Here is a 55833-nt window from a genome sequence, read left to right as displayed (position 1 = left end):
TGTCCACCCGACCCCGTACCCAGATCTTCATGGCGTCCACGCTCTACGGCGCGGCGACCCTCGCCGCGGCGCTGGACGCCGACTGCTTCGCCCCGGCCGACCGCCGGCTGCTGCTGCTCAGCAACAACGCGACGAACCCGGAGACCGCCGCGTCGCTGGACACCATGCCCGGCTTCGAGCGGCTGCGCGGCCGCTTCGGCCGGGTGCTCTCGTGGAACGAGACGATCAGCCCGTTCCACCCCGGCGGCTGGTCGCCGCGCTCGGACGACGCCCCGCTGTGGGAGCGGCATCTGCGGCTGCTGTGGGGCCTGGGTGACGACCACGTCGAGCTGATCGTGGAGTCCATCCAGGTCAACCCGGCGATGGCGCTCGCCCAGCTGTTCCCCGACGCGCCGATCGACGTCTACGCCGACGGCCTGATGAGCTACGGCCCCACCCGCAACAAGCTCGATCCGCTGATCGGCACCCGGATCAGCCGGCTGCTGCATCTGGACCTGGTGCCGGGCCTGACGCCGCTGCTGCTCACCGAGTTCGAGGTCGCGCCGCAGACCGTGCCGACCGACGCCTTCACCAAGGTGCTGGCCGAACTCTCGGACGCCAGTGGCGAGGTGGCCGTCCCGGAGGGCGGCGCTCTGCTGCTCGGCCAGTACCTCTCCGCGCTGGGCATCCTCACTCCCGAGGAGGAAGAGGAGCTGCATGTGCGGATGGTGCGCGGCGCCGTCGAGCGCGGCCACCGCGAGATCGTCTTCAAGCCGCATCCGTCCGCGCCGGCCCGCTGGTCGCGGCTGCTGGAGCGGGAGGCCGAGGAGCTGGACATCGCGCTGACCGTGCTGGACAGCCCGGTGCTGGCCGAGGTGCTCTACCAGCGGATGCGGCCCGCGCTGGTCGTCGGCTGTTTCTCCACCGCGCTGCTGACGGCCGCCACCTTCTACGGGCTGCCGACGGCGCGGACCGGGACCGGGCTGCTGCTGGAGCGGCTGACGCCGTACCAGAACAGCAACCGGATGCCGGTCACGATCGTGGACGCGCTGGTGCCGGACCTGGGCGACCGCAGCGAGCGCCCGCGGGCGCATGCCACCGCCGAGAGCATCGAGGGCCTGGTCACCGCGGTCGGCTATGCGATGCAGCACCAGATCTATCCGGAGCTGCGGCCGTCCGCCGAGCGCTATCTCGCGGCCCATCTCGATACGTTCACCCGGCGCTACTTCAAGCGCCGCCGGCTGACCGCGCTGGCGCTGCCCGGGGCGATCCCGTCGCAGCTGTCGTTCATTCCGCGCAATGCCACCGTCCGCCGGGTCGCGCGCCGGGCGCGTGCGGTGCAGCGGCGGCTGAAGAAGCGGGCCGCGTTCGGATGACCGCCGCCCCTCAGCTGACGGCCGGTGCGCCGCCCGCCGCGCCGGACCTCGTCACACCCGCACCGCAGCCCGCTATACGGGGGCGCAGCCGCACGGGTCCCTCGCGGCTGCGCGCCCTCGACGGGTTGCGGCTGCTCGCCGCCCTGATGGTCGCCGCGTACCACTACGGGGGGCGCGACGGCGAGATAGCGCAGGCCTGGGGCGGTTCGCCCGCCCATCAATTCCCCACCGCCGCCCCGCTGTTCGCGTATGGCTGTCTGGGCGTCCAGATCTTCTTCGTGATCAGCGGCTTCGTGATCTGCCTCAGCGGCTGGGGGCGGACGCTGCGGGCCTTCATCGCCTCGCGGGTCTCCCGCCTCTATCCGGCGTACTGGGTCGCGATCCTCCTGGTCACCGCGGTCTTCGCGCTCCCCTGGGTCGCCTACGAGGCGCTGTCGCCGAGTGACGTACTGACCAATCTGACGATGCTTCAGCAGCCGTTGGGCGTGGACCGGGTGCTGGGGGTGTGCTGGACGCTCTGGGCGGAGATGCGCTTCTACGCGCTCTTCGCGCTCTGTGTCGTCCTGCCCGGCGCGACCCGCGGCCGGGTGGTGCTCTTCTGCGCGGGCTGGACGCTGGCCGCCGCGCTCGCCCAGGCCGCCCACGAGCCCCTCCTCGACACCCTCCTGATGCCCGAGTACGCCCCGTTCTTCATCGGCGGCATCGGACTGTATCTGCTGCACCGCTATGGTGCCCGCGATCCGATCGCCTGGGCGATAGTGCTGGTCAGCTGGCTGATCGGGCAGCATTACGCGGTCGCCAGGCTGTGGCACTCGGCGTCGGCCGAGGGTTTCTCCTACCGCTCGACGGCGGGCATCGTCGCCGTCGTCACCCTCGGCTTCGCGCTCGTCGCGGCGGTGGCGCTGGGCAAGCTGCGATGGGCGAACTGGCGCTGGCTGACCGTCGCGGGCGCGCTGACCTACCCCTTCTACCTCGTGCACGAACACCTGGGCTGGGTCGTGGTGCGGGCACTGCACCTCGGCGCCGGGCTGCCCTCGTACGCGACGCTGGCGCTGACCGTGGGCCTGATGCTGCTGCTCGCCTGGGTCCTGCACCGCTTCATAGAGCGTCCGCTCACGCCGGTGCTGAAGCGGTCGATCGACCCGCGCCGCTGACCGCCGGCCGGCTCAACTCCGCGGTTCCGGCCGGGCTGTCGCCTCGATCCCGGCGATGACGATGCGCAGCCCGGCCTCGAAGTTCCGCTCGATGTCGCCGAACATCTCCTCACCGGCGGCCGCCGCCAGCGGATAGCCCGTGCCGATCTGCTGCGCGCGCAGTTCCACGTCGTAGGCCGGATCGCGGTGCTGCGGCGCACCGGGGTCCGGGTGGACCGACTGCTCCTCGATCACCAGGCCCATGGTGAAGCCGTAGACCGCCCACCATGCCTGCACCGCCTGTCTCAGCGTGAAGCCCGCGCCGGTGAGCAGGGTGAGGAGATTTTCCAGCGGCCCGGAGTAGCTCGCGTCGGTCATCCGGGTGCCGCTGAAGACCTTGCCGCCGTCGCGGTAGCCGAGGAGTTCGCGGCGCATGCCCCGGCAGGCGTCGCCGAGGGTCTCCTGCCAGGTACGGCCGGCACCGGCCGCCTCGTTCTCCCCGGTCAGCGACTCGGCCATCCGCCGGAACATCTCGGTGGCCATCTCGTCGAGCAGCTCCTGCTTGTTCTTGAAATGCCAGTAGAGCGCGGGCGCCTGGACGTCCAGCTCCTTGGCGATGCGGCGCAGGGTCAGCCCGTCGAGGCCGACCTCGTTCAGCAGCCGCAGGGCGGTGTCGACAACCTGTCGCCGGTCGATGCGCGAAACCATGTTGACAACTTAACACCGTTAAAGCCATCCTCGGAAACATGGAACTTAACAACGTTAAGGAGTCGGTCGGTGTTACGGGCGACCTCCCCACGACCGTCGACGTACTGATCGCCGGGGCCGGCCCGACCGGCCTCGCCCTCGCCGTCGACCTCACCCGGCGCGGCCTGCGCGCCCTGCTCGTCGAGCGGCAGGACCGCCTCTCGCCCGGCGCCCGCGGCACCGGATTGCAGCCGCGCACCCAGGAGGTCTACGACGACCTCGGGGTGCTGGACGCGATCCGCGCGGTCGGCGGGCTCTACCCGGAGCTGGGCTTCTGGGAGAACGGCCGGATCGCCCGGACCGCCGAGATGATCGAGCGGGTCGACCCGACACCCGCCAGGCCGTACTCGAACGCCCTGATGGTGCCGCAGTTCCGCACCCAGGAGGTGCTGCACGCGCGGCTGCGGGAGCTCGGCGGCACGGTGCTCCTCGGCACCGAACTCACCGCATTCGCCCAGGATGCGGACGGGGTGACGGCCACTCTGCGCGGCGCCGACGGGGTGGAACGCGGCGTGCGCGCCGCCTATCTGGTCGCCGCCGACGGCGGGCGCAGCACCGTACGCCGGGCGCTGGGCATCGGGATGAGCGGACCGTCGCTGCCCCCGGGCGCCGCGGTGCTCGCCGATGTCCGGGTGGACGGCCTGGACCGGGACCACTGGCACCGCTGGATCCAGCCGGACCAGCGGTTCGTCTCCCTGCTCCCGCTCGCCGGCACCGACTACTTCCAGACCCTCATGGTGACCAACTCGACCGACACCTCGCCCGAGGCGGTCCGCGCCGGACTCGCGGCCCACACCCACCTCGACGCCGGGCAGATCCGCGAGGTCCTGTGGTCCTCCCTCTACCGCCCCAACGCGGGCCTGGCCGACACCTACCGCGACGGCCGGGTCTTCCTGGCGGGTGATGCCGCGCACATCCACTCCCCGGCGGGCGGCCAGGGCCTCAACACCAGCGTCCAGGACGCCTACAACCTCGGCTGGAAGCTCGGCCAGGTGCTGCGGTACGGCGCCCCCGACACCCTGCTCGACAGCTACGAGGCCGAACGCCGGCCGATCGCCGAGGGCATCCTCGACACCAGCACCCAGTTGCACCGCTCCGGCTCACTGCGCCGCGGCCGCGAGCTGCACCAGCTCGACCTCGGCTACCCCGACAGCCCGCTGACCCGGGAGCTGCGCACGGACGTGCCCGAGGGCGTGCCCCGCGCGGGCGACCGGGCCCCCGACGCCCCGTGCACCACGGCCGACGGCACCCCCACCCGGCTCTTCGACGCCTTCCGGGGCCCGCACTTCACCCTGCTCACCCTCGGTGCGACCGACCTCGACCCCGAGGCGCTGCCGGCCGACCCGGCGCTGCTGCGCCTCGTCCGCGTCGACGGCCCGTCCCCCGACCTGCTCGACACGAACGGCCATATCCGCGACGCCTACGGCAGCACCCCGGCCGTCCTCCTCATCCGCCCCGACGGCTATCTCGCCCTCGCCGCACCGGCGGAGGACGCCACGGCCCCCACGGCCGCCGCCCTCGCGGCCTGCCTCGGCACCGCCGTACCGCAGCCGGCCGGCTGACCGCACGCGCACGAGGCCGTACCAGCGGATCTCCGCTCGTACGGCCTCGTGCCGGGGACAGGCGCCCGAGGGGGGGCGGGGCGCCCGGGGCGGCGATCCGCCCGGAAGGAACAGCGGTCCGACGGACCGGGACCCTGAAGGGTTCCGCCCTACAGGACCAGCGACAGCAGCAGCACGCAGACGATCCCGACCACCGAGATCAGCGTCTCCATCACCGACCAGGTCTTCAGCGTCTGGCCGACGTTCATCCCGAAGTACTCCTTGACCAGCCAGAATCCGGCGTCGTTGACATGGCTGAAGAACAGCGACCCGGAGCCGATGGCCAGCACCAGCAGCGCGGCGTGCGGGCTGCTCATCTCCGCGGCGAGCGGGGCGACCAGCCCTGCGGCGGAGATGGTGGCGACGGTCGCGGAGCCGGTCGCGAGCCGGATGGTGACCGCGATCAGCCAGGCCAGCAGCAGCGTGGAGAGGTGCCAGCCCTTGGAGATGTCCATGATCATCTGGCCGACGCCGGCATCCACCAGCGTCTGCTTGAAGCCGCCGCCCGCGCCGACGATCAGCAGCACCCCGGCGATCGGGGCGAGCGACTTCTCGACGGTGGCGGCGATCCGGCCCCGGGTGAATCCGGCCGCCCGGCCGAGCGTGAACATCGCGACGATGACGGCGGTGAGCAGGGCGATCAGCGGCGAGCCGAGGACGTCGAAGACCTTCTGGACCTGGTGCTCGGGGTTGTCGACGACGATGTCCACGAGCGCCTTGGCGAGCATCATCACCACCGGCAGCAGCACCGTCGCGACGGTGATCCCGAAGCCGGGCCGCTTCTCCAGGTCGTCGGAGGCGCGCTCGGGCACCAGGTTCTCCGGCGGCTGGATGTCGACCCAGCGGGCCGCGTAACGGGAGAAGACCGGTCCGGCGATGATCGCGGTCGGGATGGCGACGACCACGCCGAGCGCGAGCGTCACACCCAGGTTCGCGCCGACCGCGTCGATCGCCACGAGCGGCCCGGGGTGCGGGGGTATCAGCCCGTGCATGACGGACAGTCCGGCCAGCGCCGGGATACCGATCCGCATCAGCGAGAAGTTGCCGCGCTTGGCGACCAGCAGCACCACCGGGATCAGCAGCACGATGCCGACCTCGAAGAAGATCGGCAGTCCGACGATCCCGGCGATCAGCACCATCGCCCAGGGCATCGCCTTCCTGCTCGCCTTCGCCAGGATCGTGTCGACGATCTGGTCCGCACCGCCGGAGTCGGCGAGCAGCCGGCCGAGCACCGCACCGAGCGCGATCAGTACGCCGGTGCCCGCGACCGTCGTGCCCAGGCCCGCCGAGAAGCTGGTGACGGTCTTGTCGAGCGGTGCGCCGGCCACCGCGCCGAGCACCAGCGAGCCGATGATCAGCGACAGAAAGGCATGCAGCTTGAACTTGGTGATGAGCAGAACGATGACGGCGATGCCGGCCAGGACGGCGATGCCCAGCTGCGCGTGACCGGCCGTGGTGATCGGCTCGGCCGCGTCCGCTGCGAGCATCTCGACGCTGAGATGTGTCACGGCGATTCCCTTGGTTCGACGGAGGGGGAAGGGGGTGCTGCGTTACCTGTGGGGGGAGTTGGGGGAGGGCGCGGCCTAGTCGTCCGCCGCGTCCCTCGCGCGCAGTGCGGCCACCGCCCGCCCGGCGATCTCCTCCGGGGAGCCGGACACCTCGACGAGGACGCCGGCCTCGTCGGGCCCGAGCGGTTCGAGGGTGGCGAACTGGGAGTCCAGCAGCGCGGCCGGCATGAAGTGGCCCTTGCGCCCGGCCATCCGCTCCTCGATCAGCGCGCGCTCGCCGGTGAGGTGCAGAAAGACGAGGCCGGGGGCAGCGGCCCGCAGCCGGTCGCGGTAGGCGCGCTTGAGCGCCGAGCTGCTGACGACCCCGCCGCGCCCGGCCCGTTCGCGCGCCCAGGCTCCTATGGCGTCCAGCCAGGGCCCCCGGTCGGCATCGTCCAGCGCGCGGCCGGCCGACATCTTGGCGATGTTGACCGGCGGATGGAAGTCGTCCCCCTCGGCGTACGGGACGCCCAGTGCGTCGGCGACCAGCGGGCCGATCGTGGTCTTGCCGGTGCCGGCCACGCCCATCACGACGATCACGTCGGGGGTGCTCATCCCGTGGTACCTCGCTGTCTTCATCGACCTCGTGCGGCCCCCACTGAAGCCCATTAGGTACGACGTATTCAAGAGCCCGTGATGGAAACGTCATACTTAATTCGCCGAGCCCGGGAACGTAGGCTTGCCCCATGGAAAACGAGGGGAAGGGACTGCACGCCCGCGTGCTGGAGTCCCTCGGTCCCGCGATCACCGCGGGCGACTACCCTCCGGGCACGATCCTGCGCACGGACGAGCTGGAGCAGCGCTTCGACGTCTCACGCACGGTCATCCGCGAGGCGATCCGGGTACTGGAATCCATGCAGCTGGTCGCCTCCCGGCGCCGGGTGGGGGTGACCGTCCGCCCCACCGAGGAGTGGAACGTCTACGACCCGCGGGTGATCGGCTGGCGGCTGGCCGGCCGGGACCGCCCCCGGCAGCTGCGCTCCCTGACCGTGCTGCGCTCGGCGATCGAACCGGTCGCCGCGGGCCTGGCCGCCCAGCACGCCACCCCCGAACAGTGCGCCCGGCTCACCGAAGAGGCGATGGGCATGGTGGCCACCTCACGCGGCCAGCAGCTCGACGCCTATCTCGTCCACGACATGGCGTTTCACCGGGTGGTACTGACCGCCTCCGGCAATGAGATGTTCGCCCGGCTCGGCGATGTGGTCGCCGCCGTCCTGACCGGCCGCACCCAGCACCGGGTGATGTTCACCGACCCCGACCCGGCCGCGGTCACCCTCCATGTACAGGTCGCGGAGGCCGTACGAACCGGCGACGCGGCACGGGCGGAATCACTGACCCGCGAGATCACCGCCGGCGCGATGGCCGAACTGGACGTCCTGGCACCGTAGTTGGCCGCGGGCAGGCGGTGCGGCAGCAGCGCCACCCGCCGCGTACCGGCAGGCCGTCACCGTCCGTCCGCCCGGCACCCCGGCTCAGAACAGCGGCTGCTGCCCCGGGAACGGCGGCTCCTCCGGGTCGAACAGCTTCTCCGCGGGCGCCATCATCGGCGCCATCCTGCGCGACCCCGGGCAGGAGATCAGCTCCAGCACGGTCCGCCGGCCGGGCGGGTCATGACGGGCGAAGCGCCCGCCGACAACGGCGATCTCTCGGGTGCAGATGGGGCACGCGCGGCGGGGTGACGACATGGCACCAGTGTGACGCAGGCGGGCTCGCCGGTCACAAGCTCCTGCCCCGCCCACCGGGCCCGCCCGTCCGCAACGTTCCCCACCCCACTCACCACCGGGCCCCAACTCCCCCTCAGAACGCATCCGTCGGCACATAAGTCCCCCACACCCCCCGCAGCGCCTCGCACACCTCCCCCACCGTCGCTCGGGCGCGCAGTGCCTCGCGCATGGGGTAGAGGACGTTGTCCGGGCCCTCGGCGGCTTTCTGGAGATCTCTGAGGGCCGCGGAGACCGTGCGCTGGTTGCGGCGGGTCCGCAGGGTGGCGAGCCGTTCGACCTGCTGGGCCTCGATCGCGGGGTCGACCCGCAGGGGCTCGTAGGGCTCCTCCTCGTCCAGCTGGAAGCGGTTGACGCCGACCACGACGCGCTCGCCGGCGTCCGTCTCCTGCGCGATGCGGTAGGCGTTGCGCTCGATCTCGTCCTTCTGGAAGCCCCGCTCGATGGCGGCCACCGCGCCGCCCATGTCCTCGACCCGCCGCATCAGCGCCATGGCGGCCTCCTCCACGTCGTCGGTCATGGACTCGACGGCGTAGGACCCGGCGAACGGGTCGACGGTGGCGGTCACATCGGTCTCATACGCGAGCACCTGCTGGGTCCGCAGCGCGAGCCGGGCCGACTTATCCGTGGGCAGCGCGATGGCCTCGTCGAAGGAGTTGGTGTGCAGCGACTGGGTGCCGCCGAGCACGGCGGCGAGCCCCTGGACGGTGACCCGGGCGAGGTTCACCTCCGGCTGCTGGGCGGTGAGCTGCACCCCCGCGGTCTGGGTGTGGAAGCGCAGCATCATCGACTTGGGGTTCGTCGCCCCGAACTCCTCCCGCATCACCCGGGCCCAGATCCGGCGCGCGGCACGGAACTTGGCGACCTCTTCGAGCAGCGTGGTGCGCGAGACGAAGAAGAACGACAGCCGGGGCGCGAAGTCGTCCACGTCCATTCCGGCGGCAACGGCCGTGCGCACATAGGCGATGCCGTTGGCGAGCGTGAAGGCGATCTCCTGGGCGGGCGAGGCGCCCGCCTCGGCCATGTGGTAGCCGGAGATGGAGATGGTGTTCCACCGGGGGATCTCGGCCCGGCAGTACTGGAAGATGTCGGCGGTCAGCCGCAGGGACGGCTGCGGCGGGAAGATATAGGTGCCCCGTGCGATGTACTCCTTGAGCACATCGTTCTGGATGGTCCCGTTCAGCTGACCGGCCGCCACCCCTTCCTCCTCCCCCACGAGTTGGTAGAGGAGCAGCAGCAGCGCCGCGGGGGCGTTGATCGTCATCGATGTCGACACCCTGTCCAGCGGGATACCGCCGAGCAGCACCCGCATGTCCTCGACGGAGTCGATGGCCACCCCGACCTTGCCGACCTCACCGGAGGCGATCGGGGTGTCCGAGTCGTGCCCCATCTGCGTCGGCAGGTCGAAGGCGACCGACAGCCCGGTCGTGCCGTGGGCGATCAGCTGCCGGTAGCGGGCGTTGGATTCGCGCGCGGTGCCGAAGCCGGCGTACTGCCGCATCGTCCAGGGCCGCCCGGTGTACATCGACGGATACACCCCCCGGGTGAAGGGGTAGGCGCCGGGCGCACCGAGCCGGCGCTCCGGGTCCCAGCCGTCCAGCGCCGCCGGCCCGTACACAGGCTCGATGGGCAGACCGCTCTCGTTGTGCCGCACACTGCCCGACTCGTGCGCCATGGGGGTACGCCTCCCAGTGGGTGACCGGTTCGTCCGGGTTTACGCCTTGCTCACAGCATGCCCGCAGGTTCGCCGCCGCGCAGCACTGGGAAGAGTCACCGGTGGCCGGTCGGGCCGCCGAGATCCGGGGGTTGCGCATGCAGCGGAGCAGTGGAAGACGTACGGCGCCGGCGGTGGCCGCGGTGCTGGTGGTGGCGGCGTTCGCGGTGGGATGCCGCCCGGTGACGGTCACCGGGGCCGGTTCGCCGGACAGCAAGGGCGTCCGCTACGCCCCGACCACTCCCGCTCCCCCGCCACTCGGCCGTCACACGCCGCCCGCACGGCACGCGACCAAGCCGCACCCCCGGTCCGCCCACCCCCGGCCGGCGGCTGCCAGACCACTGATGGCGCCGGGCTCCCGCGGTGCGCAGGTCCGTGAACTCCAGGCGCGACTGGCCCAGCTGGGCCTGTTCGGCCGCACCCCGACGGGCTACTACGGCTCCGTCACCGCCACCGCGGTCCGCGCCTTCCAGCGGCGGCAGGGCCTGCCCCGTACGGGCTCCGTGCAGCCCGCGGCCTGGCGCGCCCTGCGCGCACAGACCCACCGCCCGTCGCCGACCCAGCACCGTCCGCCCACCGCCCGGCCGGTCGGCGCCCCCGATCCGCGCTGCATGAGGGGCCGGGTGATCTGCATCAGCAAGCGGAGCAACACCCTCGCCTGGGTGGTCGACGGCCGCATCGTCTCGGCGATGGATGTCCGCTTCGGCTCGCAGTACACCCCCACCCGCGAGGGCACCTTCCGCATCACCTTCAAGAGCCGCCATCACATCTCGACGCTCTACCACACGGCCATGCCCTACGCGATGTTCTTCAGCGGCGGCCAGGCGGTCCACTACTCCGCGGATTTCGCCGCCCACGGCTACCGCGGCGCCTCCCACGGCTGCGTCAACGTCCGCGACAAGAAGAAACTCGCCCCCTTGTTCCACACGGTGAAACCGGGCACCAAGGTGGTCATCTACCACTAGCCAAACCCTGACAAGGGAAGCGGCAGCATTCTTCAACCGAAGCGAAAATTGCGCCACCCCCACCCCGCGCAACCACCTCCGCGAGAGCGGCGCCGGCTTAGGCGCAAAGAGGGGGGACGGCGCGGGCAGGGCCGGGGGAACGTGCCCCGCCCGCGCCAGATGCGCTGAGCCGTGGGTACGGGGGGAACCCCGGCTCTTCGCGCAGCCGATGACCAGTCGGCTCATTCAGTACTGCGTCACCGGCTCGAAAAACGTCACACCTACGGGGTGGCGGTGTCGCTCGGGGTGGCGTTTCCGGGGTCCGTGGTGGTCACCGAGGGCGTCGGGGCCGGGGTGGACGTGCCGGAGCCGGGCGTGGTGCCGGGTGTCTGGGAGGGGTGTTCGTCGTCGTCCTCGTCGCCACCGGAGCCGCCGCCACTCTGGCCGGTGTCACCGGTGCTGCCGCCGAAGCCGTCGTCGCTGCCCGAGCTGCCGCCGTCCTGGTAGCGCGCCAGGTAGGTGCGGCAGAAGAGGTGCACCTTGTCGGGGCCGCCGGCCTTGCGTTCGAGGCGGCGCAGCGTGTCGCGGTCCATGCCGTCCCGTTTGCCGGACTCATAGGCCTGGCAGACGGCGAGCAGCACGTTCTTGCGGTCGCCGGTGCCGGGCTGTGCGGTGCCCTGGTGGCCGGGTCTCTCGTCGCGTCCGGTGCCACCGCCGGGGGTGCCGCGGCCGGGGCGCTTGGTGGCGCCGGAACTGCTGCCGGGGGCGGGGGTGTCGGTGGGTCCGGCGGACTTGCCGCCGGGGGTGGGGTCGGGGGTGTGGCCCGTGGTGCCGTCGGTCTGGGCGCCGGGTTCGCGGGTGTCGAACGGCCCGGGGGTCTCGGCGGCGGAGACGCTGGAGGCGGGGTCGGGTTCGGCGCCGCGGAACGGGCTGGGCAGTACGCCGGTGCCGGCTCCGACGGCGACGCCGCCGATGGCGCAGGCGGCGAGGGCCACGGCGAAGCCGCGCCGGAAGGGGCGGCCGAGGCGGGTGCGTTCGACGGAGGCCGTGGGGCGTGCGGTGCGGCCCTTCGGGGACGGTTCGCCGGCGGCGCGGTGGTGGGCGCCGCGGCGGGCGGCCTGCCGGAACGCGGCGACGGCGGCTTCTTCGCCGGGGAGTTCGGCGGTGCCGGGCGTCTTGGCGCCGACCGCGGCGGCGGCCTTGAGGAGCTGTTCCAGTTCGCCTGCGCCGTCACCGTGCCGGGCACTGACCTGTTCACCGCGCAGCAATCGCTCCGCGGTGTCCTTGTCGAGCCAGTTGTACCGGTCGTCGGCCATCACATGTCCTTCTGCGTTCGTGCGGCCGTTTCCGTCACACCTGGTACGTACGATTCCGCCATGCCGTCGCGGCGTCTTCTGCCCTGTACGGGCACCCCGCTCACCGTTCCACCACCTCGGCGCGAGCCCGCCGCGGGCCGGCCGGTGGGGGTGCCTTCCTGCTGGCCGGCGCCGCCTTCGCCGCCGTCCTGACTGCTGTCCTGCCGGGTGTCCCGGCCGCCGCCCGGTTCCTCGCCGAGGAGTTCGGCGAGCCGTTTCAGTCCGCGGTGTGCGGCGGTGCGCACCGCCCCGGCCCGTTTGCCGAGCACCTCCGCGGCGCTCTTGGCGTCGAGCCCGACCACCACCCGGAGCACCACAGCCTCGGCCTGGTCCTGCGGCAGTCGGGCTATCAGCCGCATGGTGCGGCCGGTGCCCAGGGCTTCGAGCGCCTCGCCCGCGGTGTCGGACGCGCCGGGGGTGTCGGCCAGTTCGGTCTCGTCGCCGCCGATCGCGGGGCGGCGGCCGCGCATCCTGATGTGGTCGAGGGCGCGGTTGCGGGCGATGCGGGCGGCCCAGCCCCGGAAGCGGTCGGCGTCGCCGCTGAAGCGTGCGAGGTCACGGGTGATCTGGAGCCAGGCTTCGGAGGTGACGTCCTCTACGTCCGGTTCGCTCACCAAGGTCCGTACATATCCGAGAAGTCGGGGATGTACGGCGCGGTAGACGGTACGGAACGCCGCCTCGTCGCCGTCCTGCGCCGCCTGCACGGCCACCGTCAGCCGACGGTCGTCCGGCTGAATGTCGTCCCCTCGCACGGGTCCATCCTGTCGCACGCGGAATGTCCGCCGCCCGGTCCTTGCTGCTTTCTCGCTTCACCCGGCCACGTCACCGGCCCGGCTCCGTCCGGGGGCCGGAGCTGTGCCGGCCACCGCCTGCCGTCGGCCACGGTCGGCCGGAAACCCCCGGTAACCCGGGTTGTTCCTGCTGACCGTAACGCGTTTGCCGCCGCGCTCCGTACTCGGGAGGGGCGCACCACCCGCTCCGGCGGGGCCGAAAAGGCGGGTGCGCACGGCAGCTCCGACACCCGGGCGGCGTGCGTGCACGGATCCATCGGGCACTCCTGGGGAGGACGGCTTTCCGGGCCGCGGAAAGCGGCGCGAACAGTGCGCCTACCAGCGCGGATCCGCACGTTACGGGCCTGTCCCGGCCCGCGTCCAGACCACTGGCCGTACCCCTGCCCGTACCCCGTGTGACGCTTTCGCGCCGCCTGGCGCTGTATCGGATAGAGGGCCGTCACCGGCCCTTCGCGAACGACGGCCGGGGCCTCTCCTGTGGGGGGTGGCGGCCCCGGCCGTCCCTTCGCTTCCAGCGCTCTGACCTGGGACGTTGCGCACGAACAGGCAGAGCCGCCTCCCAAAAACGAGAAGACCCGGTCGCGGGACCTCCCATGGATAGGTAGTGCCGCGACCGGGCCGATGGAACTTCGGTGACTCAGGGACGCTGGTGTCCCATCTTCGCCGACTTCCGATTATGCCCCTTGGTGTCCCACCACTCCTCCAGCAATGTACGAACGATGTACACGAGTTGCTGAAGTCGTTCGGGGTCCGGGGAGGGTGAGGTGAGCACATCCAGAAAGGACTTGTCCTCCCAAGGAAGAGTGAATTCCCAATGCTCTTCCTGGAGTCCTTGCCTTTCCACAGTGAGCCAGTACGTCAAGGTCACGCTTCGGTCCGGTCGGTGATCGACCGAGAATTCAGTGACATTGAACCTGACTTTTCCGTCACCGGTGGTGTAAGAACAGGCCAGAGCCTGCTCAGCTGGCGTTTGGCCCGTCATGCGCACCCCCCCCCTTGAATGCAAGCGCTCGATACTTTACCGAGCCGATTCTAGCACTTGGCTGCGGCGAATCGAGTGACCCTGTATGCAGTGAGAAGGTCATTGTTGCCGGCAGGAGTGCCGATGATGGTACGGAATTTCTCGTAACTCGGGCATGACCGGGTGTAGGTGGAGTAGCCGCCTCGCCCGTTTGGAGCTCCGGACCAGATGGCTGCGTTTATGTACTTGTCCATAGTCGCGTTCCAGCCGTGGCCCGCCTTGATGTGCTTCCAGCCCCACGTCTTCGTGCCGCAGCGCAGTGTGTAGCGGGCAGGTCCCCGGTAGTAGTTCCGCACGACGTAATTGCGGCTGTGGTGCTTGCACGTTGCGTCGCGGAATTTGCCGTCGGAATTACGAGCGCTGATGTGGCGACGACGCTTGTCACCGCAGTCTTCACTATGCGGGACGTATTGATCCGCATGAGTTCCCCCTAAATTTTCCCCGTGATCCTCGATGTTGGCTTGGTCGCGCCCACTCCGAGGTTGTGGTTGACACTCCATTACGCGGCTCTGCCCACGTTCAACAGGTTTTTCGGCTTTCGAGCACTGCGGGGCGTAGCCGATGAAGAGTTCGCTGCCGAGAAAACGGAAGGGCATCGCTGGTGGCGGCAGGACATCAGTCACTGCCGCGGTCCGGACCTGTTCTGGCCTCGCGACCTCACTGGGCGTTGGCGGCGCTTATCGCTGCCCCGTCCTGCATGCCGTACTCCGCAGCCTCCATGCGGGCTGTCGCGCCAGAAGTGGATATCTCGCTGGTGCGACAGCCCGCAAATGGCCAACCCGACGGTTGGGACGTGGCCAACGCGTGACCAACAGCGGCCAGAAGCCGTCAGAAACACCTGGATGAAGGCCGATCCAGGCGGAAAGCGAGAACCCGGACCCGGACGATGAAATCCCTGTTCACCAGGCTCTGTATCGCGCAGAAGCGCCGTCCTCGTTCTCTCACCCGTTTCTTACCGGGCCACCGCTCATACGCGGTCGGCCAGCGCCTTGAAGCCCGTCCAGGACAGGGCGGGCGTCCGCGGGTCCCAGGTCTTCTGCGCCAGGGCCGCCAGCGGCAGCCGGATGCCGGCCGCCACCTGCGCGGCGGTCTGTGCCTGCGACCGGTCGCACCAGATCGCGAAGCGCGCCCCGGGAATCCGGTCCGGGCCGGTCAGGTTCGCGGGCACCGCCACCGGCTGGGTCCCGCGGATCACCAGCGGCGTCCAGCTCTCGTAGATCCGCTGACCGGTGGGGTAGACGAACTGGTTGGGCTCGCCGAGGACGTAGTAGAGGTACTCGTCGTTGAAGTTCATGACGTTGCGGCCCTCGCGCAGGAACTGCGCGGGGTCACGGTGCCCGGCCTCCTTGCCGGTCCAGTAGTCGACCATCCGGTTCTTGTCGGGCGACACCCGCGGGCTGGAGAAGAATCCGTCGTTCCAGGCCTCGATACGGTTCTTGCCCTTGGCCTCCACGGTCTTCTGCCGGTCGTTGAGCCAGCCGGTGGTCAGGTCCGCGACGGTGCCGTTGGGTCCGTACTTCTGCCGCGCGGCGCGGGCGAGCTGCGGGTACTTGGCGGCGGGGTCGGAGGACATCAGCGCCTGGTACTCGTCGCCGCCCAGGTGCCAGTAGGCGGGGGCGCCCTCGGGGTTGGTGAACAGCTCGCTCATTTCCTTCAGCAGCGAGTCGATCAGCGGGGCCGCCTTGGGGTTGGAGATATCGATCGCACCGGGGACCACGGTGCCCGACACACGGCGCAGCTGCAGGTCGGGATAGTGCTTGAGCACGGCGCCCAGGTGGCCCGGTGAGTCGAGTTCCGGGACGACGGAGATGTGCAGGCTGCGGGCGAGCGCGACGATCTGGCGGATCTGGGCCTTGGTGAGATGGTCGGCGGAGACGATCTCGGGGTGGGTGTCGCTCTGGATGCGGAAGCCCTGGTCGTCGGAGAAGTGCAGCTGGAACTGGTTGAGCTTGAGGTCGGCGATCTCCCGGATCCGGGCCTCGATCCAGTCCTGGGTGAAGGGCTTGCGGGCGTTGTCCAGTGACATGCCGCGCTGCGGACGGCCCGGCCGGTCCTGGATGGTGCCCTCGGGAAGGCCACCGGCCGCGTGCACGGCCTGTTTGACGGTGCGGGTGCCGTAGAAAATTCCGGCGTCGGTGGGGGCCGTGAGAGTGAGCCGGGTGCCGTCGGCGGTGAGGGTGTAGGCCTCGTCGGCGGCGCTCTGGACGGGCACATTGTTCGCCTGCTGCGCACCGTTCTTGCCGGTGATCTTCACCTCGATGTCGCCCGGCTGGACGGTCTGGTCGCCGTAGACGACGGTCAGTCCGAGGTCCTGGGCCATCCGCTGGGCCTCGTCGGCGACATTGCTCTTCTCTCCGGCCGGGACGACCACCCGGGCCCCCTTGGAGGGCCGCCAGCCCCGGCCGTCGGCCCGGCGGAAGTCCCGGACGGCGGGGATGACCTGCGGCGTCCCAGTCACCGGCGCCCAGGTCGGGGTCGCTGCCGGGGGGTTGACCTTGGCGCTGGTGCTCCCGGGCGGCTCGGTGTCCGCCGTGTTGGAGCAGCCGGCGAGCAGCAGGGCACCGGCGAGTGCCGCGGCCGGCAGTGCGGACCGGGCCGCCGGGCCCGTGCGCCTCGTCGGCGTCGTCGCGGGGCGCAGGGAGGCCGAGGGCCGCGGGGCGCGCGGCGGCCGCATCGGGTTCGACATCGTGCAATCCTCACTTTTCGGGGCGAAGGCATTGCCAGGTGTGCGGAGCGGGCCGTCCATGGAACGCGCGAAAGCTCTCCCATCCGGGTGAAATTCGCGCATCCGTCGGACAGTGGTCGCCAAGCGTCGTTAGCGTGGCGTCTCCGTTCGTCACCCCCTTCACAGGGCTCTCCCGGATCCGCCGGATACCGCCGGGGGGACGTCGCACACGCACCACCGCCCTACCCGCCGCCGCTTGGTACATCCCGGCTTCGGTCCGCTTCTCCCCCAGCTTCCTTCAGTCGCCCGTCCCGCACCTGTCGAACCGACCTATTCGCACCCGTCCGAGGAGGCCCACGCTGTCCGGTGACATCCCGGCCGCCCGGCCGACGACGCTGCGCCCGCCGCAGCCCCCGCGGCGCGGCATATCTTCACGGGTCGGCGGCGCCGCGCTGCCGCACCCCCGCACCGAGGGCATCGGGCTCGTCCGCTTCAACACCCTGCCCCGCGAGGACGCCCTGGCCGCGCTCCTGAGCTGTTGCGGCAGCCGCCGCTGGGCCGAGCGGGTCGCCGCGCACCGCCCGTATCCGGATCCGGAGTCCCTGCTCGCCGCGGCCGACGAGGCCTGTTACGACCTGACGGCGGCCGAGCTGGACGAGGCGCTCGCCGAGGAGTCGCTCTCGCCGCAGCCGCTCGTCGGCGCCCGTGGCCCCGGCACGCTGGCCGCCCACACCGCGCTGCGCGCCGCGCACGCCGAGTACGAGCGGCGCTTCCGCCATGTCTTCGTGATCTGCCTGGACGGCTACCGCGACGAGGAGCTGCTCGACCAGGTGCTGTCCGGGATCCGCACCCGGCTGGGCCATGAGCCGGACGAGGAGCGGGCGGTCGCCGCGGACGAACTGCGCCGGCTGGCCCGCGGACGGCTCGCCCGGCTCACGGCCTCGGGACCGTGACGGATCGCGGCTTGTGACCTGGAACATTCCGGTTCGTGCTTGTGTGATAGCCCGTTGGTGCCTGTTTGATCACACCTAAGGACCCCGGCGCAAGGAACCGACAACACGTCGCTACGATGGCCAGGGCCGGTGGACCGTACCCGGCCGGGCCCGACCGACAGAGAAGCCGGCTGGCCCCAATCCCCGCTCCCGGAGGGTTTTTCCGTGCCGGCTGGAACGCTGTACCGCGGCCGGGAAGGCATGTGGTCCTGGGTGGCTCATCGAGTCACCGGCGTCCTCATCTTCTTCTTCCTGTTCGTTCACGTCCTCGACACCGCACTCGTCCGCGTCTCCCCCGAGGCGTATGACGACGTCGTAGCGACCTACAAGACGCCGATCGTCAACGTGATGGAGTACGGCCTGGTGGCCGCCATCCTCTTCCACGCGCTCAACGGCCTGCGGGTCGTCGCGGTGGACTTCTGGTCCAAGGGCCCGAAGTACCAGAAGCAGCTGCTGTGGACCGTTGTCGGTATCTGGGTCGTCCTGATGGCCGGTGCCTTCTACCCCGTGCTGCAGCACACCCTGCGCACCCTGTTCGGGAGCTGACGCGAGATGTCTGAAACCACCTCCGCAGAGACCACGGCGGCGGGCGGGACGGACGGCGTCTCGCTCTACGACGTGGACCACCCGGCCCCGGTCATCGAGCCGCCGCGCAAGCGCACCAAGAAGACCGGGCGCGCCTCCCGTGGCAACTTCGAGATGCAGGCCTGGCTGTTCATGCGGCTGTCCGGCATCGTGCTGGTCGTCCTGGTCCTGGGCCACCTGCTGATCCAGCTGGTCCTCGACGGCGGCGTCTCCAAGATCGGCTTCGCGTTCGTGGCCGGCCGCTGGGCCTCGCCGTTCTGGCAGGTCTGGGACCTGCTGATGCTGTGGCTGGCCATGCTGCACGGCGCCAACGGCCTGCGTACGGTCATCAACGACTACGCACAGCGGGACAACACCCGCTTCTGGCTGAAGATGCTGCTGTACACCGCGACGGTGTTCACCGTCCTTCTGGGCACGCTGGTGATCTTCACCTTCGACCCGAACATCTCCTGAAGCCGGGGCTGACTGGAACATGAAGATCCACAAGTACGACACCGTCATCGTCGGCGCCGGCGGCGCGGGCATGCGCGCGGCCATCGAGTCGACCAAGCGCAGCCGCACCGCGGTCCTGACGAAGCTCTACCCGACCCGCTCCCACACCGGCGCCGCCCAGGGCGGCATGGCCGCGGCCCTCGCGAACGTCGAGGAAGACAACTGGGAGTGGCACACCTTCGACACGATCAAGGGTGGCGACTACCTGGTCGACCAGGACGCCGCCGAGATCCTCGCGAAGGAGGCCATCGACTCGGTCCTCGACCTGGAGAAGATGGGCCTGCCGTTCAACCGCACGCCGGACGGCACGATCGACCAGCGCCGCTTCGGCGGTCACTCCCGTAACCACGGTGAGGCCCCGGTCCGCCGGTCCTGCTACGCCTCGGACCGCACCGGCCACATGATCCTCCAGACGCTGTACCAGAACTGCGTCAAGGAGGGCGTGGAGTTCTTCAACGAGTTCTACGTGCTCGACCTGCTGCTCCAGGACGTCGACGGCGTCAAGAAGTCCGCGGGCGTCGTCGCGTACGAGCTGGCCACCGGCGAGATCCACGTCTTCCAGGCGAAGGCGATCATCTTCGCGTCCGGCGGCACCGGCAAGTTCTTCAAGGTGACCTCCAACGCGCACACCCTGACCGGTGACGGCCAGGCCGCGGCCTACCGCCGCGGGCTGCCGCTGGAGGACATGGAGTTCTTCCAGTTCCACCCGACGGGCATCTGGCGCATGGGCATCCTCCTGACCGAGGGTGCGCGCGGCGAGGGCGGCATCCTTCGCAACAAGGACGGCGAGCGCTTCATGGAGAAGTACGCGCCCGTCATGAAGGACCTCGCCTCGCGTGACGTCGTCTCGCGCTCCATCTACACGGAGATCCGTGAGGGCCGCGGCTGCGGTCCGGAGGGCGACCACGTCTTCCTGGACCTGACCCACCTGCCGCCGGAGCAGCTGGACGCCAAGCTCCCGGACATCACCGAGTTCGCGCGGACCTACCTCGGTATCGAGCCCTACACGGACCCGATCCCGATCCAGCCGACCGCGCACTACGCCATGGGCGGCATCCCGACGAACGTCGAGGGTGAGGTCCTGGCGGACAACACCACCGTCGTGCCCGGCCTGTACGCGGCCGGCGAGGTCGCCTGCGTCTCGGTCCACGGCGCCAACCGCCTGGGCACCAACTCGCTGCTGGACATCAACGTCTTCGGGCGCCGGGCCGGTATCGCGGCGGCGGAGTACTCGGCCACCGCCGAGTACGTCGAGCTGCCCGAGGACCCGGCGAAGCAGGTCGCCGACCAGGTCGAGCGGCTGCGCAACTCCACGGGCAGCGAGCGGGTCACCGAGATCCGCAAGGAGCTCCAGGAGACCATGGACGCCAATGTGATGGTGTTCCGCACCGAGCAGACGATCAAGACCGCGGTCGAGAAGATCGGCGAGCTGCGCGAGCGCTACCTGAACGTGTCCATCCAGGACAAGGGCAAGCGGTTCAACACCGACCTGCTGGAGGCCATCGAGCTGGGCAACCTCCTCGACCTGGCCGAGGTCATGGCGGTGTCCGCGCTGGCCCGCAAGGAGTCCCGCGGCGGTCACTACCGCGAGGACTACCCCAACCGCGACGACGTCAACTTCATGCGGCACACCATGGCGTACCGCGAGGTGGGCGCAGACGGCGTCGAGTCGATCCGCCTCGACTACAAGCCGGTCGTGCAGACCCGCTACCAGCCGATGGAGCGTAAGTACTGATGAGCACCCCGACTCTCGACAAGGACTCCGCGGCTGCGGACACGGCCGAGGCCGGCGCGTCGCACCTGATCACGGTCACCTTCCGGATCCGCCGGTTCAACCCGGAGATCTCGGAGGACGCCAGCTGGGAGGACTTCCAGCTGCAGATCGACCCCAAGGAGCGCGTCCTGGACGCCCTCCACAAGATCAAGTGGGAGCTGGACGGGTCGCTGACCTTCCGCCGCTCCTGCGCCCACGGCATCTGCGGCTCGGACGCCATGCGCATCAACGGCCGCAACCGTCTCGCCTGCAAGACGCTGATCAAGGACATCAACCCGGAGAAGCCGATCACCGTCGAGGCCATCAAGGGCCTCACGGTGCTGAAGGACCTTGTCGTCGACATGGAGCCCTTCTTCCAGGCGTACCGCGATGTGATGCCGTTCCTGATCACGACCGGCAACGAGCCGACCCGTGAGCGCCGGCAGTCCGCCGAGGACCGCGAGCGCTTCGACGACACGACGAAGTGCATCCTGTGCGCCGCCTGCACCAGCTCCTGCCCGGTGTTCTGGAACGACGGCCAGTACTTCGGCCCGGCGGCGATCGTCAACGCGCACCGCTTCATCTTCGACTCGCGTGACGAGGGCGGCGAGCAGCGGCTCGAAATCCTCAACGACAAGGACGGCGTCTGGCGCTGCCGGACGACCTTCAACTGCACGGACGCCTGCCCGCGCGGTATCGAGGTCACCAAGGCCATCCAGGAAGTCAAGCGGGCGCTGATCACCCGCCGCTTCTGAGCCCTGCGGCGATCCGGGTCCCGACCCGGCCGCCGAGCAGAGCCGGCACCTCGCGAAGGGCCTCGCCTCCGTAGCCCCGGGGGCGGGGCCCTTCGGCATGCGCGCTCTCCCGTTCCTTCGCCGGATACACGAGCACCGGCGGCAGCGCCTCATCCACCAGCGCCACCGGCACGTCACGACAGAAATACGAGGGGACGAAGACCAGCCCCCGCCCCTCCAGGAACAGATCCCGCTCCACCGGGTAGCGGACCTCCAGCACCGGCCGCCGCCAGCGCATCACCGGCCCGAAGGTCCGCAGCATCGCCTCCGCCCCGGCCTGCGCCAGTGCATGCCTGCGCAACGCCCGGTCCGCGCCGACCCGTTCGGCGATCCGCGGCCAGCTCGGCGCCACCGCCCGGTGGTGGTACGTCCGCAGACTGCGCGCGAGATGGCGCAGCGCGGCCGGCTCCCCGTCCGCGATCCCGCGCACCCAGCCCGGCAGCGCCCGGTGCCCGGACAGCAGCACCAGCTCGGACCGCAGCCGCTGCCGCGGGGTGCTCATCACGGCCTCCAGTCCCGGCTCGACCCCGTCCAGGCCCGCGAACGGCGTGAGGAAGTCCGGGAAGTAGCCGTGCCGCGGCACCAGCGGCAGCAAGGTCCGCAGCGGCCCGGGACCGTGCCGCACGGCATGCTGCCGCCAGGCAGCCAGCGCCGGTTCGGTCCGGCTCTCCCGTAGGGCATGCAGGCTCAGCACCGTCTCCCATAACGGGTCGGCCCCTTCGGCCACTCGCGTACGCGCCAGATCCTGCGCGGTGAAGTGCACTCGCAGCACGTTCGTCCCCCTGGTTCCACGCCGCCTCCCCTGCGACGTGCACCGAGGATCTGTCGGCGGCGGGACGGCCGCAACCAGAACTGGTGGGTAGGGTGAGGGATTTGGGGTGCGGGATCTCGGTGAGGCTTCGGGGGTGGGCGCTTCAGGGGGGCTTCATGCAAACAGCACGGCGGCAGAGGACGCGCCGTTCGCGCCGTTCACTCACTCCCCCTCAAGAACCTTGCCCAGGAAGGCATCCAGGTTCCGCACCGTACGGGCGATCCGCTCCTCCAGCGGCAGCGTCTCCTCATGCCGTCCGGCGAGCTGGGACCGCTTGCGTCCCCGGACGTAGAGAGAGCACGCGAGGTCGGCACACAGATACGTCCCGACGGTGTTCCCCTGCCGCCCCAGCGGCCCGGCCCGCCGCGCGGCGAGCAGACTGACCCCGGACCCGGGATGCCCGGTCACACACACCGAACACACCGTCGTCTTGGTGAAACTCCGCCGCACCCCCTGCGGCCGCCGCAGCGTCACCCCGATGATCCCGTCACCCCGCGGCGCGACCAGATAACTCCGGTCCGGCGCCCCAGGATCACGCCACCCCAGGAAATCGAGGTCGTCCCAAGGAAATTCGGCCAGCCCCACGGGGAGATTGATCCGGCTCGCCTCACCCTTCGAGCAATTCACGAAGGAGGCACGTATTGCTTTGTCACTTATGGGGTCCATGAGCGGGAAGGTAACAGCGGGTCCCCTGGCCCGTCGCCTCATTTACGTGCCGCACGAGACGGGCCCCGAACGGCGCCGCCGGGCAGCGACAACAGGAGGACCCGGCGCGCCCGCGGTACTCATGGCACTCATGCGCTCGACCGCATCATCACCGCCCACTGTGTCTTGTTGTTGAGCTTCGCCCGCTCCGCCCTCGCAGTGCGCTCGGCACCGGCTTCTTCCCGTTTCCGTGCGGTCTTTTCCCAGTCCGCCGGCTTCAGGAACAGCATCGCGTTACTCCCCGGAACCACCAGAACACCGCCGAAGGGCAGGTCACCCGCGAGCCACGCGCCTTGTTCAACGCCCTCCGGCCAACGGCGGCGACCGGCCGCATTCACCGCCAGCATCAGCGGCGCCCCGTGCTGCCCGCGCGTCGTCACACGGACCTCGTAGACATTGCCGTACTGAGTCCACCGCTCACGCTTCTTGATCACCCGAGGGTGGAACTCCATCGGATAGTCACGGAGCACTCTGGCGCACTGGATGACACGGATTCCGCAAGTGGCGCGGTACACCGTGAGAATGAAGGTGCCCACACCGAAAGGAATGGGCAGCACCAGGAAGAACGAGTTCGTCCCGGTGAGACGGCCTATCACCACCGGAACTGCCACAAGAAGGCCGGCGACCAGCAGACGCACCGCCATGAGCCGGGCCAGGGCAAGCCGATTGGCCCGCAGTATCTGCGCCACGTCGGGAGCCTCGGGTGGCGCCGAAACCTGCGAGCCGTAGACCACGGCCTTCTCCTTCTGAGTCGGCCACGGCTGGCCGGGTGGGGGCTTTGGGGGGTGGGGTGGGGGGGTCAGCTCCAGGTCTGACCGCCGGCGCTCTTGCGACGGCGGGACACCCGGACGATGGCGATGACGGCCCCGATGACCACCAGAGCGCCGACGCCGATGCCGCCGTAGAGCAGGGCCTTGTTCATCATCTCCTTGCCGCCCATGGGCGGGTCGGCGTCCTGCGCGCCGGCGTCCAGTTGCGAGGACGCCTTGCCCTTCGGCATCGGCAGGGGGCCCTCCTTGGGGCCGGCGGGGATGTTCTTCCGCAGGGCGGCACCGGGCTGAATGAAGCCGTAGCCGTAGTGGGCGTCCGGGAGCTTGAGGTCCTTCTGGTCCTGGGGCAGACCGGCCGTCTTCACCAGACGGTTGGCGATCTGACCGGGAGTGAGGGAGGGGTACTTCTCCTTGAGGAGGGCGGCTGCGGCGGAGACGTAGGCGGTGGAGCCCGAATTGCCGTTCTCGGTGTGGTAGCTCGAGTCGCTCTTGCCCGTCGCGGCCGGGATCTTCACCCCGGGCGCGAGCAAGTCCATGTCGGAGTTGTAATTGTTGAACTCGGCCGATTTCCCGTACGCATCGACCGCACCGACACCGATCACCCCTGGGCAGCCCACCGGATAGTTCTTGTCGGTCAGAGCCTCATTGCCCATACCGGCCACCACCACGGCGCCCTTTGAAATGGCGTAATGAATGGCTTCGCACGTATCAGCCGAACGGCCCTCGGTGTAAGACATGTTGATGACGTCAGCACCGTGGTCCGCCGCCCAGCGCGTGGCCAGCCCGGAGTTCTTGTACTCCGGAACGGGAAGGATCTTGGCGTCGGGTGCCAGCCCCTTGACGCCCTCGGAGCCCCCCGGACCGTGGCCGTGGCCCGCGATGATCGCCGCCATGCCGGTGCCGTGGTCAAGGGCGCTCTCGCCCGGCTTGAGGGCTTTGGCCCCTTCCTCCTGGGTCGCCTTCCCGAAGTCCGGCCCGGGAAGGAACTGTCCCTTCAGATCTTGATGGGTCTGCCGAAATCCGGTGTCGAGCACGGCCACTGTCACACCCTTACCAGTGGCCTCCTTCCACAGCTGCTCGGCCCCGAACGCCTCCAACGGCCACAGATCCTTGCGTGTCTGATCTGCGGAGGCGGTACCGCTCGCGGTGATGAGCAGCGCGCCGGTCAGCGCGGCACCCACCGTCGCACGCAGTGTTCGGGTGACCCTCATGCTTGGCTCCTTCTCGCTGTGCTGTCCGGCGGCAGTGTTCCATCAGAAGAGAAGGCCCCGCACCCTCGGGCGCGGGGCCACTCCTTACCAGCCGCCGTATGACGGCACCGGCGTCCTACTCGATCACGCGGGGCGCCACATTACGTTCCGGCGTCCATGTCTCTTCGTCCTCGACAAGGTAGTCGGGGCGCTGACCAGTGGTGCGCTCCTTCTCCTTCTTGTCCTTGCCCTTGGCTCCGGCAGCACCCATACCTGCCTGGTTGCCACCACGGCTGCGATGCAGACCCGCACCGCCCTGCTTGGCGCCGCCGGCCGGGCCACCCGGCTTGCCGACCAAGCCGCCACGGGTACGCGCCTGCGCACCGCCACGTCCGGCTGCGGCCGCCTTGCCGCCCTTGGCTCCGCCTGCGCCGTTCGCACCCGGCATGCCTCCGCGCATACCGCCGGCACCCGGCGCACCACGGCCACCACCGGACCGCATACCCCCGGGCACGCCGAAGGGGCCAGGAGGCATCCCGCCGCCCGGGCCACCGCCCGGACCGCCGACCACGCCATGTCCGCCGCCGGACGGTATCCCGCTGTGTCCGCCGGAGGCCGAGGGCGGGGTCATGGTGCTGCCCTGCAAGCTGTCGAGTCCGGTCTGGACCGGGAGTTCCGGACGGCTGACCTTGGGCCCGTCGAAACCGGGGGGAACCGCTCCGCCGCCCGCGCCATTGGGCTGGTGCGGTGTGACCGACGACGGATCCGGGTGGAACCTGTCAGCCGTGTCAGGCATCCGTACCGCAGGCGGGTGCGGGGTGTTCGAGGGCTCCTTCGGCCAGTCGCCGTGGAGGCCGTCGTCGCCGTCATCACCCCAGATCTCCGCGCGCCCCGAGTAGTGAGACGCCAGCTCATCCATCACGATGACCGCCTCGACCTGGCGCTCCTTGGTCAAGGACAGCTTGTCCCGGTTGAGCTCCAGCGCCTGGCGGGCGTCCATCTTCGGGTTCGCCATGTCCCGGTGGAACTGGGAGTCGTCGCCGCTGTCGTCCTTGAAGCGATCCCACTTGCCCGGGTCGTGGATCTTCGACATGGCGGTCATGGCTTCGCGCAGGTTGTGAGCGAGACCGACCTCCGGGCCCGACTCACGCGAGCCGATCAGCGATGCCTCGGCCTTCCGGGCATGCCGGTACGTTCTGTCGATCTTGCCGAGCACCTTGACGGCTTCCTTGCGGAACGCCTCGGCGGCCGAGCCCTCCCAGTGCGCCGTCGCGTGATCGACGGCATCCATGAACTTCTTGCGGATGCCGCCGTGTCCGTCATGTCCCCCGAGCAGATCGGCGGACTTGCGCCAGTGGTCACCGGCGGTCTCGAGCGTCGCCGGCTTGGCGTTCTCGATCATCTGCCGGAGCTCGTTGATTCCGTGGTGGTGGAAGTCGGAAGGAGAGTGCGGGGTCAAGCGCTCGCCCTTGAAGGACTTCAGCTTGTTCGCCCGATCTTCCTCGTCCCGCTGCTTCTCCACCGCCTTGGCGCTCTCGCGCTCCTCCATGGCGCTAACCACAGCGACCCCCGTTCATCGTCATCCCTCTCGTCCTCATCCCTGCGTCGCCGTGGAAGGTCAGCCGTTCATCGAGACCTTGGTCTCGTGATCCTGGTCCTCATAGGCACCGCGGCTCGCCTCTGTTTTCTCGCCGAACTTGTGGGTGAGGTCCTGGAGTGCCTTGACGACGTCCTTCAGATACGTCTGCATGCGGTCATGGGCCTTGGAGACTTCCTCCGCCTCACCGAAGTTGATCCCGAACGCCGACTTCGGAACGTTCGTGCCGTACTCGACGTTCTGGCCGGTTTCATTCATGTCGTGCTGAAGGTGCCGAAGCTGACGTACGACGCCGTCCAGCTCGTCCAGATCAACCTTGAAGTGCTTGCCCATGACCCTCTCCCCGTTCCCCGCTCGTCCCCCTCGCGCGCCCGCACAGCCGTCACGGTAAGGACAACGTAAAGTCAATAAATTCTAGGGAGTTGCGCCCCTGTGTTGCAAGATCGAAAGTCGGGATCTGTCCGATTTAGCGCAGGATTGTGCCGCACTTTGTAGAGGGGTTGTTACCTTCGCGGCGCAACCCCTCCGCGTGGTGATCAGCGTAGCGATCTAGGCGCGCAGGGAGGCGAGTTCGACCACCGTCACGTCGGGCGGTGCGCCGAGGCGTACCGGTGGGCCCCAGGTGCCTGCGCCGCGGGAGACGTAGAGCTGGGTGTCGCCGTAGCGTTCCAGGCCGGCGATGGTGGGGTTGGTGGCGTCGGCGATGTAGGTGAACGGCCACATCTGGCCGCCGTGGGTGTGGCCGGAGAGCTGGAGGTCCACGCCGTATCGGACGGTGTCGTGGATGGTGACCGGCTGGTGCGCCATCAGGACCACGGCGCGGGCGGGGTCCCGGTCGCCGAGGGCCTGGTCGTAGTCGGGGCCGGCGTGTTCGGTCTGGCCCGCTACGTCGTTGATGCCGGCGAGGTCGAAGCCGGGGAGTTCGGTGCGCGCGTTCTCCAGCGGGTGGATGCCCAACTCCCGTACGTGGTCGACCCATTGGTCGGCGCCGGAGTAGTACTCGTGGTTTCCCGTGACGAAGAACGCGCCGTGCCGGGACCGCAGTTCACGCAGTGGCTCGGCGGCCGGGGCGAGGTCGGCGACGTTGCCGTCGACCAGGTCACCGACGATGGCGACCAGGTCGGGGTGGGTGCGGTTGATGGTCTCGACGACGCGCCGGGTGTGGGCGCGGCCGAGGACCGGGCCGAGATGGATATCGCTGACCACGGCGATCCGGAAGCCGTGGGCGGTGCGCGGCAGTTTGGCCAGTGGGATCGTGACGCGCTTGACCACCGGGCCGCGGAGGGTGGTGGCGGTGCCGTAGCCGACGGCGGCCGTGGCGGCGAGGGAGGCACCGGCGGCGACCGCCCGCGCGAGGAAGAGGCGGCGGGGCGGGGTGGCCACCGGCGGCAGCGCGGGAGTGCGGGGCGGGAGGAGCGTGGGGGACGAGGAAGGGGAGGGAGTCGGGGATGGAGTGAGGGCCGGCGTGGGGGGCAGTTCCGGGGAAGAGCCAGGGGGCGGATCCGGGGCCGGGTCGGGGGACGGGTCAGGGGGCGGCGGCGGGGGCTTGGGGCCGGGGCCGTGAGGGGGGCCGGGGGGTGGTGGGGTGCGTTGTGTGGGTTCGTGGTCGGGCAGGGCCCGTAGCGCGAGCGCGCGGATCACTTCCCCTACCAGCAGCGCGAGTGTGAGATAGAGCACCAGGGCCAGCCAGAGGTAGCCGGGCCAGGCCAGTGCCTGCTGGAGGGGGAAGGGGGCGCCGCCGCGGCCGGCCAGCAGGGCGGCGAGGGTGGTCAGGGGGAGGACGAAGGCGGCAGCGGTGCCCGTACGGCGGGGCCGGCTGCCGGGGGTGGTGGTGTCGCGGACGAGTCGGCACCACAGGTAGCGGTGCACGCCGAAGAACAGTCCGAGGACCGGGACCACGATCAGCGCGAAGATCACGGCGTCTCCCCGTGCCCGTGATTCAGGAGGCGGACGAGGAGGAGGAAGGCGGCTCGGGCGTGCGGTTCGCGGCCTCGCGGCGCAAGGCCCGTACACCACGGAACCCGATCACCCCGATCGCCGTCCCCAAGAGAAAGGAAGCCACCGCGAGCAGCAGATGGACCCAGAAGTAGGCGGTCGGGTCACCCGCGTCGTCGAAGGCGAGACCGCTCCCGTCCTTCCAGAGGTTTTTGACGAAAGTGATCCAGATGAACCAGCTCCACACCCCGAAGGCGAGCAGGAACCAGGACACGGGGCGCGAGAGCTTCATACGTCCCAGTATGGGCAGCGGCTCCATCCGGCGGTCGGCAGGGGCACTCTTCCGTGGGGTGCTGTCGGCGTCCCGGGCAAAGGCGGGTACGTTCACCGACGTGCCGACGACCTTCTGTGCTTCCACGGCTCCCACGGCTCCCACCGACCCGACCGCCCCGAACGCCTCGGCCACGACCGGCAACGCCGGACGTGCGGCGCGACACGGCTTCCCCCTGCGCACCGTCGCCGCACTGGCCTCCTCCGGGCTGCTGGCCACCCCGCTCCTGGCCGGCACCGCGCACGCCGACCCCAAGGCGCCCAAGCCGCCGGCGAAGATGTCGCAGATCGGCGGGGACCGGCTGGGTACGCCCGGCGTCCAGGTGGCCCTGAGGCCCGGCGCGCCGAAGCTCCCGGGCCCGGACACCCTCACCGCCCGTTCGTGGATCGTGTCGGACGCCGAGTCCGGCAAGGTGCTGGCCGCCAAGAACGCCCACTGGCAGCTGGCGCCGGCCAGCACGCTGAAGATGCTGTTCGCCGACACGGTCCTGCCGAAGTTCCCCAAGGACCAGAAGCACACGGTCAAGCCCGCCGACCTCGCGGGCATGGGCGCCGGCAGCAGCCTCGTCGGGATAAGGGAGAACCTGAGCTACACGGTCCACGACCTGTGGCTGGGGGTCTTCCTGCGGTCCGGCAACGACGCGGTGCACACGCTGTCGGCGATGAACGGCGGCACCAAGGCCACCGTCACGCAGATGCAGCGCCGCGCGAAGGAGCTCAACGCCCGCGACACGCATGTGGTGACCCCGGACGGCTATGACGCGCCGGGCCAGGTCTCCAGCGCGTACGACCTGAGCCTGTTCGCCCGGTCGGGGCTGCAGAACGCCGACTTCCGCGAGTACTGCTCGACGGCCAGTGCGCAGTTCCCCGGTGACAAGGGCAAGGACGGCAAGCGGGCGACGTTCGGCATCCAGAACACCAACCGGCTGCTGAGCGGCGATTACGACATCAAGCCGTATCCGGGCATCGCGGGGGTGAAGAACGGCTCGACGACGAACGCCGGGTCGACCTTCACCGGCGTCGCCCAGCGCGGCGACCGCAAGCTCCTGGTCACGGTCATGAACCCGGAGAAGAAGGAGCACAACGAGGCCTACCGGGAGGCCGCCAAGCTGCTCGACTGGGGCTTCGCGGCGGCCGACAAGGTGGAGCCGGTCGGTCGGCTCGTCGGCCCCCGGAGCGAGGACGACGGCACCGGCGCGGTGAGCGCCAAGGGCAAGGGCAAGAACGGGGACCGGAGCGCCCAGGCCGCGCTGGACGGCGCCGGCGACCGGAGCGGCGCCTGGACCGCGCTGGGCCTCACCACCGGGGCGCTGGCGCTGCTCGGCGTCGTGGCGTTCGCCGTGCACCGCCGCTGGCCGCTGCCGGAGCTGGTACGGGGGCGTCGGCCCCGCAAGTGACCGTCGGCGGACGGGAGCTGGGCGGGACGGAGGCGAGTCGCGGGACGGAGGCGAGTGGCGGGGCGGAGGCGAGTGTGGCGGGGCCGGGGCTACGGCTAGCTACGGCTACGGCTACGCAGCCCGGGGCCGGTCCTCCCCGTCTTCCCCCTCCGGCCCTTCCGGCCCCTCCGGCCCGTCCGTCCCCTCCGGTCCCTGCTCCCCGTCCGGCCCCTCCGGCACCTTGAGCTCGTCGCCCTCCCCGTGCCGCCGCTCCCCGTCCGTGGCCGTCCAGGAAGCGCAGTAGACCAGCAGCTTCGCGGTGAAGTTGATCCACAGCAGCAGGGCGACCGGGGTGCCGAAGGCGCCGTACATGCTGCGGGAGGCGACGCCCTGGAGATAGCCGCTGAGCAGCAGCTTCAGCAGCTCGAAGCCGATCGCGCCGAGCAGGCCGGCGACGACGACGGCCCGCCGCGGCGGATGGACGCCGGGCAGCCTGGTCAGTATGTAGGCCAGCAGCAGGAAGTCCGCCAGGACGGCGATGACGAAACCGGCGACGGAGAGCAGCACGCTGCCGATGCCGCCCTCCGGGAGGCCGATCGCCTCCGCCACCTTGCCCACCGCGGCGGACGCGAACGTCGAGCAGGCCAGGGAGAGCACGGCGACCCCGCCCACGCCGAGCAGCAGCGCGCCGTCCCGGAGCTTGCCGAGGAAGAAGTTGATCTCCTCGTCGGGCTTCTCCCATACGGCGCGCAGGCAGTCGCGCAGCGATTCGACCCAGCCGATGCCGGTCAGCAGCAGCGCGGCACCGGCCACCAGGCCGACGGTGGTCGCGTGGGCGACGAGTCCGGCGATGTCGAGCCGGTCCGAGAGGCCGGGGAGCTGCTCGGCGAGCTTGTTCTCCAGCGTGTGCAGCCGGGCGTCGCTCAGCAGCGCGGCACCGATCGCGGCGGCGACGGTGAGCAGCGGGAAGAGCGCGACGAAGCTGGTGAAGGTGATCGCGGCGGAGAGCCTGGTCCAGTGCACCCGGAGCATGCGTTCGTAGGCGCGCCAGAGGTGTGTGGTCAGCAGCCGGCGGACGGCCGGTCCGATGACCGGGAGTGTGCTCAACCAGTTCATGGCAGTCCCCTCGTGCCCGGTCGGCCGCCGGGTCGGGCAGGGGTGGCGGCCGGCGCTCCGGGTGTTCCGGCGGTTCCGGCGGTCCCGGAACACTAGCGTCCGGGTACCCCGGAAACGCGCACGCTCATACGTGCCCTACGGGCCATCGAGGGCCGGGGCGGGCAGGTGCGTGCCCCGCGGCGGGTGCGGCCGTCAGCAGGAGGGCGCCGGCGGGCGGGAGAGATCGGCGGCCTGGCGGGGGACGGCGGCCGTCTGGGGCCCGAAGGGGTACTCCCGCTCCAGGCGCCACACCTCGTCCGCGCCCTGCTCGTAGAGCGCGAAGCCGCCGATGGTCCAGGTCGCGGTGAAGTCCCGGAGCCCGGCCTGGGCGCGGTCCATGGCCTCTTCAGAGATGCCGTGGGCGATGGTCACATGCGGGTGGTACGGGAACTGGAGCTCGCGGGCGCAGGGGCCGGAGGCGGCGCGGATCCGGGCCTGGAGGGCGGTGCAGCCCGCGACCCCGTCGGTGACCTGGACGTACACGACCGGGGAGAGCGGGCGGAAGGTCCCGGTGCCTTCCAGGCGGAGCGGGAAGGGGCGGCAGCCGGCCGCGACCTCGGCGAGGTGGCGTTCGATGCCGGGCAGTGCCTCGGCGCGTACCTCCGTCGGCGGGAGGAGGGTGATATGCGTGGGGATGCCGGGTGCGGCAGGGTCCCCGAAGCTCTCGCGCTTCCGCTGGAGGAAGCTGCCGTAAGGCTCCGGGACCGCGATCGAAACGCCCAGCGTTACGGTCCCCACTGCGTTCTCCCTCCTGACGTGTGTGCGGCGCGCTCGCGCACCCTCTTAGTGTGCCGGGTGCGCGCCCTTATCGGGGAGCGCCCTCGGTCCTGTTGCGAGCGGACAAGGGGCCCACGGGCGGGGCCCCCTGGCTCGGCGGGGTCCGCGCGGCCGGCAGCGGGCCGCCGCGCGAGGGGGTGGCGTCAGTGCTTGGCCGGCAGGAATCCGAGCCGGTCATAGGTGGTGGCGAGGGTCTCGGCGGCTACCGCGCGGGCCTTCTCCGCACCCTTGGCCAGGATGGCGTCCAGCGTCTCGGGGTCGTCCAGATATTCCTGCGTACGGTCCCGGAACGGTGTGACGAAATCGACCATCACCTCGGCGAGATCGGTCTTGAGGGCGCCGTACATCTTGCCCTCGTACTTCTGCTCCAGCTCCGGGATCGAGGTGCCGGTGAGGGTGGAGTAGATGGTGAGGAGGTTGGAGACGCCGGGCTTGTTCTCGGCGTCGTAACGGATCACCGTGTCGGTGTCCGTGACCGCGCTCTTGACCTTCTTCGCGGAGACCTTCGGCTCGTCGAGGAGGTTGATCAGGCCCTTGGGGCTGGCGGCCGACTTGCTCATCTTGGCCGACGGGTCCTGGAGATCGTAGATCTTCGCCGTCTCCTTGAGGATGTACGGCGCCGGCATCGTGAAGGTGTCGCCGTAGCGGCTGTTGAAGCGCTCGGCGAGGTCGCGGGTCAGCTCGATGTGCTGGCGCTGGTCCTCGCCGACCGGGACCTGGTGGGCCTGGTAGAGCAGGATGTCGGCGATCTGGAGGATCGGGTACGTGAACAGGCCGACGGAGGTGCGGTCGGCGCCCTGCTTGGCGGACTTGTCCTTGAACTGGGTCATCCGGGACGCCTCGCCGAAGCCGGTGAGGCAGTTCATGACCCAGCCGAGCTGGGCGTGCTCGGGCACATGGCTCTGGACGAAGAGCGTGCAGCGCTCCGGGTCGAGACCGGCGGCCAGCAGCTGGGCGGCCGCGATCCGGGTGTTGCTGCGCAGTTCCGCCGGGTCCTGCGGAACGGTGATCGCATGCAGGTCGACCACCATGTAGAAGGCGTCGTGGGACTCCTGGAGCGCCACCCACTGGCGTACCGCACCGAGGTAATTGCCGAGGTGGAAGGAGCCGGCGGTGGGCTGAATGCCGGAGAGCACACGTGGACGCTGGAGAGCCATGCCTCGATTGTCTCAGGTCGGGGAGGGGACCCGGCGCGTGGTGGCGTGTGCGGCGTCGGGGCCCGGTGGCCTCCGGCGCCGCGGCGCCTGTTCGCGGCGGCCTGTTCGGGGCGGGCGGGAGCTGGAATCGTGGGTCGGATGACCGATGGACAGCCGCTCTCCGAGGACGCCCGCCTCCCCGCCCCCGCGCCCCTCCCGCCGCCCGAGGCCTCCTGCCCGATGCGCTCCGGCGGCGCGGCGCCGCACCGGCTCGGCCCCGGCGGTGCCGGCCGGGCCGCGGCCGACGCACTGCTGCGGGAGGCCGGTGCGGTGGTCCCCGTCGTCCTGCCCGGGGAGGTGCCCGCGGTCGCCGTGACCCACCACGCGGTGCTGCGGGAGGTCCTCTCGCACCCCGAAGTCGCCAAGAGCGCCCGCCATTTCACGGCCCTGCACGACGGCACCGTGCCGCCCGGCTGGCCGCTCACCACCTTCGCCACCGTCGACGGGATGACCACGGCCGACGGCGCGGACCACCGGCGGCTGCGCGGCCTGGTGACCAAGGTGTTCACCGCGCGGCGGGTGTCGGCCCTGCGGCCCCGGGTGGTGGCGCTGACGGCCGGGCTGCTGGACGGGCTGCCGGGCGCCGCCGGGGCCGACGGCACGGTGGAGCTGCGCCGGCACTTCGCCTATCCGCTGCCGATGAGCGTGATCTGCGAACTGCTGGGCGTGGACGCCGCGTTACGCGACCGGCTGCACGCGCTGTCGAACCTGATCGTGGGCACGACCGGTACGGCGGCCCAGGTGCAGGCGGCCAACCGGGAGATCACCGCCGTCCTCGGGCAGGTCGCCGAGGCCCGGCGGGCGGACCCCGGCGACGATCTGACCAGCGCGCTGATCGCCGCCCAGGAGGAGGACGGCGACCGGCTGAGCGCCCGCGAGCTGGTCGGCACCCTGCTGCTGATGATCATCGCCGGGCATGAGACCACGCTCAATCTGATCACCAACGCGGTGCGGGCCCTGTGCACCGACCGCGAGCAGCTGGAGCTGGTCCGGGCCGGGCGGGCGACCTGGGACGACGTGGTCGAGGAGACGCTGCGCCACGACAGCCCGGTCGCCCACTTCCCGTTCCGCTACCCGGTCCGGGACCTGGAGCTCGGCGGCACGGTCGTCCCGCGGGGCACCCCGATGCTGGCCTCCTACTCGGCGGCCGGCCGGGACCCGGCGGCGTACGGGCCCGACGCGGACCGGTTCGATGTCACCCGGCGGCCCGCCACCCGGCATCTGTCCTTCGGCCACGGGCCGCACTACTGCCTGGGCGCGCCACTGGCCCGGCTGGAGGCGACCGTCGCCCTGGAGGCGCTCTTCACCCGCTATCCGGCGCTGGACCTGGCCGTCCCGGACGCGGAGCTGCCACCGCACCAGAGCTTCATCGGCAACAGCACGGACGTCCTGCCGGTCCGGCTCACCGGCTCACCGGGCTGAGCGCAGCCGGTGAGCCGGTCGGGGTGCCGGACGGGGCGCCCGACGGGGTGCCGGACGGGGTGCCGGACGGGGCGCCCTGACACGCCCGTTCAGGCCGTCGGCAGCCCCGGCGCCGGGTAGGCGGCCATCAGCTCCGCGACCTCACCACGGATCACCGTCAGCGCGTCCTCGTCGCCCTTCGCCGCCGCCTGGACGCTGCGGTCGATCCACTCGGCGACCAGCGGCATCCGGTCCGTGCCCAGCCCGCGGGAGGTGAGGGACGGGGTGCCGATGCGGATGCCGGAGGGGTCGAAGGGCTTGCGCGGGTCGAAGGGGACGGTGTTGTAGTTGACGACGATGCCGGCGCGGTCCAGCGCCTTCGCGGCGACCTTGCCGGGGACCTCCTTCGAGGTGAGGTCGATCAGCACCAGGTGGTTGTCGGTACCGCCGGAGACCAGGTCGTAGCCGCGGGCCAGCAGCGCCTCGGCGAGCGCCTTGGCGTTGGCGACGACGGCATGCGCGTAGTCACGGAAGGACGGGGCGGCCGCCTCGCGCAGCGCGACCGCGATGGCGGCGGTGGTGTGGTTGTGCGGGCCGCCCTGAAGGCCGGGGAAGACGGCCTTGTCGACGGCCTTGGCGTGGCTCGCCCGGGACATCAGCATCGCGCCGCGCGGGCCGCGCAGGGTCTTGTGGGTGGTGGTGGAGATGACGTCCGCGTGCGGCACGGGCGAGGGGTGGGCGCCGCCCGCGATCAGGCCGGCGATATGCGCGATATCGGCGACGAGGACGGCGTCGACCTCGCGGGCGATCTCACCGAAGGCGGCGAAGTCGATGGTGCGGGGGACGGCGGTGCCGCCACAGAAGATGATCTTCGGGCGTTCCTTGCGGGCGAGGTCGCGCACCTCGTCGAAGTCGATCAGCGCGCTGTCCGGGCGTACGCCGTACTGCACCCCGCGGAACCACGTGCCGGTCGCCGAGACGCCCCAACCGTGCGTGAGGTGGCCGCCCATCGGCAGCGCCATGCCCAGCACGGTGTCACCGGGCTCGGCGAAGGCGAGGTAGGCGGCGAGGTTGGCGGGCGAGCCGGAGTAGGGCTGGACGTTGGCGTGCTCCACGCCGAAGACGGCCTTGGCGCGCTCGACGGCCAGGGTTTCGACCTGGTCGATGTTCTGCTGGCCTTCGTAGTAGCGACGGCCCGCGTACCCCTCGCTGTACTTGTTCTGAAGGACGGTGCCGGTGGCTTCCAGGACGGCGGCGGAGACGTAGTTCTCGCTGGGGATCAGCCGCAGGGTGTCGGCCTGGAGCTGCTCCTCGGCGCCGACCAGCGCGGCCAGTTCGGGGTCGGCGGCGCTCAGCGCGGGATGCGAAAGGGGCTGTGCGGCATGGGGCTGAGTGGCATGGGGCTGGGACATGGCGTCCTCCGGGGCGGTCGATCGGTGTTGCCGGTCGTGGTCCCGGGGTGCCCAGGCGGGGCGGCACCTCGTGATGGTTGCCGCACACCGCTTCCTCGAGGTTGCTTCCCCGTACGCCAGTCGCGGTGCGCATCGCAGAGTCTAGGGGGTGTCTCTTCGATCTGCGTGGGCCTGCGACGCCTGGCACCGCACCTCGCTGCGTTGTCGCATCCCCCACGGACACCCAGTCCGAGGGAGACGCTCCGCCTTGCGATGCACGGCACCAGACGCCGCAGGCTGATCCACGCAGATCGAAGAGACACCCCCTAGGACACCCCCCAGGCCCCTGTCCGGCGGATCTTCGCAGGCCGGGCGGTCCGGGCGGGCGCAACAATGGAGAGGGACGCGGCAGTGCCCGCGCCCGTACGGTCTACCGAACGGAGTCACCGGTGACGTCCACGGAACGCGGCATCGCGGCCGCCGAAGCCCACAGCGCGCACAACTACCACCCGCTGCCCGTCGTCGTGGCCACCGCCGAGGGCGCCTGGGTGACGGATGTCGAGGGCCGCCGCTACCTGGACATGCTCGCCGGGTACTCCGCGCTCAACTTCGGGCACGGCAACCGTCGGCTGCTCGACGCGGCGAAGGCACAGCTGGAGCGGGTCACGCTCACCTCGCGCGCCTTCCACCACGACCGTTTCGCGGACTTCTGCACACAGCTGGCCGGGCTGTGCGGCATGGAACTCGTCCTGCCGATGAACACCGGCGCCGAGGCCGTCGAGACGGCGGTGAAGACGGCCCGCAAATGGGGCTACCGGGTCAAGGGCGTCCCGGACGGCCGGGCGAAGATCATCGTGGCGGACAACAACTTCCACGGCCGGACGACCACCATCGTCTCCTTCTCCACCGACCCCGAGGCCCGCGCCGACTTCGGCCCGTACACCCCCGGCTTCGAGATCGTCCCGTACGGCGATCTCGCCGCGCTGGAGGCCGCCGTCGACGCCGACACGGTCGCGGTGCTGCTGGAGCCGATCCAGGGCGAGGCGGGCGTCCTGGTACCGCCGCCGGGCTACCTGGCGGGCGTACGGGAGCTGACCCGCAGCCGGAACGTGCTGTTCATCGCCGACGAGATCCAGTCCGGGCTGGGCCGCACCGGCCGGACCTTCGCGTGTGAGCACGAGGGCGTGGTGCCCGACATGTACGTGCTCGGCAAGGCACTGGGCGGCGGGGTGGTTCCGGTCTCGGCGGTGGTCTCCTCCCGCGAGGTGCTGGGCGTCTTCGCCCCCGGCGAGCACGGCTCGACGTTCGGCGGGAACCCGCTCGCCTGCGCGGTGGCGCTGGAGGTCATCGCGATGCTGCGGACCGGTGAACTCCAGCAGCAGGCCATGGAGCTGGGCGAGCATCTGCACAGCGAACTGGGGCTGCTGGTGGGCGGCGGCGCGGTGGACGCGGTGCGCGGCCGCGGACTGTGGGCCGGTGTGGACATCAACCCCTCGCGCGGCACCGGGCGGCAGATCTCCGAACAGCTGATGGCCCGCGGGGTGCTGGTCAAGGACACCCATGGCTCGACGATCCGCATCGCGCCCCCACTGGTCATCAGCAAGGAGGACCTGGACTGGGGGCTCGACCAACTGCGGGGTGTGCTGGAGGGATGAGGTGGGCGGTGCGGGCCTGCTGGTAGCGTCGCGCTCTTCGCCGGTGTCGGCCGCGCGGAGTCCCCTGGCAGGTCCCGGAATGTCCGAGTCCCCCGCCCTCGCCGCGTACACGCTGTGGCGCGACGCGCTCGCCGAGGTGGACGAGGTCTTCGCCTCGCCGCCTGAGCTCGACGGTCCGGTCGACGGGTGCACCTACTGCATTCCGGAGTCGGAGCTGCGCGTCCTCGGTGGTGACCCTGCCGATGTGCCGGACGATCTCCTCGGGTACTTCATGCGTGAGGTCGCCAGCCACTGGGACGAAGACCAATACTCCGTCCTGTGGCGCCGCTTCCTCCCCCGTGCGCTGCGCCGCTGGGGACCGGGCGGGGACGACACCGACCCGTCGGAGGCGATGGGGCGCCTCGGCCGCGGCGGTGCCCGGCTCGCGGACTGGCCCGTGGCCGAGCGCGCCGCGGTCGAGCGGGCCTTCCGGGCGCTGCTGCACATCGCCGTGACCGACGGCCGCCCGTACTGGGAGATCACCGATCTGATCGAGGGAATCGCTCATGCGACGGGTTCCCTGGAGCCGTGGCTGGACCGCATCGCCGGGCTCACCGGTCCCGAAGCGGATGCCGGCGTGGTCCGCCTCGCCCTCGGCTGGGCCACCGAACTCCTCTGGGAAGAGCTGGAGTTCACCTGGTGGTACCACGGCGACCCGCAGCTCATCGCCGCCTGGCTGCCCACCCTGCGCACCCGCCTCGCGGCCTTTGCCGTGCGGCACCCCCGCTGCAAGAGCGCATCCGACGCGCTGACCGCGATCGACGCGTGCGAGGCCGGCACCCACGGCCCCTGGCTCTACCCCTACGACATGCGGACGCTCGGCGGCCCGGTGCTCATCCGGCAGGGCTGAGGCCGGTGTACGTTCTGCCCGGGCCCGTGTCCCTCCTAGGCCAGGAGTGAGGCCGGGGTGACGAGCCGGGCACGTTCGTGGAGTTCGCGGGCGGCGGGGGTCTTGAGGTGGGGGCGGATGAGCTTGAACATCTTCCCCATGCGCCGGTCGACCCTCCCGCTTTGCACCAGGGGATATTCGTCCAGTGCTTCATTCCATGTCGCACAGGCCGCTTCCAGGTGCCCCACCTCAAGTTGGAACTCGGCGAGTGTGGCCCGTTCCTTCACCCGGGACCGGCGGTAGATGTCGTAGCACAACCTGTCCGATTCCCGCATCGCCGCAACGGCTCCGGGAAGGTCTCCGAGCTCGTGGCGAACGTGGCTGATGTGGTAGTGCAGAGATGAGGGGTCATAGGAGCCAAAGGCTTTCGCTCGTGCCTCGGCCTTTTCCATGGAAATTTCGGCTTCTTTGAGATGCGCGAGCGCCTTGTGGCGGTCTCCTGTTTGCGCAGCGGCATGAGCCTGCTGCCCCGCAAGGAACGCGACCATACGCGGGCCCGCTTGCGGCGAGGCAGCGGCAGCCGCATCGGCCAGTCGCATGGCTTCACGGCCGTGCCCCAGGTCAACTGCCTGCACACTCATACCTCGCAGCGTCGTGCAGTACGTGAGGTGGTCCTCGGAGGCGCCGGCCAGTTCCAGTGCCTTGAGGTAATACTTCTGCCCCAGCCCCTCCACCCCCTCATCCACCGCCATGTATCCGGTGAGATAGCACAGATCGGAGGCTGCCGACAGCATTGCCTTGCGTACGGGTTCCGGCGCATCAGCCCGTAGATACGGAGCCACCGTGTTGACGAGAAATGCCGCAGCCATGGGGCGGGCGTGACGTCCACCGAATTGGTCGTCGAGTTCCGAGATCCGTTCGGTCATGGCGATAACCATGTCGACTTCCGGCATGCCGATGCGCGGAGTTCGGCCGGTTTGCACGGCTTCCATCCGTCCCACCACATCCGGCCAATTGGGCACCGTCAGCGCAACGGAAAAGAGCCCTATACCGAGAACGCTGCGGCGTGAGGGATCCATATCTCCCCTACCGAGATCGATCAGTCCCTCCACCGCGCTCGGAGGGCCGTCCGAGCTACTGGCAGGCGACGGGAATCCCACCTCGGCATGCGTGACCGGACGTCCCAGCTTCCGCGCCAGGGCCTCCACGATCAGCGGTCTGACCTGCTCCTTCGGCAGGTGCCCCTGACACCACTGATGGGCCGACGGCTCGCGGTACTTGAGCGGGGTGCCTCGCTCGGTGCCGATGCGGTTCACGGCCTGGACGAACTGCCGCAGCGTCCAGCCGGTCTGCCGGTAAAGCCGTTCGAGGTGCCGGTTCGGTTCCCGAGTGCCCACTAGCCCTCAACTCCCCGGTGTGCACGAGCACTTAAAGCTCTTAAAAGCCGCTTCCACTGCCACCGTACCGCTGGGCGTAGCGGAGCGGTTGCCTAGAGCGAGGAAGGCCCTCCTCGCAAGACAAAGAGGACCCCCGCGACCGTGGTGGACGGCCCGGGGGCGTGGCCCTCAACTACAAGGGAGTTGACGACATGCCCGACGCTACAGCGAGGGTCTTGGTCCGGCTGCTGCCGTGGACCGGCCCGGACGGCAAACCGTGCTTCCTGGCAGGCGACGGGACCGGATATGTCTCCCGCATCGCGGACCAGATGGAGGAGGAGCAGCTCAGCTCCGCCGACGATCTCATCGACGAAGCCCGCCAACTGCTTGCCGCACGGGCATGGACGCCCGGGGAACTGCACCTGCTGGCCGTGGAATTGACCACGACCCTCGCCGATGTCCGCCGGGTGGCCAGGAGCCGGGGCGGGCGCTTGAGCGCTCTCGGGGCGGCGTCGGTCCATACGTAGAAGTTCGTGCAAGTCGCTGGCGCCCTGCGGCGGCTCAGGCGCAAACTCGGACATGTTGATCGTCACCCGAGGCGACGGAGGACACCATGGCTTTGCACCGCCTGGGCAAGGACCCCGAGAGCCCGAACAACGGCTCCCCGACTGTGTACCTGGACGATGAGAGCGGGAACTACGTCCTGCAAGGGTGGCGAGTGACGGACCCCGAGCGCCTGGCGCAGATGGACGTTCCCAGCCATGAGACCGTGATCGAGTTCCCGAAGCGCATGATGCAGTTCTTCCCGGAGGTGAACGGTGGCGACGGCGGAGTCGACGTTTGAGGAGCTGTTCCGGTCGGCCCAGCACTGCGCGTGGCACTTCGAGGCCAGGGACGCATACGCGCTGGACGAGGCGTACCAGGAGTGGATCGCCGGAAACCACTTCGACCCGGCCGAGCGGTGGCCATGGTGGATCGATCTTGTCTCGGCTTCGGTGGCCCGTGGCGTGGAGGTGCGCCGAGCGCGGGTCGTCTCGGAACCCGTATCCGCCTACATCCGGTACGAGCACGCGCTCACCGGTGGACACAACGTCAAGGCCGGAGAGTCGGTGCGCTGGCTCCCCCGTCGGCAAGCCTCATCATTGCTGTTGCCAGGCAACGACTGCTGGGTCTTCGACCGTTCGTCGGTGCTGTTCAATCACTTCAACGGTGACGGGGAGATGACCGGCGAAGAGCTGGTGACCGAACCCGGTGTGGTCCACGCCTGTGTATCCGCGTTCGAAACGATCTGGGAACGGGCGACTCCCCACGAGGAGTACCGGCCGGTCTGACGGTAGGCACTCGGAAGACTCGATCGTGACATCGTCGTCGAGCATCCGGCAGGCCCGAGAGGCCCTTGGCAAGCGCCTGCGCGAGATGCGCAAGGATTCGGGTCTGACGGCGAGGGAGTTGGCCGCCCGGGCCGGCTGGCATGAGAGCAAGTGCAGCCGCATCGAGAACGGCCGCACCGGGCCGTCCGATGATGATCTGCGGGTGTGGGGGCTGCACTGTGGCGCGGAGGGACAGACGGCCGACCTGATCGCCACCGCACGCAATATCGATGGTGCGTATGTCGAGTGGCGGCGCATGGAACGCTCCGGACTCCGCCGTGCACAGGAGTCGGTTCTCCCGCTGTGGGAGCGAACGCGGCACTTCCGCGCCTACTCGTCGTGGCTGATCCCGGGGCCCTTCCAGACACGTGCGTACATTGAGGCACTCCTCAGGGCGATTCGTGACCGGCGGGCGCTCCCCGACGACCTGGAAGAAGCTGTCCAGGTCCGTGTGGACAAGCAGCGCATCCTGCACGAAGGGCCGCGCCGCTTCGCTGTGATCTTGGAGGAGAGCGCACTTCGCCACCGGATCGGCGGCGCTGCGACGATGGCAGGTCAGCTTGGGCACCTGCTGTCCCTTGCTGCGCTGCCCCACGTCAGCCTCGGGGTGATCCCGCTGCACGCGGACCGTACCGCGCTGTGGCCGGTGGAGGACTTCTGGATCTTCGATGAAGCCCAAGTCAGCGTTGAGCTGGTGTCTGCCTTTCTCACCATCACGCAGCCGCACGAAATCAGCATGTACGCCCACACCTTCGCGGGCCTGGCCGAATTGGCCGTCTACGGGGCTCCGGCACGGACTCTGATCACAGCAGCGATCGATTCCCTCGGGTGAGCGTGCGCAAGTTCACGCAAGTGCGTTGAGGCCAACCCTTCGGCATTCCTAGCTTGTCGCCATACGGCTGCCAAGTGTGTGCGGCGGTAGCCGGTATCAAGACTCCCGCCCCGGCTGCGGAATACCCGGACAGGTCGAGCGGCCGGGGCGGGTGAGCACCGCAGGAAATCCCCTGTGGGCCTACGGGCCATGCCTCGACGGTACGGCGGCGTGGCCCCTCACGAAAGAGGAGGTTGGTAAATGAGCGTCACAGCCGTTGAGACGTACGAGACGCGCACGCCCGATGCCGACGGGTGGCACGGAGTCCCCTTCCGGCACCCGGCCGACATGGAGGCGGACGGCGGCAAGCACGACGGCGGGCCCATGCCCCCAGAGGCACCGCGCGACCCGCAACCCAGTGGCGGGGACAGCGACAACAAGTAGTCGCGAATGCCGGGGGCTCTCCTCCTACTGGCCGGGCGGCCCCCGGCTGATTCAGCGGATCACATGCGGCAGGAACCGCGCGTACTCATCGGTGACCGGGCCCGCCGACTCGCGGATGCCGAGGCCGGCGGCCTCGTCCTCGACGACCCAGGCGCCGAGGACGACGCGGTTGCCGTCGAAGTCCGGCAGCGGGGCCAGCTCCTGGTAGCAGCAGGGGTCGTCGGGCGCCCGCAGGACCGGTTCGGTGCCCGGCTCGTGCAGGGTGACCCCGGCGCCCTCCCGGCCGAGCAGCGGCTTGGCGACGTAGCCCCGGGTGTGGGCCAGCTCGCGTGGACCGTCGAGGTAGGCGGGCAGCAGGTTCGGATGGCCGGGGTAGAGCTCCCACAGGATCGCCAGCAGCGCCTTGTTGGAGAGCAGCATCTTCCAGGCGGGTTCGATCCAGAGGGTGGAGCCGGTGCCGCCGCCGTTGTCGAGGGTGTCCAGGACGTGCGGGCCGAAGTCGTCGGTGGCCAGCCACTCCCACGGGTAGAGCTTGAAGCAGGCCCGCATGAAGCGCAGCCGCTGGTCGACGAAGCGGCCCGAGAGCCGGTCCCAGCCGATGTCCTCCATGGAGATGGCGACGGTCTCCAGGCCCGCCTGCTGGGCGGTCTCCTCCAGGTAGGCGACGGTCATCAGATCCTCGCCGAGCTCGTCGCCCGAGGAGTGCGCGAAGTGCAGCGGCGCGCCGGGCGGCAGCAGCGGGGCCTGCCGCTTCCAGGCCGCCACCAGCCGCTCGTGCAGCGAGTTCCACTGGTCGGCGCCGGGAAAGCGCTCCTCCATCCAGAACCACTGCGGGCTGGCGGCCTCGACCAGCGAGGTCGGGGTGTCGGCGTTGTACTCCAGCATCTTGGCCGGGCCGCTGCCGTCGTAGTGCAGGTCGAACCGCCCGTAGAGGGAGGGGAGTTCGTCGCGGCGGCGCCAGGACTCGGCGATCAGCTGGGCCAGGCGCGGGTCCTCGATGCCGAGGTCGGCGAAGCGGTCCTGGTCGACGATGTGCGCGGCCGCGGCCAGACACATGCCGTGCAGCTCCTCGACGACCTCCTCCAGGGCCTCGACCTCGGGGAGGGTGAAGGAGTAGTACGCGCTCTCGTCCCAGTAGGGGCGCAGCGAATCGTCCGGGTAGCGGGTCAGCGGGTAGATCAGGCCCTGCGCCTCGACGGTCTGCTGCCAGCCGGGGCGGGGCTCGATGGTGTGGCGTCGCATGCCGTGCCGGGTCCGCTCAGCCGCCGAAGGAGCCGTGCCGGCCGCCGCCGCTGCCGTGCGACCCCGAGCAGCCGAAGCCGCCGCGGTTGACGGCCGTGCTCTTGCTGAACGTGCCGCTGTCGGCGTACGAGCCGCCCTTGTTGCTCGGGTCGTAGTACCACTGGCCGTCGACGCGCTGCTTGCCGCGGCCGGCGCTGCCGTATCCGCCACTGCTGGACCCGCTGCTCCCGGAGGACGAACTGCCGCTCGCCGAGCAGTTCTTGGAGTCGACGATGCGGTAGCCCTTGATCGCGTCGTAGCTGTTGCGGTCGACGCAGCGCTTGTCGGGCTCGGAACCGCAGGACGTCAGGGCGGCGGCGAGCGCGCCCATGCCTCCCAGGATCACCGTGCTGGACCGCAGCCTCCGGCGTGCCTTCTCGGCCATGATTCACCTTTCCCCCGTGAACATTTGTCTGAGCACGGACAGCGTAGACGGCGCCCGCGGTCCGACGACAACGCGGTAGGGCCCGCTCCGCGACGAGGCCCCGGGCATCCGCGACGGTCCCGGACGAAGCGGCAGCAGGGGGACGGCAGTGGCCGGAAGGGAACAGTCGGGCGCCGGGCCGCCCTCCGTTGAGGACGACCCGGCGCGGCGGGTAGGGAACGGCGCGTCAGGCGCCGAGGACGGTCTGGGTGTCGGTGTCGGAGGAGCCGGTGAAGTTGGTGTCACCGGCGTAGACGCCCGTGACGGTGTAGGTGCCGGCCGTGGCCAGCGGCGAGCTGGTGGAGGCGACCCCGGTGCCGTCGAGCGTGCCGGTCAGCGTCACGGTGGTCACCCCGTCGGTGACGGTGAAGGTCACCGTGCCGGTCGGGATTCCGCTGCCGGGCGCCACGGCCTGTACCAAGGCCAGGAACGTCACCGTGTCACCGGCGTTGGACGGGTCGGGGAACGAGGTCACGGTCGTGGTGGTCGCGCTCTGGCTGACCGTGTGGATGTCGGTGCCGGTGGAAGTGGTGAAGTTGGCGTCTCCGCTGTAAACGGCGAAGACGTTGTGCGGACCGGCTTCGAGGGTGCTGGTGGTGATGGTGGCCACGCCGCCGGAGACGGTGGCGGTCTGTGTCCCGCCTCCCGCACCGTCGATGGTGAAGGTCACCGTGCCGGTCACCGTGCCGGAACCGGGCGCCACCGGGGCGACCGTGGCGGTGATGGTGACCGTCTCCCCGAACACCGACGGGTCGGGCGACGAGGAGACCGCGGTGGTCGTCGACGCCTCGGTCACCGTCTGGGTGTCGGAGCCGGTGGAGCCGCTGAAGCCGGCGTCACCGCTGTAAGTGGCCGTGACCGTGGAGGTCCCCACCGCCACCGCACTGGTCGTGGCGGTCGCCGTGCCGCCGGACAGGGTGGCGGTCAGCGTCGGGCCTCCGGTGACGACGAAGGTCACCGTGCCGGTCGGGGTCCCGGTGGCCGGTGCGACCGGAGCAACGACGGCCGTGAAGGTCACCGTCTCCCCGAACACCGACGGGTCCGGCGCCGACGTCAGCGTGGTGGTCGTCGCCCCTTGGGTCACGGTGTGGGTGTCCACGCCCACCGAACCGGCGAAGTTGGCGTCACCGCCGTAGGTCGCCGTGACCGTGTAAGCCCCCGCGGTCACCAGACCGGTGGTGGTCACACTGGTCGTGCCGCCGCTGAGGGCGCCGGTGAGGACCACCGTGGTCACCCCGTCCGTCGCCACGAACGTCACCGTGCCGGTCGGCGTACCCGCACCCGGCCCGACCGGCGCGACGGTCGCGGTGAAGGTCACCGTCTCCCCCACGACCGACGGGTCCGGAGCCGTGGAGACAGCGGTCGTGCTCGCCGCCTGGCCCACGGTCTGGGTGTCGGTGCCGACCGACGACGTGAAGTCCGCGTCGCCGCTGTAGGTCGCCGTGACGGAGTAAGTGCCCGCGGTCACCAGCCCGTTGGTGCTGACGCTGGTGGTGCCGCCGCTGAGGGTGCCGGTGAGGGTCACCGTGGTCACCCCGTCCGTCGCGACGAACGTGACCGTGCCCGTCGGGACGCCGTTGCCGGGCGCCACCGGGGCGACCGTGGCCGTGAAGGTCACCGACTGGCCCACCACCGACGGGTCCGGCGACGAGGTGACCGTCGTGGTCGTCGACGCCTGGTTGACGGTGTGGGTGTCCGTACCGACCGACGACGCGAAGTCCGCGTCACCGCTGTAGGTCGCCGTCACGGAGTAAGTGCCCGCGGTCACCAGCCCGTTGGTGCTGACGCTGGTCGTACCGCCACTGAGCGAACCGGTCAGCGCCACCGTGGTCACACCGTCCGTGGCGACGAAGGTGACCGTCCCGGTCGGGGTGCCCGCACCGGGCGCGACCGGCGAGACCGTCGCCGTAAAGGTCACGGTCTCCCCCACGACCGACGGGTCGGGGGCCGTGGAGACCGCCGTGGTCGTCGACGCCTGGTTGACGGTGTGAGTGTCCGTACCGACCGACGACGCGAAGTTCGCATCACCGCTGTAGGTCGCCGTCACGGAGTAAGTGCCCGCGGTCACCAGCCCGTTGGTGCTGACGCTGGTCGTACCGCCACTGAGCGAGCCGGTCAGCGCCACCGTGGTCACGCCGTCCGTGGCCACGAAGGTCACCGTGCCCGTCGGCGTACCCGCACCCGGCGCGACCGGCGAGACCGTCGCCGTGAACGTCACCGACTCCCCCACGACCGACGGGTCGGGGGCCGTGGAAACCGCCGTCGTCGTCGACGCCTGGCCCACCGTGTGGGTGTCCGCACCGACCGAGCCGACGAAGCTGCCGTCGCCGCTGTAGGTCGCCGTCACGGCGTACACGCCCGCGGTGACCAGCCCGCTGGTGGTCACGCTGGTCGTACCGCCACTGAGGGTGCCGGTCAGCGCCACCGTGGTCACACCGTCCGTCGCCACGAACGTGACCGTCCCGGTCGGGGTGCCCGCGCCCGGAGCGACCGGCGCGACGGTGGCCGTGAAGGTCACCGGCTCACCCACCACGGACGGGTCCGGCGACGACGTGACCGTGGTCGTCGTCAACGCAAGGGTCACCGTCTGGGTGTCCGTACCGCTGGACCCGGTGAAGTTGGGGTCACCGCTGTAGGTCGCCGTGACGGTGTGGGTGCCGACGCTCAACGCGTTCGTCGAGACGCTCGCGGTCCCTCCGGAGAGGGTGCCGGTCAGGGTCGGACCGCCGGTGATGACGAAGGTGACCGTCCCGGTCGGGGTGCCCGCACCGGGCGCGACCGGCGCGACGGTCGCCGTGAAGGTCACGGTCTCGCCGAAGACCGACGGGTCGGGGGACGAGGTGACCGTAGTGGTCGTCGACGCCTGGCCCACGGTCTGGGTGTCCGTACCGACCGAGCCGGCGAAGCTGGCGTCACCGCTGTAGGTCGCCGTCACGGTGTACACGCCCGCGGTGGCCAGTCCACTGGTGGTCACGCTGGTCGTGCCGCCACTGAGGGTGCCGGTCAGAGCCACCGTGGTCACACCATCGGTCGCCACGAACGTGACCGTCCCGGTCGGGGTACCCGCACCGGGCGCCACCGGAGCGACCGTCGCCGTGAAGGTCACCGGCTCACCCACCACCGACGGGTCCGGCGACGACGTGACCGTAGTGGTCGTCGACGCCTGATTCACCGTCTGGGTGTCCGTGCCGCTGGACCCGCTGAAGTTGCCGTCGCCGCTGTAGGTCGCCGTGACGGTGTGGGTGCCGACGCTCAGCGCGCTGGTCGTGACGCTCGCGGTCCCCCCGGAGAGGGTGCCGGTCAGGGTCGGACCGCCGGTGATGACGAAGGTAACCGTCCCGGTCGGCGTACCCACGCCCGGCGCCACCGGAGCGACCGTCGCCGTAAAGGTCACCGGCTCACCGAACACCGACGGGTCCGGCGACGAGGTGACCGTAGTGGTCGTCGACGCCTGGCCCACCGTCTGGGTGTCCGTACCGACCGAGCCGACGAAGCTGCCGTCGCCGCTGTAGGTCGCCGTCACGACGTAGACGCCCGCGGTCACCAGGCCGCTGGTGGTCACGCTGGTCGTACCGCCACTGAGGGTGCCGGTCAGCGTCACCGTGGTCACGCCGTCCGTGGCGACGAATGTCACCGTGCCCGTGGGCGTACCCGCACCCGGAGCAACCGGCGCAACGGTGGCCGTGAACGTCACCGGCTGCCCCACCACGGACGGGTCCGGCGACGACGTGACCGTAGTGGTGGTCGCTGACGGGGTGACCGTCTGGGTGTCCGTACCGACCGAGGAGGTGAAGTTCGCGTCGCCGCTGTAGGTCGCGGTGACCGTGTGGGTGCCGACGCTCAGCGCGCTGGTCGTGACGCTCGCGGTCCCTCCGGAGAGGGTGCCGGTCAGGGTCGGACCGCCGGTGATGACGAAGGTGACCGTCCCGGTCGGCGTACCCACGCCCGGCGCCACCGGAGCGACCGTCGCCGTGAAGGTCACCGGCTCACCGAACACCGACGGGTCCGGCGACGAGGTGACCGTAGTGGTCGTCGACGCCTGGCCCACCGTCTGGGTGTCCGTGCCGACCGAGCCGGCGAAGTTGGCGTCGCCGCTGTAGGTCGCGGTCACCGTGTACACGCCCGCGGTCACCAGCCCACTGGTGGTCACGCTGGTCGTACCGCCACTGAGGGTGCCGGTCAGCGTCACCGTGGTCACGCCGTCCGTCGCCACGAACGTGACCGTCCCGGTCGGGGTACCCGCACCGGGCGCCACCGGAGCGACCGTCGCCGTGAACGTCACCGGCTCACCCACCACCGACGGGTCCGGCGACGACGTGACCGTAGTGGTCGTCGACGCCTGATTCACCGTCTGCGTGTCCGTACCGACCGACGACGTGAAGTTCGCGTCGCCGCTATAGGTCGCGGTGACCGTATGCGTACCGACGCTCAACGCACTCGTCGTGACACTCGCCGTGCCACCGGACAGCGTGCCGGTCAACGTCGGACCACCACTGATGACGAAAGTGACCGTCCCGGTCGGGGTACCCGCACCCGGCGCGACCGGCGCGACCGTCGCCGTGAAGGTCACCGGCTCGCCGAACACCGACGGGTCCGGCGACGAGGTGACCGTCGTGGTCGTCGACGCCTGATTCACCGTCTGCGTGTCCGTACCGACGGAGGGCGCGAAGTTGGCGTCACCGCTGTAGGTCGCGGTCACCGTATGCGTACCGACGCTCAACGCACTCGTCGTGACACTCGCCGTGCCACCGGAGAGGGTGCCGGTCAAGGTCGGACCACCACTGATGACAAAGGTGACCGTCCCGGTCGGCGTACCCGCACCGGGCGCGACCGGAGCGACCGTCGCCGTGAAGGTCACCGGCTGCCCCACCACGGACGGGTCCGGGGACGAGGTGACCGTCGTGGTCGTCAGCGCCGGGAGCACGGTCTGGGTGTCGGTGTCACTGGAGCCGGTGTAGCTCGCGTCGCCGCTGTAGGTCGCGGTGACGGTGTAAGTGCCCGCGGTCACCAGCCCGTTGGTGCTGACGGTCGCGACGCCGGCGCCGTCGAGGGTGCCGGTCAGGGACACCGTGGTGACCCCGTTCGTGATGACGAAGCTGACGGTTCCGGTCGGAACGCCGCCACCGGGGAACACCGGCCCCACGAAGGCCGTGAAGTTGACCGTCTGGCCCACCACGGAGGGGTCGGGGAACGAGGTGACCGTAGTGGTGGTCGCCGCCTGGTTGACGGTCTGGGTGTCCGTGCCGACCGACGAGGTGAAGTTGGCGTCGCCGCTGTAGGTCGCGGTGACCGTGTGCGTACCGACGCTCAACGCACTCGTCGTGACACTCGCCGTCCCACCGGACAGCGTGCCGGTCAACGTCGGACCACCACTGATAACGAAAGTGACCGTCCCGGTCGGGGTACCCGCACCCGGCGCCACCGGGGCGACCGTCGCCGTGAACGTCACCGACTGGCCCACCACCGACGGGTCCGGCGACGAGGTGACCGTCGTAGTCGTCGCCGCCTGGTTGACGGTCTGGGTGTCCGTACCGACCGACGAGGTGAAGTTGGCGTCACCGCTGTAGGTCGCGGTGACCGTATGCGTACCGGCGGAAAGGGCACTCGTGCTGACGCTCGCCGTGCCACCGGAGAGCGTGCCGGTCAAGGTCGGACCACCACTGATGACAAAGGTGACCGTGCCGGTCGGGGTGCCCGCCCCCGGAGGCACCGGGGCGACCGTGGCCGTGAACGTCACCGACTGGCCCACCACCGACGGGTCCGGCGAGGACGTCACCGTGGTGGTCGTCGCCGCCTGGCCCACCGTGTGGGTGTCCGTGCCGACGGAGGAGTTGAAGTTGGCATCGCCGCTATAGGTCGCGGTGACCGTATGCGTACCGACGCTCAACGCACTCGTCGTGACGCTCGCCGTGCCACCGGACAGCGTGCCGGTCAACGTCGGACCACCGGAGATGACGAAAGTGACCGTGCCGGTCGGGGTACCCGCGCCCGGCGCCACCGGGGCGACCGTGGCCGTGAACGTCACCGGCTGACCGACCGCCGACGGGTCCGGCGACGAGGTGACCGTGGTGGTCGTGGACGCCTTGTTGACCGTCTGGGTGTCGGTACCGCTCGACGGCGCGAAGCTGCCGCTGCCGCTGTAGGTCGCGGTAACGGTGTGGGGGCCCACACCGAGGCTGCTGGTGGTGACGCTCGCCGTGCCGCCGACGAGCGGGGCGGTCAGCGTGCCGCCCCCGGTACCGCTGATGACGAAGGTGACCGTCCCGGTCGGGGTGCCCGAGCCGGGCGGGACGGGTGCGACGGTGGCCGTGAAGGTCACCGGCTGCCCGAAGACCGACGGGTCGGGGGACGAGGTGACGGTGGTGGTCGTCGGTGTCAGGGCCGGCTGCACCGTCTGCGTGTCGGTCCCGGACGACGCGTTGAATTGCGCATTGCCGCTGTATGTCGCGGTGATGAGATGGGTGCCCGGGGTGAGACTGCTGGTGGTGATGGTCGCCGTACCACCGACGAGCGGGGCGGTCAGCGTGCCGCCCCCGCCACCGGCGATGACGAAGGTGACCGTCCCGGTCGGGCTGCCCGAACCGGGCGCGACCGGCGCGACGGTGGCGGTGATGGTGACCGGCTGTCCGAAGTTCGACGGGTCCGGCGACGTGATCACCACGGTGGAGGTCGACGCCTTGTTGATCGTGATGGACCCGAAGCCGCTGGACGGCGAGAACTGGGGGCTGCCGTTGTAGTTCGCAGTGAAGGTATGAAAACCGATGGGGATACCGGTCGTGGTGACGGTCGCGGTGCCACCGACGAGCGGGGCGGTCAGGGTGGGTCCGCCGGCGACGACAAAGGTCACGGTGCCGGTGGGTGTCCCCAGGCCCAGTGGAATGACGGTGGCGGTCAATGTCACCGGTTGTCCGAAGACAGCCGGGTTTGGCGCTGCGGACGCCAAGGTAAAGGTGGGTGCCATGCTATGGCCCTCCGGTTGCGGGGTGTGGGCGGGCCGTTCAGCTCCCCGCGGAGCTTGTGGTTCTGCGGGAAGTGGGCATCAACCTGGAGGGCAGGCTCGGTAAGGACAGCCGACGGTGATTCGCACCTGCATACCAATGCCATCCGCCAGGTAGGCAACCCGCCGGTCGATAGCATCAGTAGGCGCGCCGATCATGCCGCCACGCCATAGCCGTCACACCCATTTACCCTGAATGGCGCAGCGCGAAGTGGCGCCCAGGACGCAGCGGGGCGCGCGCCACCGGGCGTAGATGTGACAGGGGTCAGCACTGGCGACCTGTGGTCAGTACGGGACGCCGCCGGAAGCGGTACCGGGACCATCCTCAACGCCGTTGTACAACCGCGTAGTTGAGGGAGAGGCGCGCGCGGGCGGGGGAGCCGCCGGACAGTCGCTTGATTTGCTGAAGCAACGCACCCTCGGTCAGGCGAGCGGGCGGCCGGGTTCGTCCTTTTGTCACCTCAACCAGCCCTCCACGCAAGGCAGTTGGCGGGACGAGAAGCGACTTTCCGCCAGTCGCCCGGATCAACCGCCGTCTACGCTGGCCAACGGACCGGGGCAAGATCCCGTTCACCCCGGAGGACGGAGGAGCCAGACCATGACCGAGCACGCCCGAGCGCTGGAACAGCTGCCCGGACAGCTGACGTTGCGACGCCCGGTTCCCGCGGATCACGCGCGGCTTCAGCAGGCCCTCGCGGGCTGGTGGGACGGCCTGGGCGGGGAAGCGGGCGCACGGCAACGCCAGTTGCTCGTACCGCGTCTCTGGCTTCAGCACTTCGCCGACACCAGCTTCCTGGTCGAGCGGCCGGACCGGACCCTGCATGCCTTTCTGATCGGCTTCCTGTCCCAGACCGATCCCAGGACCGCGTATATCCACTTCGCGGGTGTGTGCCCGGAGGGCCGGCGGGAGGGCCTGGGCAGCACCCTCTACGACCGCTTCTTCGCTACGGTCCGCGCGGCCGGCCGTAGCCGGGTCCGCTGCATCACCAGCCCCAACAACCGCAACTCCATCGCGTACCACACCCGTATGGGGTTCCAGCTGGAGCCGGGCGACCGGATCGATGACGACGGCGTCCCGGTGCACGGCGACTACGACGGGCCGGGGCTCGACCGGGTGTGCTTCGTCCGGGAGTTGTGAGGCGGATCGAGCGGTACGGCAGCGCGGGCCGGAGCTCGCGCCGCCTCCGGACCGGCGCATCGCGTCCGCGAACCGGCGCCGGCGCGTCGCGGTGGCGGCGCACACCGACCGGTTCGCTCCCCCTACTCCCCCGGCGGCAGCGCCCGGAGCAGGGCGTCCAGGGCGTGGGTGAAGGAGTGGTCGGGTGGGGTGCCGTAGGCCACCACCAGGGCGTCGCGGGAGGCCGGTGGGGCGGAAGGGTCTCGGAAACGGCTCAGGCCCTCCAGGGCGAGGCCCTGCCAGCGGGCGCCCTGGACGATGGACTGCTCGGTGCCGGGCGGCAGTTCCAGCACGGCGTGCAGACCGGCGGCGATGCCCGAGACATGGAGATGGGGCGCCCGGTCGGCCAGCGCGGCCACCAGCTGATCGCGGCGCCGCCGGTAGCGCAGCCGCATACCGCGCAGATGGCGGTCGTAGGCGCCGGAGGACAGGAACTCGGCGAGGGTGAGCTGGTCCGGCGTGCCGGACTGCCATTCGCCGGTGGCCTTGAGCGCGAGCACCGGGTCCAGCAGCCGGTCCGGCAGCACCATCCAGGAGAGCCGCAGTGCGGGGGCGAGGCTCTTGCTGGCGGTGCCCAGGTAGACGACATGGTCGGGGTCGAGGCCCTGGAGGGCGCCGACCGGCTGGCGGTCGTAGCGGAACTCGCCGTCGTAGTCGTCCTCCAGGACGAAACCCCCGGTGGACCGCGCCCAGTTGACGGCCGCGGCGCGGCGGTCGGGGTGCAGCGGCACGCCGGTGGGGAACTGGTGGGCGGGGGTGAGCAGCGCCGCCCGTACGCCGTCGAGCGCGGCCAGCTCCTCCGTACGGGCGCCGCGTTCGTCCACGGTGAGCGGGACGGTGCCCAGGCCGGCGCGGGTGATGACGGCGCGGTGGAAGTCCAGGCCGTACGACTCGGTGGCCAGTCGCCCGGTGCCCAGCGCCCGGCTGAGCAGGGCCAGCCCCTGCATGAAGCCGGCGCAGATGACGATGCGGTCGGGGTCGGCGCGGACGCCGCGGGCGCGGGCGAGGTAGTCGGCGAGGACGGCGCGGAGTTCGGGGCGGCCGGCCGGGGTGCCGTAGCCGAAGACCTCGCTGGGGGCGGCGGTCAGGGCGCGGCGGGCGGCGGCGAGCCAGGCGGTGCGGGGGAAGGCGGAGACATCGGGGGTGCCCGGGGTGAGGTCGAAGCGCGGCCGGTCGGGGTGGCCGGCCGGCCCCGGGGTGCGCGGGGAGGCGGGCGTGGCGCGCGGCAGGACCCGCTCCGCGACGCGCGTGCCGGAGCCCTGCCGGGCGCTCAGCCAGCCCTCGGCGACCAGTTCGGCGTAGGCGTCGGCGACGGTGTTGCGGGCGATGCCGAGGTCGGCGGCGAGCGAGCGGGAGGACGGCAGGCGGGTGCCGGGGGGCAGCCGGCCGGACCGTACGGCGTCCCGCAGGGCGCGCAGCAGTGCGGCCCGCAGCCCGCCGGGGCCGGTGAGGTCGAGGTGCAGATCGCGACCGAAAGTGGCCCAGGAATTCCCCATGGAAGTGGACCATACAGCTGTGCCATTACCGACGTAGCGTCGTAGCCATGACGACCACACCGACACCACAGACCACACCGGCCACGGCCGCCGGGACGGCGGAGGGCGCGGCGCACCGGCACGGCCCCCGGCTGCACTGGGCGAAGCTCGCGCCGGATGTCTACAAGGCCATGATCGCGCTGGACGCGGCGGCGAAGCAGGGTCTCGACCCGACGCTGGTCGAGCTGGTCAAGATCCGTGCGTCGCAGCTCAACCACTGCGCCTTCTGCATCGATATGCACATCAAGGACGCCCGCACGGCCGGCGAGACCGAGCAGCGGGTCTACCTCCTCAACGCGTGGGAGGAGGCCGCCGGCCACTACACCGACAAGGAGCAGGCCGCCCTCGCCCTCACCGAGGCGATCACCCTCCTCACCGACGGCTTCGTGCCGGACGCCGTCTACGACCGCGCCGCCGGCCACTTCGGCGACACCGAACTCGCCCAGCTCATCGCCCTGATCACCACCATCAACGCCTGGAACCGCTTCGGCGTCTCCACCCGCATGGCCCCGGGGCGGGCATGACCACGACCGAGACCCCGCGACTCCCCTTCTACCGGCTCGCGCCCGGCATCTTCGGCCCGCTGCTGGCACTGACCCGGGCCGCCAAGAAGGACCTCGACCCGACCCTGGTCGAGCTGCTGCTCATCCGGGCCTCGCAGCTCAACCACTGTGCCTTCTGCCTCGATATGCATGTCACGGACGCCCGCAAGGCCGGGGAGACCGACGAGCGGATCGCCCTCCTCAGCGCCTGGGAGGAAGCCACCGGTCTCTACTCCCCCGAGGAGCAGGCGGCCCTCGCCCTCACCGAGGCGGTGACCCTGCTGCCTCGGGGCGGCGTCCCGGACGAGGTCTACGACCGGGCGGCGGTCCACTTCGGCGACGCCGGCATCGTCCGCCTCATCGCCCTGATCACCGCCATCAACTCCTGGAACCGGATCAATGTCGCGGCCCGTATACCGGTGGGGGCGAGCCTGGCCCCGGCCGAAGCGGCGCCGGCCCCTGTCGGCGGTGCGTCATGACGGCCGCCGCACTCCGTGCCCTCCACCACGGCCCCGACCTCCCGCTGGTCCTCCCCGGCCCGTGGGACGCGGCGAGCGCCCGGGTCTTCGCCGACGCCGGTTTCCCGGCGCTGGCCACCCCCAGCGCGGGCATCGCGGCCTCCCTCGGCTACGAGGACGGCGCGACCCCGCCCGACGAGATGTTCGCCGCCGTCCGCCGTATCGTCCGCGCCGTCGACATCCCGGTCTCGGCGGACGTGGAAGCCGGATACGGCCTGTCCGCCCGGGAGTTGGTCGGCCGGCTCGCGGACGCCGGGGCAGTGGGCTGCAACCTGGAGGACACCGACCACTCCACCGGCACCCTGCGGGACTCGCACCAGCAGGCGGACTGGCTGGCCGAGGTACGCGCCGAGGCAGGCGACGCCCTGGTGATCAACGCCCGGATCGACACCTACCTGCACGGCGTCCGGGACCGGGACGAGACGGTCCGCCGCGGCCGCCGCTACGCCGCGGCCGGCGCCGACTGCGTCTACCCGATCCTCGCCCCGCCGCCCCTGCTGGCCGACCTGGCCGACGCCATCGGCCTCCCGGTCAATGCCGTGGTGACCCCCGACGGCCCCGCGCCCCGCGAACTCGGCGCCCTGGGCGCGGCACGGGTCACCTTCGGCCCCGGGCTCCAGCAGCGGGCGATGACGGCCCTGGCCGGGATGGCGGAGCGGCTGCGGGAGGAGCTGTGACCCCGCCTACCGCTCGTCCGTCCCCGCCACCTTCCCCGTGCTGAGGGCAAGCCGGTTCCAGGTGTTGATGGTGAAGATCAGGGCCAGCAGACGGGCCAGTTCCGGCTCGTCGAAGTGCGCGGCGGCGCGCCGGTAGACCTCGTCCGGTACGCCACCCTGCGCGACCAGGGTCACGGCCTCGGTGAGGGCGAGGGCCGCCCGCTCCTTGGGGGTGAAGAAGTGCGTGGCCTCCTCCCAGACGGCGACCATGTGCAGGCGCTCCTCGCTCTCCCCGGCCTTGCGGGCGTCGGTGGTGTGCATATGCAGGCAGTACG

Annotated in this window: 51 protein-coding genes and 1 riboswitch (2 of these 52 only partly in view); of the genes, 23 read left to right on the top strand and 28 right to left on the bottom strand. The window is 70.6% G+C overall.

Annotation, left to right across the window (positions count from 1 at the left end):
- Nucleotides 1-1355: the 3' portion of a polysialyltransferase family glycosyltransferase gene (locus ACZ4XD_RS03020; RefSeq protein WP_468037593.1), read on the top strand. It extends 1 nt beyond the left edge of the window; only the last 1355 of its 1356 coding nucleotides appear in the window; the start codon is cut by the window's left edge — 2 of its three bases fall inside, at nt 1-2; it ends in the stop codon at nt 1353-1355.
- Nucleotides 1352-2509 carry an acyltransferase family protein gene (locus ACZ4XD_RS03015; protein WP_468037591.1) on the top strand — a complete coding sequence of 386 codons (1158 nt, stop codon included), beginning with the start codon at nt 1352-1354 and terminating at the stop codon, nt 2507-2509. Before ACZ4XD_RS03020 ends, ACZ4XD_RS03015 begins: the two co-directional genes overlap by 4 nt.
- Before the next feature lie 12 nt (nt 2510-2521).
- On the opposite strand, the gene ACZ4XD_RS03010 is transcribed toward ACZ4XD_RS03015, so the two are convergent.
- A complete protein-coding gene (locus tag ACZ4XD_RS03010; RefSeq protein WP_468037589.1) occupies nt 2522-3196 on the bottom strand; it encodes a TetR/AcrR family transcriptional regulator C-terminal domain-containing protein in 675 nt (224 codons plus the stop codon).
- A 38-nt stretch (nt 3197-3234) separates the two neighbouring features.
- Between ACZ4XD_RS03010 and ACZ4XD_RS03005 the strand changes: the two genes are divergently transcribed.
- Nucleotides 3235-4797, top strand: a complete 1563-nt coding sequence (locus tag ACZ4XD_RS03005) for an FAD-dependent monooxygenase (RefSeq protein ID WP_468037587.1) — start codon at nt 3235-3237, stop codon at nt 4795-4797.
- Between the two features lie 149 nt (nt 4798-4946).
- Here ACZ4XD_RS03005 and ACZ4XD_RS03000 read toward each other — a convergent pair whose 3' ends face one another.
- Together ACZ4XD_RS03000 and ACZ4XD_RS02995 are read right to left on the bottom strand one after the other, a co-directional pair.
- A complete protein-coding gene (locus ACZ4XD_RS03000; protein ID WP_468037585.1) occupies nt 4947-6344 on the bottom strand; it encodes a GntT/GntP/DsdX family permease in 1398 nt (465 codons plus the stop codon).
- A gap of 75 nt (nt 6345-6419) precedes the next feature.
- Nucleotides 6420-6938 carry a gluconokinase gene (locus ACZ4XD_RS02995; protein ID WP_468037583.1) on the bottom strand — a complete coding sequence of 173 codons (519 nt, stop codon included), beginning with the start codon at nt 6936-6938 and terminating at the stop codon, nt 6420-6422.
- 131 nt (nt 6939-7069) lie between these two features.
- Here ACZ4XD_RS02995 and ACZ4XD_RS02990 point away from each other — a divergent pair, with 131 nt between their 5' ends.
- Complete coding sequence (locus ACZ4XD_RS02990) at nt 7070-7771, top strand: FadR/GntR family transcriptional regulator (protein ID WP_467112332.1); 702 nt, start codon at nt 7070-7072, stop codon at nt 7769-7771.
- 84 nt (nt 7772-7855) lie between these two features.
- On the opposite strand, the gene ACZ4XD_RS02985 is transcribed toward ACZ4XD_RS02990, so the two are convergent.
- Together ACZ4XD_RS02985 and ACZ4XD_RS02980 are read right to left on the bottom strand one after the other, a co-directional pair.
- Nucleotides 7856-8068 carry a hypothetical protein gene (locus ACZ4XD_RS02985; RefSeq protein ID WP_387232956.1) on the bottom strand — a complete coding sequence of 71 codons (213 nt, stop codon included), beginning with the start codon at nt 8066-8068 and terminating at the stop codon, nt 7856-7858.
- 112 nt (nt 8069-8180) lie between these two features.
- On the bottom strand, nt 8181-9779 hold the full coding sequence (locus tag ACZ4XD_RS02980; protein ID WP_468037581.1) for an acyl-CoA mutase large subunit family protein: 1599 nt from the start codon (nt 9777-9779) through the stop codon (nt 8181-8183).
- A 137-nt stretch (nt 9780-9916) separates the two neighbouring features.
- Between ACZ4XD_RS02980 and ACZ4XD_RS02975 the strand changes: the two genes are divergently transcribed.
- Nucleotides 9917-10783 (top strand): L,D-transpeptidase family protein, encoded by an 867-nt coding sequence (locus tag ACZ4XD_RS02975; RefSeq protein ID WP_468037579.1) that lies wholly within the window; start codon nt 9917-9919, stop codon nt 10781-10783.
- Between the two features lie 260 nt (nt 10784-11043).
- Here ACZ4XD_RS02975 and ACZ4XD_RS02970 read toward each other — a convergent pair whose 3' ends face one another.
- The 5 genes from ACZ4XD_RS02970 to ACZ4XD_RS02950 all read right to left on the bottom strand — a co-directional run bounded on the left by ACZ4XD_RS02970 (nt 11044) and on the right by ACZ4XD_RS02950 (nt 16615).
- Nucleotides 11044-12078, bottom strand: a complete 1035-nt coding sequence (locus tag ACZ4XD_RS02970) for a hypothetical protein (RefSeq protein WP_468037578.1) — start codon at nt 12076-12078, stop codon at nt 11044-11046.
- Nucleotides 12078-12869 carry an RNA polymerase sigma factor gene (locus ACZ4XD_RS02965; RefSeq protein ID WP_468037576.1) on the bottom strand — a complete coding sequence of 264 codons (792 nt, stop codon included), beginning with the start codon at nt 12867-12869 and terminating at the stop codon, nt 12078-12080. The genes ACZ4XD_RS02970 and ACZ4XD_RS02965 overlap by 1 nt, the downstream gene beginning before the upstream one ends.
- A 676-nt stretch (nt 12870-13545) precedes the next feature.
- Nucleotides 13546-13890: a hypothetical protein gene (locus ACZ4XD_RS02960; protein ID WP_468037574.1), complete on the bottom strand. Its 345-nt coding sequence runs from the start codon at nt 13888-13890 to the stop codon at nt 13546-13548.
- 50 nt (nt 13891-13940) lie between these two features.
- Nucleotides 13941-14552 carry a hypothetical protein gene (locus ACZ4XD_RS02955; protein WP_468037572.1) on the bottom strand — a complete coding sequence of 204 codons (612 nt, stop codon included), beginning with the start codon at nt 14550-14552 and terminating at the stop codon, nt 13941-13943.
- A 344-nt stretch (nt 14553-14896) separates the two neighbouring features.
- On the bottom strand, nt 14897-16615 hold the full coding sequence (locus ACZ4XD_RS02950) for a beta-N-acetylhexosaminidase (RefSeq protein WP_468037570.1): 1719 nt from the start codon (nt 16613-16615) through the stop codon (nt 14897-14899).
- 134 nt (nt 16616-16749) lie between these two features.
- On the opposite strand from ACZ4XD_RS02950, the gene ACZ4XD_RS02945 reads away from it, so the two are divergent.
- The 5 genes from ACZ4XD_RS02945 (at nt 16750) to ACZ4XD_RS02925 (ending at nt 21171) form a co-directional block, all read left to right on the top strand.
- Complete coding sequence (locus ACZ4XD_RS02945; protein WP_468037568.1) at nt 16750-17547, top strand: 2-oxo-4-hydroxy-4-carboxy-5-ureidoimidazoline decarboxylase; 798 nt, start codon at nt 16750-16752, stop codon at nt 17545-17547.
- Nucleotides 17548-17751: 204 nt separating this feature from the next.
- Nucleotides 17752-18132 carry a succinate dehydrogenase, cytochrome b556 subunit gene (sdhC, locus tag ACZ4XD_RS02940; RefSeq protein ID WP_078885501.1) on the top strand — a complete coding sequence of 127 codons (381 nt, stop codon included), beginning with the start codon at nt 17752-17754 and terminating at the stop codon, nt 18130-18132.
- A gap of 6 nt (nt 18133-18138) precedes the next feature.
- Nucleotides 18139-18624, top strand: coding sequence for a succinate dehydrogenase hydrophobic membrane anchor subunit (locus tag ACZ4XD_RS02935; RefSeq protein ID WP_387232934.1), 486 nt, complete (start codon nt 18139-18141; stop codon nt 18622-18624).
- 19 nt (nt 18625-18643) lie between these two features.
- A complete protein-coding gene (sdhA, locus tag ACZ4XD_RS02930) occupies nt 18644-20398 on the top strand; it encodes a succinate dehydrogenase flavoprotein subunit (RefSeq protein WP_468037566.1) in 1755 nt (584 codons plus the stop codon).
- Nucleotides 20398-21171: a succinate dehydrogenase iron-sulfur subunit gene (locus ACZ4XD_RS02925; RefSeq protein WP_468037564.1), complete on the top strand. Its 774-nt coding sequence runs from the start codon at nt 20398-20400 to the stop codon at nt 21169-21171. Before sdhA ends, ACZ4XD_RS02925 begins: the two co-directional genes overlap by 1 nt.
- Here the strand turns inward: ACZ4XD_RS02925 and ACZ4XD_RS02920 are convergent.
- The 8 genes from ACZ4XD_RS02920 to ACZ4XD_RS02885 all read right to left on the bottom strand — a co-directional run bounded on the left by ACZ4XD_RS02920 (nt 21155) and on the right by ACZ4XD_RS02885 (nt 28510).
- Entirely contained in the window at nt 21155-21982 is an 828-nt protein-coding gene (locus ACZ4XD_RS02920; protein WP_468037562.1) for a hypothetical protein, read from the bottom strand. The genes ACZ4XD_RS02925 and ACZ4XD_RS02920 overlap by 17 nt on opposite strands.
- A gap of 201 nt (nt 21983-22183) precedes the next feature.
- On the bottom strand, nt 22184-22687 hold the full coding sequence (locus tag ACZ4XD_RS02915; RefSeq protein ID WP_468037560.1) for an FBP domain-containing protein: 504 nt from the start codon (nt 22685-22687) through the stop codon (nt 22184-22186).
- A 128-nt stretch (nt 22688-22815) separates the two neighbouring features.
- Complete coding sequence (locus tag ACZ4XD_RS02910; protein WP_468037558.1) at nt 22816-23460, bottom strand: hypothetical protein; 645 nt, start codon at nt 23458-23460, stop codon at nt 22816-22818.
- Nucleotides 23461-23525: 65 nt separating this feature from the next.
- The gene (locus tag ACZ4XD_RS02905) at nt 23526-24707 is read right to left on the bottom strand and encodes a S8 family serine peptidase (protein ID WP_468037556.1); all 1182 of its coding nucleotides are present in this window, start codon (nt 24705-24707) and stop codon (nt 23526-23528) included.
- Between the two features lie 115 nt (nt 24708-24822).
- Nucleotides 24823-26235, bottom strand: a complete 1413-nt coding sequence (locus tag ACZ4XD_RS02900) for a hypothetical protein (protein ID WP_468037554.1) — start codon at nt 26233-26235, stop codon at nt 24823-24825.
- Nucleotides 26236-26304: 69 nt separating this feature from the next.
- Nucleotides 26305-26616 carry a hypothetical protein gene (locus ACZ4XD_RS02895; RefSeq protein WP_468037552.1) on the bottom strand — a complete coding sequence of 104 codons (312 nt, stop codon included), beginning with the start codon at nt 26614-26616 and terminating at the stop codon, nt 26305-26307.
- A 216-nt stretch (nt 26617-26832) separates the two neighbouring features.
- Entirely contained in the window at nt 26833-28200 is a 1368-nt protein-coding gene (locus ACZ4XD_RS02890) for a metallophosphoesterase (protein ID WP_468037550.1), read from the bottom strand.
- 22 nt (nt 28201-28222) lie between these two features.
- Nucleotides 28223-28510, bottom strand: a complete 288-nt coding sequence (locus ACZ4XD_RS02885; protein WP_468037548.1) for an SCO4848 family membrane protein — start codon at nt 28508-28510, stop codon at nt 28223-28225.
- Nucleotides 28511-28520: 10 nt separating this feature from the next.
- Here ACZ4XD_RS02885 and ACZ4XD_RS02880 point away from each other — a divergent pair, with 10 nt between their 5' ends.
- Nucleotides 28521-29945, top strand: coding sequence for a D-alanyl-D-alanine carboxypeptidase family protein (locus ACZ4XD_RS02880; RefSeq protein ID WP_468037546.1), 1425 nt, complete (start codon nt 28521-28523; stop codon nt 29943-29945).
- Between the two features lie 111 nt (nt 29946-30056).
- Here the strand turns inward: ACZ4XD_RS02880 and ACZ4XD_RS02875 are convergent, their stop codons facing one another.
- The 3 genes from ACZ4XD_RS02875 to trpS all read right to left on the bottom strand — a co-directional run bounded on the left by ACZ4XD_RS02875 (nt 30057) and on the right by trpS (nt 33013).
- Entirely contained in the window at nt 30057-31040 is a 984-nt protein-coding gene (locus tag ACZ4XD_RS02875) for a YihY/virulence factor BrkB family protein (RefSeq protein ID WP_468037544.1), read from the bottom strand.
- A gap of 192 nt (nt 31041-31232) precedes the next feature.
- Nucleotides 31233-31817: a 2'-5' RNA ligase family protein gene (locus tag ACZ4XD_RS02870; protein ID WP_468037542.1), complete on the bottom strand. Its 585-nt coding sequence runs from the start codon at nt 31815-31817 to the stop codon at nt 31233-31235.
- Between the two features lie 182 nt (nt 31818-31999).
- Complete coding sequence (gene trpS / locus ACZ4XD_RS02865) at nt 32000-33013, bottom strand: tryptophan--tRNA ligase (RefSeq protein ID WP_468037540.1); 1014 nt, start codon at nt 33011-33013, stop codon at nt 32000-32002.
- 138 nt (nt 33014-33151) lie between these two features.
- Here trpS and ACZ4XD_RS02860 point away from each other — a divergent pair, with 138 nt between their 5' ends.
- Nucleotides 33152-34474, top strand: a complete 1323-nt coding sequence (locus ACZ4XD_RS02860) for a cytochrome P450 family protein (protein ID WP_468037538.1) — start codon at nt 33152-33154, stop codon at nt 34472-34474.
- Between the two features lie 89 nt (nt 34475-34563).
- On the opposite strand, the gene ACZ4XD_RS02855 is transcribed toward ACZ4XD_RS02860, so the two are convergent.
- Nucleotides 34564-35865 carry a serine hydroxymethyltransferase gene (locus tag ACZ4XD_RS02855; RefSeq protein ID WP_468037537.1) on the bottom strand — a complete coding sequence of 434 codons (1302 nt, stop codon included), beginning with the start codon at nt 35863-35865 and terminating at the stop codon, nt 34564-34566.
- 42 nt (nt 35866-35907) lie between these two features.
- Nucleotides 35908-35999: riboswitch (ZMP/ZTP riboswitch) on the bottom strand.
- A 294-nt stretch (nt 36000-36293) separates the two neighbouring features.
- Between ACZ4XD_RS02855 and rocD the strand changes: the two genes are divergently transcribed.
- Entirely contained in the window at nt 36294-37499 is a 1206-nt protein-coding gene (gene rocD, locus ACZ4XD_RS02850; protein WP_468037535.1) for an ornithine--oxo-acid transaminase, read from the top strand.
- Nucleotides 37500-37578: 79 nt separating this feature from the next.
- A complete protein-coding gene (locus ACZ4XD_RS02845) occupies nt 37579-38388 on the top strand; it encodes a hypothetical protein (protein ID WP_468037533.1) in 810 nt (269 codons plus the stop codon).
- A gap of 35 nt (nt 38389-38423) precedes the next feature.
- Here the strand turns inward: ACZ4XD_RS02845 and ACZ4XD_RS02840 are convergent, their stop codons facing one another.
- Complete coding sequence (locus ACZ4XD_RS02840) at nt 38424-39764, bottom strand: tetratricopeptide repeat protein (RefSeq protein ID WP_468037531.1); 1341 nt, start codon at nt 39762-39764, stop codon at nt 38424-38426.
- A 191-nt stretch (nt 39765-39955) separates the two neighbouring features.
- On the opposite strand from ACZ4XD_RS02840, the gene ACZ4XD_RS02835 reads away from it, so the two are divergent.
- The 5 genes from ACZ4XD_RS02835 to ACZ4XD_RS02815 all read left to right on the top strand — a co-directional run bounded on the left by ACZ4XD_RS02835 (nt 39956) and on the right by ACZ4XD_RS02815 (nt 42368).
- Nucleotides 39956-40270, top strand: coding sequence for a hypothetical protein (locus ACZ4XD_RS02835; protein ID WP_468037529.1), 315 nt, complete (start codon nt 39956-39958; stop codon nt 40268-40270).
- A gap of 86 nt (nt 40271-40356) precedes the next feature.
- Nucleotides 40357-40587: a hypothetical protein gene (locus ACZ4XD_RS02830; RefSeq protein ID WP_414506446.1), complete on the top strand. Its 231-nt coding sequence runs from the start codon at nt 40357-40359 to the stop codon at nt 40585-40587.
- A complete protein-coding gene (locus ACZ4XD_RS02825; RefSeq protein ID WP_468037527.1) occupies nt 40562-41074 on the top strand; it encodes a DUF6879 family protein in 513 nt (170 codons plus the stop codon). Before ACZ4XD_RS02830 ends, ACZ4XD_RS02825 begins: the two co-directional genes overlap by 26 nt.
- A 25-nt stretch (nt 41075-41099) precedes the next feature.
- The gene (locus ACZ4XD_RS02820; RefSeq protein ID WP_468037525.1) at nt 41100-41945 is read left to right on the top strand and encodes a helix-turn-helix domain-containing protein; all 846 of its coding nucleotides are present in this window, start codon (nt 41100-41102) and stop codon (nt 41943-41945) included.
- 240 nt (nt 41946-42185) lie between these two features.
- Nucleotides 42186-42368: a hypothetical protein gene (locus tag ACZ4XD_RS02815; RefSeq protein WP_468037523.1), complete on the top strand. Its 183-nt coding sequence runs from the start codon at nt 42186-42188 to the stop codon at nt 42366-42368.
- Nucleotides 42369-42419: 51 nt separating this feature from the next.
- Here the strand turns inward: ACZ4XD_RS02815 and ACZ4XD_RS02810 are convergent, their stop codons facing one another.
- The 3 genes from ACZ4XD_RS02810 to ACZ4XD_RS02800 form a co-directional block, all read right to left on the bottom strand.
- Nucleotides 42420-43610, bottom strand: a complete 1191-nt coding sequence (locus tag ACZ4XD_RS02810; protein ID WP_468037522.1) for a glutathionylspermidine synthase family protein — start codon at nt 43608-43610, stop codon at nt 42420-42422.
- Nucleotides 43611-43626: 16 nt separating this feature from the next.
- Nucleotides 43627-44034, bottom strand: coding sequence for a hypothetical protein (locus ACZ4XD_RS02805; RefSeq protein ID WP_468037520.1), 408 nt, complete (start codon nt 44032-44034; stop codon nt 43627-43629).
- Between the two features lie 226 nt (nt 44035-44260).
- Nucleotides 44261-50974, bottom strand: coding sequence for an Ig-like domain repeat protein (locus tag ACZ4XD_RS02800; protein ID WP_468037518.1), 6714 nt, complete (start codon nt 50972-50974; stop codon nt 44261-44263).
- Nucleotides 50975-51668: 694 nt separating this feature from the next.
- Between ACZ4XD_RS02800 and ACZ4XD_RS02795 the strand changes: the two genes are divergently transcribed.
- Nucleotides 51669-52208: a GNAT family N-acetyltransferase gene (locus tag ACZ4XD_RS02795; RefSeq protein WP_468037516.1), complete on the top strand. Its 540-nt coding sequence runs from the start codon at nt 51669-51671 to the stop codon at nt 52206-52208.
- 122 nt (nt 52209-52330) lie between these two features.
- Here the strand turns inward: ACZ4XD_RS02795 and pdxR are convergent, their stop codons facing one another.
- Nucleotides 52331-53743: a MocR-like pyridoxine biosynthesis transcription factor PdxR gene (gene pdxR, locus ACZ4XD_RS02790; protein WP_468037514.1), complete on the bottom strand. Its 1413-nt coding sequence runs from the start codon at nt 53741-53743 to the stop codon at nt 52331-52333.
- 47 nt (nt 53744-53790) lie between these two features.
- Here pdxR and ACZ4XD_RS02785 point away from each other — a divergent pair, with 47 nt between their 5' ends.
- From ACZ4XD_RS02785 to ACZ4XD_RS02775, 3 genes are read left to right on the top strand one after another with little or no spacing between them, the layout of a single operon-like run.
- Entirely contained in the window at nt 53791-54306 is a 516-nt protein-coding gene (locus ACZ4XD_RS02785; RefSeq protein ID WP_468037513.1) for a carboxymuconolactone decarboxylase family protein, read from the top strand.
- Entirely contained in the window at nt 54303-54803 is a 501-nt protein-coding gene (locus ACZ4XD_RS02780; RefSeq protein WP_468037511.1) for a carboxymuconolactone decarboxylase family protein, read from the top strand. Before ACZ4XD_RS02785 ends, ACZ4XD_RS02780 begins: the two co-directional genes overlap by 4 nt.
- Nucleotides 54800-55519 carry an isocitrate lyase/PEP mutase family protein gene (locus ACZ4XD_RS02775; RefSeq protein ID WP_468037509.1) on the top strand — a complete coding sequence of 240 codons (720 nt, stop codon included), beginning with the start codon at nt 54800-54802 and terminating at the stop codon, nt 55517-55519. Before ACZ4XD_RS02780 ends, ACZ4XD_RS02775 begins: the two co-directional genes overlap by 4 nt.
- A 6-nt stretch (nt 55520-55525) precedes the next feature.
- On the opposite strand, the gene ACZ4XD_RS02770 is transcribed toward ACZ4XD_RS02775, so the two are convergent.
- Nucleotides 55526-55833, bottom strand: partial view of a carboxymuconolactone decarboxylase family protein gene (locus tag ACZ4XD_RS02770; RefSeq protein WP_468037776.1) — the 3' portion only. 151 nt of this gene lie beyond the right edge of the window; the window shows 308 of its 459 coding nt (coding positions 152-459); its start codon lies beyond the right edge, outside the window; its stop codon occupies nt 55526-55528.

The sequence above is a fragment of the Streptomyces sp. NPDC029466 genome (genome assembly GCF_055574515.1).
The sequence above is the reverse complement of the archived record's forward strand: the minus strand, read 5'-3'. Positions and strand labels throughout refer to the sequence as shown.

Bases quoted from the DNA above. Each gene is read 5' to 3' on its own strand.
- ACZ4XD_RS03015 (WP_468037591.1), top strand. From the start codon at position 1,352: ATGACCGCCGCCCCTCAGCTGACGGCCGGTGCGCCGCCCGCCGCGCCG.
- ACZ4XD_RS03010 (WP_468037589.1), bottom strand. From the start codon at position 3,196: ATGGTTTCGCGCATCGACCGGCGACAGGTTGTCGACACCGCCCTGCGG.
- ACZ4XD_RS03005 (WP_468037587.1), top strand. From the start codon at position 3,235: ATGGAACTTAACAACGTTAAGGAGTCGGTCGGTGTTACGGGCGACCTC.
- ACZ4XD_RS02995 (WP_468037583.1), bottom strand. From the start codon at position 6,938: ATGAGCACCCCCGACGTGATCGTCGTGATGGGCGTGGCCGGCACCGGC.
- ACZ4XD_RS02990 (WP_467112332.1), top strand. From the start codon at position 7,070: ATGGAAAACGAGGGGAAGGGACTGCACGCCCGCGTGCTGGAGTCCCTC.
- ACZ4XD_RS02985 (WP_387232956.1), bottom strand. From the start codon at position 8,068: ATGTCGTCACCCCGCCGCGCGTGCCCCATCTGCACCCGAGAGATCGCC.
- ACZ4XD_RS02980 (WP_468037581.1), bottom strand. From the start codon at position 9,779: ATGGCGCACGAGTCGGGCAGTGTGCGGCACAACGAGAGCGGTCTGCCC.
- ACZ4XD_RS02975 (WP_468037579.1), top strand. From the start codon at position 9,917: ATGCAGCGGAGCAGTGGAAGACGTACGGCGCCGGCGGTGGCCGCGGTG.
- ACZ4XD_RS02970 (WP_468037578.1), bottom strand. From the start codon at position 12,078: ATGGCCGACGACCGGTACAACTGGCTCGACAAGGACACCGCGGAGCGA.
- ACZ4XD_RS02960 (WP_468037574.1), bottom strand. From the start codon at position 13,890: ATGACGGGCCAAACGCCAGCTGAGCAGGCTCTGGCCTGTTCTTACACC.
- ACZ4XD_RS02950 (WP_468037570.1), bottom strand. From the start codon at position 16,615: ATGTCGAACCCGATGCGGCCGCCGCGCGCCCCGCGGCCCTCGGCCTCC.
- ACZ4XD_RS02935 (WP_387232934.1), top strand. From the start codon at position 18,139: ATGTCTGAAACCACCTCCGCAGAGACCACGGCGGCGGGCGGGACGGAC.
- sdhA (WP_468037566.1), top strand. From the start codon at position 18,644: ATGAAGATCCACAAGTACGACACCGTCATCGTCGGCGCCGGCGGCGCG.
- ACZ4XD_RS02925 (WP_468037564.1), top strand. From the start codon at position 20,398: ATGAGCACCCCGACTCTCGACAAGGACTCCGCGGCTGCGGACACGGCC.
- ACZ4XD_RS02915 (WP_468037560.1), bottom strand. From the start codon at position 22,687: ATGGACCCCATAAGTGACAAAGCAATACGTGCCTCCTTCGTGAATTGC.
- ACZ4XD_RS02905 (WP_468037556.1), bottom strand. From the start codon at position 24,707: ATGAGGGTCACCCGAACACTGCGTGCGACGGTGGGTGCCGCGCTGACC.
- ACZ4XD_RS02900 (WP_468037554.1), bottom strand. From the start codon at position 26,235: ATGGAGGAGCGCGAGAGCGCCAAGGCGGTGGAGAAGCAGCGGGACGAG.
- ACZ4XD_RS02895 (WP_468037552.1), bottom strand. From the start codon at position 26,616: ATGGGCAAGCACTTCAAGGTTGATCTGGACGAGCTGGACGGCGTCGTA.
- ACZ4XD_RS02885 (WP_468037548.1), bottom strand. From the start codon at position 28,510: ATGAAGCTCTCGCGCCCCGTGTCCTGGTTCCTGCTCGCCTTCGGGGTG.
- ACZ4XD_RS02880 (WP_468037546.1), top strand. From the start codon at position 28,521: ATGGGCAGCGGCTCCATCCGGCGGTCGGCAGGGGCACTCTTCCGTGGG.
- ACZ4XD_RS02875 (WP_468037544.1), bottom strand. From the start codon at position 31,040: ATGAACTGGTTGAGCACACTCCCGGTCATCGGACCGGCCGTCCGCCGG.
- trpS (WP_468037540.1), bottom strand. From the start codon at position 33,013: ATGGCTCTCCAGCGTCCACGTGTGCTCTCCGGCATTCAGCCCACCGCC.
- ACZ4XD_RS02860 (WP_468037538.1), top strand. From the start codon at position 33,152: ATGACCGATGGACAGCCGCTCTCCGAGGACGCCCGCCTCCCCGCCCCC.
- ACZ4XD_RS02855 (WP_468037537.1), bottom strand. From the start codon at position 35,865: ATGTCCCAGCCCCATGCCACTCAGCCCCATGCCGCACAGCCCCTTTCG.
- ACZ4XD_RS02845 (WP_468037533.1), top strand. From the start codon at position 37,579: ATGTCCGAGTCCCCCGCCCTCGCCGCGTACACGCTGTGGCGCGACGCG.
- ACZ4XD_RS02835 (WP_468037529.1), top strand. From the start codon at position 39,956: ATGCCCGACGCTACAGCGAGGGTCTTGGTCCGGCTGCTGCCGTGGACC.
- ACZ4XD_RS02830 (WP_414506446.1), top strand. From the start codon at position 40,357: ATGGCTTTGCACCGCCTGGGCAAGGACCCCGAGAGCCCGAACAACGGC.
- ACZ4XD_RS02815 (WP_468037523.1), top strand. From the start codon at position 42,186: ATGAGCGTCACAGCCGTTGAGACGTACGAGACGCGCACGCCCGATGCC.
- ACZ4XD_RS02810 (WP_468037522.1), bottom strand. From the start codon at position 43,610: ATGCGACGCCACACCATCGAGCCCCGCCCCGGCTGGCAGCAGACCGTC.
- ACZ4XD_RS02805 (WP_468037520.1), bottom strand. From the start codon at position 44,034: ATGGCCGAGAAGGCACGCCGGAGGCTGCGGTCCAGCACGGTGATCCTG.
- ACZ4XD_RS02795 (WP_468037516.1), top strand. From the start codon at position 51,669: ATGACCGAGCACGCCCGAGCGCTGGAACAGCTGCCCGGACAGCTGACG.
- pdxR (WP_468037514.1), bottom strand. From the start codon at position 53,743: ATGGGGAATTCCTGGGCCACTTTCGGTCGCGATCTGCACCTCGACCTC.
- ACZ4XD_RS02785 (WP_468037513.1), top strand. From the start codon at position 53,791: ATGACGACCACACCGACACCACAGACCACACCGGCCACGGCCGCCGGG.
- ACZ4XD_RS02780 (WP_468037511.1), top strand. From the start codon at position 54,303: ATGACCACGACCGAGACCCCGCGACTCCCCTTCTACCGGCTCGCGCCC.
- ACZ4XD_RS02775 (WP_468037509.1), top strand. From the start codon at position 54,800: ATGACGGCCGCCGCACTCCGTGCCCTCCACCACGGCCCCGACCTCCCG.